Origin of the sequence: Streptomyces sp. NPDC013187, assembly GCF_042899705.1 — a bacterium.
Taxonomy (GTDB): Bacteria; Actinomycetota; Actinomycetes; order Streptomycetales; family Streptomycetaceae; genus Streptomyces; species Streptomyces hawaiiensis_A.
On sequence record NZ_JBIBAF010000028.1, the window covers coordinates 1 to 57,671 of the forward strand.

The window sequence follows — 57,671 nt, forward strand, 5'->3', positions numbered from 1 at the left end:
AGCGGCTCGATCCGGTCCCACATCGCATCGGTGATCACTAATCGGACGGACATATCCGATCAACTGACCAATCCATCAAAGAGACACGCTCTAGCCCAGGGCACGCATCACCCGCAGCGCGCCTCACAGCTCCGAGGAAGGGTCAAACGCCATGCCCAAGACAACAACGCCCGCCACCGAACTGGCCTCGCAGTACCTCGCCCAGGTGACCGGCGACCTTGAAGCAAACGTCAAAGAGCAGGAACGCATCAACGCGGAAATCGCCTCCCTCCAGGAGCAGCTCGCCGCACTGCAGCACGACCACAGCGTGCTGGTGAACGTGCAGCAGGCACTCGGTATTTCAGCGGCGCCGACTGCGCCTGCAGCCGAGCCCGAGAGTGCCGCGGTGCCCTCTCCACGGCGGAAGAAGGCCGGTGCCGCGCCCGGCGGTAAGCAGCAGGCACGCAAGTCCGCTGTCGCGCCACGGAAGCGAGCAGCCGGGAAGCCTGCGGCCAAGACGGCGGACGCCGCGAAGTCGGCCCAGCACACCCTGGTCGAGCTCATCCGCCGCCACCTCGCCGAGCAGAAGGAACCACGCTCCGCCGCGGAGATCTCCACAGCGCTCGGCCAGGCACATCCTGACCGCGACATCGCGGCCAAGGTCGTGCGCGTCACGCTCGAGGGACTCGTGGCCAAGAGCCAGGCCGAGCGCACCAAGCAGGGCAGGTCCGTCTTCTACGCCGCCCCAGCATCGAAGCCCACCACTGCGCCTGAGACCGAGGCTCAGCCTGAAGACGCTGATCACTGACGGTGCGAAGGGAAACGCTGCCCTAGCCTGTTGTGCGGGTGTCAGGTACGGATCTCGCACTGGGCAAGGGCAGCACCGGCCCAAGCTCCGGTCCCGGCCAGTCAACAGGCTCTGTTGGCCCGGTCCGGGCTGCGGAGCTGCACGATGTGACCCAGGTGAGGGGCCGGGGACGGCACCGTCTTCCCCCTGCGGTGCCCAGCATGATTCGGGGCCGGTGGCACTCGGTCGGGTGAAGACACCGCGTGGGCAGAACCTTCTCGGACGCTGGCGCGTAGTGCCGTGTATGAGGCCGATCAACGAAGCGCATGTTGCCGAGCCCGGGCTGGCCGTCGTGGAGGTCGCAGCACACGACGACCGGACCGCTCTCGCCGTACAGGAACTACTCGCCACGCTGTGCGCGATCGCCCCGGACGAGCGTACGATCCGGGAGCCCGGCGAGCCCGGTGTTCGGCTGCGTTGCTTCCTGGACCTACGCCAGGCGCCCGACGCCGGCGCTGTTGACGCGGACCAGACCCTGACGATGACCGTGGGGTCCAACGTGCCTGCTCGCTGACGGCACGTACGAACAGGCGGAGCGCCCCAACTCCACTACATGCAGGCGCACTCTGCAAAAGCCCGGCCGAGCTCGCTCCGCCCCACCTGAGTGACCCACCACTTGAGCATTCACCGTGAATGTTGGGCATGGCGGGCCGCAGTTTCAATACTGCGCGCTCCCCTGAAGGCAGCCCGTCAGAGTCCAGTACAGGTCCCCCCAGTCCCGAGAGGTCTGCCAGGAATTGAGCAATCCGGTCACGGCCAGCTGATCAAGCGTGTTGGGCAAGTCAGCGGGTTGTATCCCACAGGCGCGGGCCATCTGGTCGAGCCCTGTCAGACCGGCATCGGTGTCCGGGTCGGCGTGCGCAGTGAGGTAGAGGCTTGCCAGCTGCAGCAGCGGGCCCGCCATCGCCCCGACCGTCGAAGGGCTGGCGACACGAAGTGCCCAGTCTGCTGCCTGCGTGCGGTCGGGGCGTGCGGGGGCCTGACTGAGCAGTACGGGATCGAGTAGTTCAGCCCCAACTTCGTTGGCGGCTCTTGCCGGGCTGATGCGTAGCCATCGTGCGTGTTCCAGCTCGCGCCACAGGTCAGGGGTGTCGAGGCGGAGGCTGCGGAGCATGCCTTTGGGCAGTCGAACCTGCATGGCGGCGTCAACGCGGAACGCGCACTGCAATGCGAGCAGGCGTGCTGCGGCCGGGGTGTTTTCGGGGAGGCTGGCGGCCAGGTAGCTGAGCATTTCACGGACTCGGATCCGCTCGCCCGGGCCTCTGGGGCTCCGTCTGCGCCGCGGGACTGTTGGCCGCGGGGCGCGGGCGGGGGCTGTGTCGGGGACAACGGCGGCGTGTGCTGTTGCTGCGGCGCAGGCGCTGCAGGCGTCGGCGAGTCGCCAGAGTCGTCCACCGCGTTCGCGTGCGAGGAGGAGGTGGATGGGGCCGGCGCAGCCGCGGTGGCGGGGATGCCAGCAACAGCCTCGTTCGTGGCATTGGCAGGTGCGCAGGTGGGGTGGGAGCAGGTCACCGCGTGCATGTCGTGCGAGGTGGGCGAGGGCTGCCGAACGGGCGGAGTCTGCGGTGACCTGTCCGCTGCCGTTTGGGCAGTGGCGGCATACGAGGACGAGTCCGCTGGGGTGCGGGCGCAGTTCCACGGTCCAGGTGCGTGGTGTCGCCGGGCATGCTGTGCGCAGCCTCATAGGCCCGTGTTCCTCCTGCTGCGTGCGCGCCGGTTTCGTCGGGGGCTGTTGGGCGGCGACCCACCATAGTGCAGACCTCTGCCCTGTCGCCGCTGTCACCACCTGCAGAAATAGGGCAGAGGTCTGCACTGACAGGGCAGGGGTCTGCACCGTCGGATGGACGGGTGACGATCTTGCCGCCCGATCCGGACCTCGATGCGCTGCGGTTGGAGCTCGCGCGTCTGCGGGCCGCGCGCGGGTGGACCTATGACGAGCTCGCCGCCCGCAGCGGCCTGGCCAGGCGCACGGTCATCGAGATCGAGCAGGGCCGCACCATCGGCACGCTGAAGACCTGGCACGCGCTTGCCCACGCGCTGGGCACTCCGTTCGACGAACTCTTCGGCACGCTGTGCCGCGGGCACGATCTGCCGGAATCGGGCGGGGACTGAGTCCCCGTCCGAGCGGTCCTCGCGGATCACCCGAATCGGCGAGACTGTCTCGAACGTGCGCACGGCTCTTCGCATGCCAGTCGCATCGTGTGCGGCCGGACAGGTGAAACCGCGGCAGCGCTGCCACAGGGTCGGCGTGTTGGCTGGCAGGTTGCGCGCATGCGCTCCACACCTCCCCCATCACAGCATTGGGACGGCAGCCCATTCACCCATCGCGTGCGCCGTTCCTTGCAGGTCACCCCCGACGGCGCGAGCCGGCTGCTGCGCTGCGGCCAAAGCGACCGGTGCCGCGAGTGCGGCAACCAGATCGAGTGGTACCACCGCAGCGACCGCCGGCACGTGCGTTTGCATCCCCAGGGACTGCCTGCCGCCCGGGTGCCAGCCGTGTGTCGCTGGCACGTCAGCTCCGGCGTCGCTCACCCGGCCGGGGATGGCAGCAACTGGTGCCGTCTGCCGCACGCCGCTGTCTGCCCCGCCCGGGACACACTCCCGCTTCACTCCGAGCTGGCCGGCCTGCGCCGGTCGCTGGCCGTTCGCTCGCGCCGCCTGATCGACACCGGCACCTTCACCCCTCCCCCGGTCTGGCCGGACAGTCCGCCGTCACGGCCGGCCCTCTGCAGGCCGGCCAGGCCCATCGTGCAGCTGTTGTATGTCCGCTACCTCGCCGCCCGGCCGGTGGACGAGATCCAGTGCGTCGCCCAGACCCGGCGCCGCCACCGCTGCACCAGCCCGCTGCTCACCTCCGACGCCCCAGCCGGCACCTGGAGGCTGATGCCCTCCACCGCGGCGGACGGCCAACTGGCCCTGCCCGCCGATGTCGTGGCGGTCTACGACCTCAGCCGCCTCCCCTACGCCGAGCAGCTGCGCTGGCGCGCCCAGCGCTGCCCGCAGCATGCCACCACCCCGACGGCCGCCGACCTGGCGGTGGCCGACTTCGAGCTCTTCGACCCGATCCGCCACCACGCGCACATCCACGCCCGCCTGCCCGCACCCGCCCGACGCCCTGGCTTTGCGGGCCGTGCACGACAGACAGCCCGGTCATGACGCCGCACCACGCCATCGAGATCACCCTGATCCGGCCCGTTACCGCCGGCGAACTTCGAGAGGCGTCCGGTGGCATGCTTCTGGCCGCGAACGCGGACCGCACCAGGCTGATGGCGCTCCACAGTGCACGCCATCCGGGCGGCGCCCTGCATGCGCTGCGGCGTCGGCTGGGTACACGCTTGCCGATCGACGTGCTGAGCACGCACTATCCCGACCGGCACGGCCAGGTCGTGCTCAACATCGCACTCAACCACGCCGCCGACCAAGCCCTGCGCCAGGACGCCGCCGCCGTGGGACAACGCCCCCAGGAGGTACTCCGCCAGCGGGTGAGCGAAGGTGTTGCCCGGGACCAACAAGAACGCGCCCGCCGCCTGGAGGAACGGCTCGAGAGCCTGCTCGCCCGCCATACCCCTGAAGAGGTACTGGCCTGCGCGGCCGGCCTCCTGCACGGCCGTCAGCACCGCCGCGTACCGACAGCGCCGTAACGGTCCTCCTCTCTCCCTTCCCCTCTCATACCTCGGCCGGCGGCGATCCCTTTCCTCCGCTCGCCCATCTCTCTTTCACGGAGCCCTCGTTGCCCACGCCAACCGATGAACAAGCCCACGCTGTCGAGGCCTTCCAGGCAGGCCACCACCTCGTCCTGCAGGCCGGCGCAGGGACGGGGAAGACCCACACGCTCGGCCTGCTCGCCACCAGCACCCGCCGCCGCGGCCGCTACCTCGCCTTCAACAAGGACATCGCACGGGACGCCGCAACCCGGTTTCCTCGCACCGTGGTGTGCAAGACCGCCCACGCAACGGCCTACGCCGCCGTCGGCCACCGCTACACGAGCCGGCTCAACAGCCCCCGCCAGCCCGCGTGGAAGACGGGCCAGGCACTCGGCATCACACGCCCGGTCCGCATCGGCTCCCACGAGATCAGCCCAAGAGCACTGTCCCACACCGTGCTGCGGACCGTGACCCGCTACTGCCACTCCGCCGACCGCACCCTGGCCCGCCACCACGTACCGAATCTGCGTGGCCTGGACACCGCCGACGAGCACACCCAACTCGCTAAATACGCACTGCCGTTCGCCCGCAAGGCCTGGGCCGACCTGCACAACCCCGAGCAGGGTGTGGTCCGCTTCGAGCACGACCACTACCTGAAGATGTGGGCTCTGACCGAGCCGAGACTCGAGGCGGACTTCCTTTTCCTCGACGAGGCCCAGGACACCAACCCTGTTCTGGAGAAGGTCTTCGCCGCCCAGCGCGCCCATGCCCAGCTCGTCATGGTCGGTGACTCCGCCCAGGCCATCTACGGCTGGCGCGGTGCAAGAGACGTGATGACCGGTTTCGACGCCATGCCCCTGACCCTGACCCGCTCCTTCCGTTTCGGCCCGCTGATCGCTCAAGAAGCCAACCGATGGCTGGCGCTCGCCGACGCCCCCATCCGGCTCACCGGCACCGAGACCATCCCCGCGCAAGTCGGCGACCTCGAATGCCCCGACGCCGTACTGTGCCGCACCAACATCGGCGCCATGACCGAAGTCATGCGCCTGCTCGGCGACGGACACCGCGTCGCGCTGACCCGCGGCGGGAACACCCTGGCAGCACTCGCACTCGCAGCCCGCGACCTCAAGGACGGCCGCCGCACCCCCCACCCCGAGCTCGTCCTCTTCGGCTCCTGGGGCGAGCTGCAGGAGTACGCCGAACACGACCCCGCTGGCGGTGACCTGCAGCCCTTCGTGGACCTCGTCGACACCCACGGACCCGACGCCATCCTCACCGCGATCAACCAGCTCACTGACGAGAAGAGCGCCGACGTCACCGTCTCCACCGCCCATACGGCGAAGGGCCGCGAATGGCCCACCGTCAGAATCGCCCACGACTTCCCCCCGCCCAAAGACACCGATCGAAATGACGCGCACGGCCGCCCGATCCCAGAACCGGTCAGCGACACCGACGCACGCCTCGCCTACGTCGCCGTCACCCGCGGCCGCCACCACCTCGACCTCGGCGGCCTGTCATGGATCCACACCCACCTCACCCCACATCCGGCTGCCTGAGCACTGCGCAAGCGAAAGCCCGCGCAGGGCTTGACGGTGGTGGCCGCGCAGCTTCGAACACTGGTTGGAACAAAGGGCAACGGGCCGCTGGTGCCGCGCACACCTACTGCTGGCTGGCGACCGATGGTCGATAGGGGTGAGGTATCGCTGGCCGATCCGCATCATTAGGCGACTGACCTGGGAAGTTGTTGAGACTCCCTTGAGCTTCTAGGCATTGGAAACCAGTCAACGTCATTCGCTCTTCACACCTCCCGCACGGGTTATCCACGACCTCGGTCATGCCATTTGTCAGATTCGCCCCCCTGAATTCGACACATGCCGGGAACGGCGGCTTCCAGCCAGCTCCAGTGCGCACCTGTCTGCGTTGATCACCCACGCGTTACTGTTCGCATCCACTCGGGCACAGGTTCGAGGAATCGGGTCAACACCCGTTACACGTGGGGCTTTAGGCCAGCGGTGTGCGTCAAGAGAGTGGGCCCGGTCGATGCATTGGAAGGACATAGTGACTCATCAACACCCACAGGGGGCGCCTCCTGCCCGCCGCAGTCGGCTGGCAGTGCACGCTGCCACTTTGACGGCCCTCCTCGCGGGCGGGATCACGATCCCGAGCCCACTCTTCACCCCCGTCGCTCAGGCCGCCGAGTCGTGCCGGAGCCAGGTTGCCACCTACGTGATGGAGGTGACCCCCGGCACCGGGTGGGCCAACGTAGCCAAGCCGCGTCTTCTGCGAAAGTACGTGGACTGGGACCCTAAGAACGGCGACGCCAACGGGACGATGCTCGACACCGGCAAAACAGCGCAACTCCCGTACGGCAGCCGCGTGTTCACTGGTGGTCAGGGCTCAATTTACGAGATCACCAGTGACGGCGTCCTGAAGTCCTACAAGGACAAAACCGACACCGGTGGAAGCTTGCTGACGCCTGTGCGCACGTATGACGTGAATTGGACCACTCGCAAGCGGGTGTGGTCCAACGGCAGCCGCATCTTCTCCGTCCATGAGGGCGGTAAGCTCGAGGTGTTCAAGCAGAGCGATCCGGCCACCGGAGCGGGATCAGTGGACCTGCTCGGTACACTGCCGTTCGGCAAACCAGCCACCCTCGCATTCCAGAACGCCGACGATGTCTGGTCGGCCGGAAATCGGATCTTCACACTGAAGGACGGAGAGATCCGCGCCTGGGATTACCGCGAGGAGGGAACCGCACCAGTCCTCCCCGACAGCGGCATTCTCCTCGCCTCGGGCCTGACCGACGCGGTCAACGGATGGAGTCCGGGGCCGGGCTCCGTCTACACGGCAACCAGCGCGAAGGACTACTCCGGCATCGTCAGAAGCTACACCGGAACCGCAGCGCTGGCCCTGGCCAACGACGATGTCATGACCGGCCTGTACGGTGACGTGTTCGCCGATACCGCCTCATGCCTGATTGATGCGCCGGACACCAAGCCCGTTCTCGGCAGCATGCCGACGGAAACCGAGGCTCCTCCAGCAGCCGCCACAGACGACACCCCAGATCCTGCTCCCGTAAGCCCGGGACAATTCTCCGGCAAGTTCGTCCTGGGCGACGGTCGGCCGGCCGCCGGCATGACCGTTCGAGTGGAGGCCAACAACGTCACAGACGAAAGCGATACGGAAACCCAGCTGACCACCCTGGGTACCGCAACCACGGCGGCAGACGGCACGTGGAAGCTCACTCTCCCGACCACGCTTCCCGCCTCCGTCAGCACCGCGGCCGCTGAGAACGGCGGAGCCGTCAACGCCATGGCCAGCGTTATGGGAAGAACGTCCACCGGCGTGCCGATGCGTGGTGTGGACCACGTGACCGCAGCGCCAGCAACCGCGGCCACCACCACTCAAGCGCTGGTGGCAACTGCGGCGGAGGACTCCGCGAAGCCGGCGCCGGTTCTCCCCCTCGTAGAGGACACCGCACCGGAGCCGACCGAACAATCGTATGCCCAAAGCTGGAGCGCGCATCAGGAGGCCATGGGGCAGGACACTCTCGGCGACGGCCCCCTGCCCATGTGGCAGAGCGACTCCGGCGATCTCCCCACTGCTGACCCCTATGTCGTTGGTGGGGTGGACACGAAGCGGTTGTCCATAGAGCCGTATGACGGCGGATGCGACAAGACTAGCGAAAAGGTCATCGATAAAAAGACCTACTACACGACCGTCGCCGAAGGCCATGCTCACTGGGACGCCAAAGCCAGCGTGGACTACGACCAGAAGCTTGCTTCCAACGTGGAGGTCGCGGTGAAGACTGGATCGAACTGGTCGATCCAGGGCTCGGCGACGCTCGGTTCTTCGATGTCCGTCACTACCGGATACACCAACCGAGGGCCGCACTTCGCCAAGCAGTGGAAGGTGCCCATCCAGTACAAGAAGATCAAGATGATCTGGAAGTGTGGTGGTGGCAACACCTTCACGCAGTACAAGATTCGGGCCGGGAAGTATCATGTCCCCGCTGGCGGCGCCACCGGTAAGTACGGCAAGGACGTGCGCAATAAGGACGGCATGACCGCCTATTACAACTCCCCGAAGTCCCATCGCGCCTACGTGGAACGCGGAGCGTACTTCCAGCTTTCCAAGAACCGAAGCATCAAGTGGTCCGGGGCGGTCAGCGCCTTCGGTGTCACCCTGGGCGGCTCCACCCAGTTCGACAGGGAACACAAGCAGCGCATCACCGCGGGGACGAAGTCGGGACGGCACGACATCTGGGGGAAGAATGACAGGGTCTCCGGTAAGCCGGGCATTTTCTTCTCCTTCTAGCCTGCTGGCCATACTTGCTGTCGTTGCACTCAGTGCCTGCTCGTCCCAAACCGACTCGGTCAGGTCCGGCCGGGCACTGGCCAACGAGGGCGCCCAGTCCAGCGGCGTCGTGGGAACCGAGCACGCAAAGGTCGGTGAAACGTGGTGGTTTGCACTGCCCGTACCGGCCAACACCACTTCGCGGCCGATCGAGATCACGGACGTGGCAGTGCTCGACGTTCCACACGGAATCAAGGTGCTGAAGTACGGCGCTTACAGCAAGGTGGACACCGAGGGCATCCCCCTTCTGGTACGCGAAGGCGGTGACGCCCCCGACTTCTCCCGGCTGACCAACCACATTGACAAGCCGGTGAGGGTCGCCCCAGGGGCGGAGAGCGACATCTTCTACCTCGCCAAACTGAAGATCACCTCTCCGCCTCAAGGAACCACCCGGCAATGCCGGTTCGATTACCGACAGGGCGATCAGACCTATACGCAAACCCTCGACTGCGAAGTCGAACTGAAAACCGGCTAGGTGTGTTGCCCCGGGACGTTGGTGACAGGCGACACGCCTTAAGCAGACCTTGAACGAGGCGAGGGCCTCTGGGGTTCAGTGTGGATTACGGAGTCTGCACCGATGCCCAGGAGGCCCTCGTTGTTTCACCGTGATATTCCACTGACCGCGACCTGCAGGCCGCGCCTGGCCAACGTTGCACCGGCGACGACAACTGGACGCTTCGCTGGGCCGCGGAACGCTTCCATCGTGTCCGCACAGTCCCGCCCGATGCGACGCCAGGCACGGCAGGCGCCGCACCGGGCGAAGCCCCGAGCGCGTCCATACGAGAGTCTCCGCCCGTCACGCCGAGAGCAAGCGCCAGACGCCGCGCGGCCCGCCCTCCTGGCGGACGACGGGACTTTGCGGACACAACCTAGTACTCCAGCCGTAGATCGTGATCCGCGGTCTGTGCCGACTGGGTTGGCCAGTTGGTTGCCGCGATGGCATCGCGTGCGGTGTCGGTGACGGAGCGGCCGTCGGTGGATATCCGTGTGACCCATGGGGGCGCGGTGGCTTCCAGGTGTTGGGCCATGGCAGTGCTTCGGGTGACGTGGGCGTCGAGTTGGCTGCCGATCTCCCGGGTGCCGAGGCGTTGCCGGGCGGTTGCGTCGTCGGCGGTCAGGAGTACCGCAGTGATGCGGGGTGTGCCGCCCATGGCACGGGCGATCAGGTCGGGCTCCAGAACGGAGACGGTGTTGGTGTAGATCAGCCTGCGGTATCCCAGAGCGGCGTAGTTGCGCCAGAGCGCGGCGAGGTTCGCCTCGGTCATCTTCGTGCGCGCGGGGTCGTCGGCCGGGACGGGGAATGCCTGGTCCAGGTTGTCGCCCTCGATCAGGCAGTGGGCGATGCGCAGGGCTTGCAGTTGCGCGGAGATCTCCCAGCCGACCGTGGTCTTGCCGACCCCGGCGCGGCCCCCGATGAGCAGTGCTTCGTATGCGGCGGCCGGCACAGGTGGTCTCCTTGCTCGAGGGGCCGGTGGTGTCTGGGGCGACATGGGTGCGGCCACCGTTGATCATCGGTGTGTGAAGACAGAAGGTCATGTGGTGGCCGCAGGCCACAGCGTAGATCCTGCCCGCTGGCAGGAGGCGTTCGACGGCCTGATGGGCCGGATCGCGGGCCGGATCGCGCGGGTCGAACCCCGGCGGCGGGTAGGGAAATTGGTGCTCGGGCTTCTGTCGGACCTGCCGCGCAAGAACTGCTGGAGCATCGCCGAGTGGGCCGGGGAGGCGACTCCGGACGGCATGCAGCACCCGCTGGGGCGGGCCAAATGGGCCGCTGACCAGGTACGTGACGACGTGCGCGGTTACGTGGTGGACCACTTGCACGACGACCAGGCGGTGCTGGTCGTCGACGAGACCGGGGACGTGAAGAAGGGCATCTGCGCGGTCGGCGTCCAGCGCCAGTACACCGGCACCGCCGGAAAGATCGAAAACGCGCAGGTCGCCGTCTACCTGGTCTATGCGGGAAAGCGGGCCACACGGCAGTGGACCGGGAACTGTACGTTCCGCGTTCCTGGACCTCCGATCCCGACCGCTGTCTTGCTGCCGGACTCGGCAAGGAGACGTCATTCGCCACCAAGCCGGAGCTGGCCGCCCGCATGGTCGCCCGGTTCTTGGACTCCGGCCACCAGGCCGCCTGGGTCACGGGCGACGAGGTCTACGGCGCCAACCCCACGTTGAGAGCCGTGCTGGAGGAACACGGCACCGGCTACGTCCTCGCGGTGGCCTGCGCGCACGAAGTCACTACCGGCGCAGGGCAGTACCGCGCCGACGCTCTGGCCACGAAGGTACCCAAGCGGGCCTGGCAGAAGCTCTCCTCAGGGACCGGGGCGAAGGGCCACCGCTTCTACGACTGGGCCGTCATCGACCTCGCTGACTGCGCCCCCGGAAGCCGCCAGTTGCTGATCCGCCGAAACCGCAACACCGGCGAACTCGCCTACTACTACTGCTACTCGCCCTGCCCGGTGCCGCTGGCCGAGCTGGTACGCGTTGCTGGATCAAGGCGGCGGGTGGAGGAGTTCTTCCAGTCCGGGAAGGGCCTGGCTGGCCTGGACGAGCACCAGGTCCGCGGCTACCTGTCCTGGTCCCGCTGGGTCACCCTGGCCATGCTCGCCCACGCCTTCCTCGCCGTCGTCCGAGCAGACGAACACGCCCGCAGGCCCACACCGGACGGCCTCATACCGCTCACCTGCAACGAAATCCAGCGCCTGTTCATCACCCTCGTCGTCCACCCTGCCCTTGACGCCGCCCACCGGCTCGGCTGGTCAGACTGGCGCCGCCACCAATCCCACCAGTCGATCTGTTGGTGACCCCAACTCCTCATGATCAGTTTGCGGCCGACTCCGGTTCAGAAACAGGCTCTACGGTCGCTGCGGCGATGTGGGGACTCGGGCCCACACCATTTTTCCTGCCGGCTGAGGCTGTGAGTAGCCCCAGGACGCACTGAGCGCTTCGATGATCTGCATACCTCGTCCCGATTCGCTGAGGTCCCCTGGGTGTTGAAGCGTGGGAGCGCAAGGGCTCGGATCCGCCACCGCGCATATGACGGCTTGCTGCCTGCGTACCAGTCCCAGCCAGGCCGTCGCGCGCGTCTCGTCGCGGCTGTCTGATTCCAGTGCGTGCTGGGCGGCGTTGGCGACCAGCTCGCCGATAACGATGACGGCGTCCTCGACGCAGGCAGTAAGTCCCCATTCGTCCATGACGTTTCGGGCGAAGCGGCGGGCGCATTGCAGGCCGGCTGAGTCTGCACTGAATTTTCGTGCGGCAAATTCAGCTGCGCTGATGCCCATGAGGAGCCCCCAGTCTCCTTCCTCGGATTGGGCAGGCAGCCCTCTGGCGAATGCCGGAGGTTCGACCGGTTCAGATGCATCGTCAACATTCTTGGCGTGACACGCTGTAGTCATGGCATGTGTCGGCACTGCTCATCTCCCCGAACGCTGCCACGGTCGGCAGCTCTAAGAATGCCTGGCCCAGGCCAGTATCCTCGCCGACCACCCACTGATGCAATTGCTTCTGAAATTGCATCTCCATCTCCGAGAGGAACGCATGTACCCACGGTGACCATCCCTCACGCCGTCAGCAAGCCGGATATTCGGACGCGTTAGCGAAAGAAGGCGGTAATGCATCAGATCTACAACGGGGTCCCGGCAGGCACGCTCCAGGACGCCACCTGGGTCAAAAGTCGACGCAGCGCGATGGAGGGCAACTGTGTGGAGATGGCAACCCTGCCTGACGGGGCGGTAGCCGTGCGCAACTCGCGCGACCCCGAGGGACCCGCTCTGATCTACACCCGCGCCGAAATCGTCGCCTTCCTCGCCGGAGCACGGGACGGCGATTTTGACGCACTGGTCGAATAGTGCCCCAATGGGACATAACGCTCTTGGCGCGCACTGCGGGCTCCATGGTGGGAAACTGGCCTTCATTTCATGGTCCTCTGCAGGAGCCCGCATGTCCGCTGCCGAGCCGAATCGGTTGCCCAAGCTGGAGCGTTACCTCTCCGCCCCCCGGCACAACCCCACGGCGCTGCACTTGATACTCGCGGCCCAGCTGCGTCGGTTGCGTCTGGCGGCGGGGCTGAGCCCGATAGAGGCGAGTGATGCGCTGCGGTGCTCCGATTCGAAGATCAGCCGTCTGGAACGGGGTGAGGTGCAGCTCAAGGAGCGCGACGTCGTCGATCTCTTGCGGCTGTACGGCGTGGGAGGGGAGGATGCCGCGGAGTTCCTCGCGCTGGTGCGCCGCTCCAAGGAGTCTGGGTGGTGGCACCAGTTCACTGATGTGCTTCCCAAGTGGTTCGACAAGTTCATCGGGCTGCAGGAGGCGGCATCTGTCATCCGCACCTATGAGGTGCTGCTGGTGCCGGGGCTGCTGCAGACTCCGGAGTACGCACGGGCCGTGGCGGCTGCGGACCGTCAGCCGGCTGAGGACCCGCAAGTTGCCGAGCGCAGGGCTAGGCTGCGCATGGCACGGCAGGAGCTGCTGGACTACCCCGATGCCCCGAAGTTGTGGGTGGTGCTGGAGGAGGCGGTGCTGCGCCGTCAGGTGGCCGCTCGTGAGGTGATGTGCGCTCAGTTGCACCACTTGGTCGAGGCCGCGCAGCGGCCCAACATACGCGTGCAGATCATTCCGTTCACGGCGCCGCAGTGTGTCACGTCGGGCTTTCCCATTACGCACCTGCGGTTCGACCCTCCCGAACTTCCAGAGATTGTGTATCTGGAGCATGTGCGCGATGCGGTCTACCTCGACAAGGCGGAGGAGACGGAGCAGTACCGGTCGATCCTCGACGGTCTTCTGAACGCGGCGGAGTGCCCACAGGCCTCGCTGGAGCGGATGCAGGAGGCTGCGCGCCGCTACGGCTGAGGGCGAGGACGGCGGCTCATCGAACACAGCCGACTCCCCCGTACTCGATCCATTCCTGCGTCCGCGGCCGGGGGCCGAAGCGCGGATCAGCCCGCCAGGAGGAGACGTCCACCAAGCCGGGCTCGAGCAGGTCCAGGCCGGCGAAGAACGCGTCGACGTCCTTGGGCCGGCGGACCGCTCCCCACTTGCCGGCGGTGCTGTCGCGCATGAGTCCGGTGATGACGCGGCGGACCGTGGCGTCCTCGCTGACGAGTTGGCTGATGGCCAGGTAGCTGCCGGAACACAGGCGGGATGAGATCTGGCGAAGCAGTTCAGCAGGAGCGTCGTCGTCGGGGATGCAGTGCAGGACGGAAATGCACATGGCCGCCACCGGTTCGTTCAGGTCGAACAGCTCAGCGAGACGGGGATGTTCCAGGATGGCGTCGGGGTGGCGCAGGTCTGCCTGAATGACGGCTGTGTTGGCATTCTCTTCTAGCAGCGCCCGGCCGTAGGCCAGAACCATGGGGTCGTTGTCCACATAGATCACGCGAGCCTTCTCGTTATAGCGCTGGGCCATATCGTGGACGTTGTCCCGGGTGGGCAGGCCTGCACCGATATCGAGAAATTGCCGCACGCCCTGTTCTAGCGAAAGAAAACGGATGACGCGCTGGAGAAAGCGGCGGTTGTTGACGGCCAGGATCTGGGCGCTGGGAGCATGCTCGAGCAGCCGTTCGCACGCTTGCCTGTCCGCGGGGTAGTTGTCTTTCCCGCCCAGGTAGTAGTTGTGCATACGGGCCACGCTGGGGCGAGTGACGTCGATGATGTGAGAGAGCGGCGTGTGACGATTCATCCGGCCCCTCACTGCCGCGTCAAGGCGGCTCGCGGACAAGTGCAGAAGCCATCGTAGGGAAAGGTCAGCGAACTGGGCCAGAATCCGGTGACGGTGCCGACCATCGCAGTACAGTGGTAGGTCGCCCTGCGGTTTGCGGTGCTGGGCGGATCAGGCGTGTGGGCGCAGAGCAGTCGGCTGTGAAGGCTCTGTCCGCTTGGCCATACTGCGGTGGGCCGTGCGCAGTTGGCTGGCCACGACGGACTCCTCGACACCTATCAGGTCGGCCGCTTGCTTGTTGCTGAGGTAGAGACGGTGGCGCAGAATGACGACGTCCGCCTGCAGGGGCGGCAGTACACGGTAGACCGTGTTGCACAGGGTCGCCGCTGCGGGACCGCGTAAGGCCTGGGCGATGAGGGAGCCCAGAATGTCCCACGCCTCTGCCGCGGGGCGGCGGCTGGCCAGCACGCTGGCCCAGTTGATGGCCACGCTGCCGAGCGTCGTTTCGACCAGTTCCCTGCTCAGATCGGGATCGGTGATACGGGCGCGGGTGTAGCGCAGGTAGCGGTCCTCGTACAGCAGGCAAAAGCCGATGTAGTCCATGGGCAGGCTGACGGTCAGGCCCGAGGTCCGGCCGGGTGGCTTCACTGCGCACTGGTTGAGCCTGCCGCGGGATGCGGTGGACTTGCGTTGCGGGCCTGGCAGTTCGGCCATCGCAGTGCTCCTGATCGCTGAGCGGGACCGGTTCATGGGTGTCATCTGTCCTGGTCCGGGTGAGTCTCGCTGGCTTGGGCGGCGTTTTGATCCGACGCCGGGGGCAGGGGCGTGGAGGCGTCTTCCTCGACCGGGTCGAGGAAGACGAGGAAGGCATAGTGGACGGCCTCCCACAGCGGGCGGAGTTCTGCAGGAGTGCCGCCGACGGCGCGTACGAAGGCGACCGTAGTCCTCCAGTCAGGGACGAGTCGCCCTGCGAGCATCTCTTTGACCGTGGACTCGGTGAGCACGCCGCCGCTGGCCTGGTGGACGCGCGCGGCAGAGGGGGAAGCTGCCGCCAGGTACAGGCCCCGCAGAGCGGCGTTCAAGCGGGCCACCGCGTCGGGCAGGGCCTGACGCGGTGGCGGGGTGAGCCCCTGGGCGTTCTCCCACAGCACGGCGAGGTCGTCCGCGTCCCCGCTGAAGAGGGTGGCGAGCGTCTCCACCACGGGCCAGGCCGGCACCCGCTCCCCGGAGAGGATGCGTGAGACGTAGGAGGCGGACAGCTCGGTCCTGTCGGCCACCTGCCGGATGGTCAGTTCGCTTGCGCGGTGCAGGTGGGACAACGCTGCTGCCAGTTTGCCTGAGGGGCGGTCACCGGGCTGTCCGGGTTCTTGACTGTCCGGGCGTGGCTGAGCCGCGTGGCCTGCGGGATCACGCTGGCGTGCCGTGGAACGTTCCGAAGCCCGGCGCTTCAGCCGGCGTCGCACGGTCTTCTCCGCCCATCGGGAGCGTGCCGTGGCGGGGCTGACGGCGGCGGCCTCGGCAACGGTGTCCCAGCTGGCTCCCTGGAGGCGAGCGTCGTGCACTGCCGCGCAGACGTAGTACTCCACCTCCCGGGTGAGCTCGGCTGCGCGGCCCAGTAACACCGCCAGGTCCTGCTCGTCGTACTCGGCGGCCAGCAGCCCCTCCGCGAGGGCCTGCACTGACTCGGCGATATTCCGGGCCAGCGGCAGCGGAGGGTCGGTGGTGGTCTGCGCACTGCTCACCGTGGTGCGACTGCGCTCGCGCTGGGCTCGCCTGCGGCACGAAGCGGTGCAGTACTCCTGCTTTCGTCCCGGCTTGCCGGTCCGTTCAAAGCGCTGCCTGCAGTGACGGCACTTGCCGTACTGGGGGCCGCTGCTCGGCATGGTTCCTCCCAGAACGCACACGGGCGTTTCTCTCCGATGCACCGCAGAACTTCAACACCCCTGGAAGAGGAACAGAGGCGTCCGTAGTACGGCGTTCAGTGCGTCACGTCGTTCCCGCCGGCGGCCCGTATGCTGCCGCCGGCGGGAACGTTCCTCTCAGCTGACGCGGATACGCAGGTAGCGGAGGAAGGAGCGGCGGGCCGTGGCGCACGCCAGGGCCGTCGCCGCGGCGCCGGCCGGGGCCTGCCAGGCGTCGGTCACAAGGATGATGGGCAGGACGACCAGTGCGATGAATGCGCTGAGCTGCAGCGTGCCAGCCCAGGCACTGACGATGCGGGTTTGGCCGCGCGGACTGGGCGGAATGTTAGCGTCGTAACCCGTTCCCAGCTGCTTAAGCCAGCTGGAGGCGGCAAGTGGATCCTTCACGAAGAACCTTTCGTTTTCTCGTGGATCGGTCAACACATATGAGGGGCCCCGGAGTTGGTTGGTAGGCCGCCCGGGGTCTTCTCGTGTCAAGTGACGCTAGCGCCTCATCACGCTCTTCCGCCATCCGGTTGAGTTCATTAAGCAAAGCTTCGGCGCCTGGGAAGGCGAATACGAAGTAGGCGGCGGCGCACGCTAATCGAATGCAATTGCAGTGACCCCATCACCGGCATCCAAACGGTCACATCCGATCAAGATGCGTCGAACAATCGCCGATCATGAGACTGTTGCCACACGCTGTCGGCGAGTTCAAGACACAGAGGCGTAATCACATGCGTTGTCGGGCCGGATCTACCCATCAGGCAACGCGCGTCGATCCGCACTTTTCATGAGGTACACTCCTGCGCCCTTCTTTCACTCCGGCGCACTTCGGGGAGGGCCGTGCAGCTGCAAATGCATCGCAGTTTCGTAGCGTGCTATTCCCTGCTGTTACGCGGACGGGTGCTGCCGCCGCAGCTCCTACCCCATGGCAGAGGCGGCGAGCCAAGGGGCGTCTCGTGACCAGGAGCCCCTCACAAGGCCCCCTCGGCCCATGCGCGTCGACCACTGATCGGCAGCCCGCCTGCGTCAACACGCCGCCGCCACACGGTCGCGCCTGCCGCGCCGAGGCCCAAAAGGCTATTGCACCCGCCCCGGGGCAGCCGCCTCATACTCGAGATCGCATGGGCCTGACTCGCAGCGAGACCGGGATCGGGCTGCTTACGACCTAACGCGCGGGACGTGCGACACGTGTTACTGCCCAATCTCGGCCACATACAGCCTCTCCTGTCACGTACATGACGCAACGTGGTTATGGTGTGACGGCTCGTGCGATGAGGGTGGGGTTCACGGGGCCTGGGCGCCCTGTGCAGTGCCTTGGGGAGGGCGCATGCAGTCGCGGGTTGGGCACTTAGGTCTGATCAGACGTGGTCGGCATCGGCTGGCGACAGTCGGTGTGCTGGTCTTGGCCCTGGCCGCGGGGACGGTGTCGGCCGAGGCTTTGCCGCCGGAGCCTCCGCCAGCCAAGACCATGCCGGCGCCGGGCAGGACGTCTTCCCCGGGCCAGGACCGGGACCGGTCTCTGGCCGGGCCCGCAGCAGCGAAGCCGAAGGGGGCGGCAGCCGCCGAGCCCACGACGAACAACGCCGTCTACGCATACGACGCGGCAGGCCGATTAGCCGGCGTCACCGATCCCGGCGGTCAGACGGCGCGTTACCGCTACGACGAGGCCGGCAACCGGCTGGGCATCGACCGCTATGCCTCCAGCACGCTGTCTGTGCTGTCGGTGGTTCCTGTCCGGGCAGCCCCTGGAGCGAAGATCACGCTGTCGGGTACCGGCTTCTCCCCCACCGCCGCCGGGAACACCGTGACGATCGGCGGCAAGACCTCGGCCGTCACCTCCGCTTCCGCCACCCGTCTCGTGGTCACCGTGCCCTCCGGGGCGGTCAACGGGAAGGTCACCGTGAGCGTGGGCGGTGCGTCCGCCGACGCGGTCGAGGCGTTCATCGTGGCGTCGGCCGGGCCGAGCGTGACGAAGGTCGAGCCGGCCTCCGGCGCACCGGGCAGTGAAGTCACCCTGTCCGGTGCCGGGTTCGCTTCCGCGGTGACCGACAACGTGGTGCGGTTCAACGGCTTGGTCGCCGAGGTGAAGAAGGCTTCCGCTTCCTCGTTGACCGTCGAGGTGCCGCCGCATGCCCGTACCGGGCGGGTGGAGGTCGATACCCCGGCTGGTTCGATTGAGGCGCCGGGCGACTTCACGGTCACCGCCGATGGTGAGGGGGCCCTGTACGACACAACGATGAGGGCCTCGTTCACCGATGCGGACCCCTCGCAGGTGGCGGTGGTGACGGCCGAGCACAAGGCGCGGATCCTGTTCGACGCCGAACGGGGCGACACGGTCGGGTTCGGCCTGCAGGGAGGCTCGTTCACCTCCCAGACCTCGATCAGTCTCCTCTCGCCGCAGGGCGAGACAGTCGCCTCCAACAGCTTCGGTGGCACGGCGGCCGACTGGGAGGTCACCGGCCTACCCGACTCGGGGACCTACCAGTTCATCATTGACCCCCGCTCCACCGACACCGGCTCCGTTGCGGTGATGCTGTCCAAGCCGGTCAACGCGGCCGTGTCTTTCGACGGGCCGACGGTGTCCACGGCTCTGCCTCGGATCGGGCAGGACGGCAACTGGACCTTCACCGCAGCCAAGGGCGAATCGCTGAGCATCGGCGTGGATGCCACCGCGATGGGCGGCTATCTGCGCTGCTACGTCTACCGGCCGGACGGCGTCCAAGATGAGTATCTGCCCGTTCCTAACGGGGACAGCAACTCCCTGGACATCGACTCGCTGCCGCAGAGCGGCCAGTACACGCTGCGCTGCGACCCCGACGGCGGCGGCACCGGAACGGTCAAGGTCGCCATCTCCCACTACGTCCAAGGCGGGACGCTCAGCACGACCGGTGCGTCGCCCACCCTGAATATCACCCGTCCCGGCCAGGACGGCATCGCCACCTTCACCGCTCAGGCCGGGGACTTCGTCAGCCTCGCCGCGACGGGGGCGACGATGCCGTCGTACGCAACCGTCACGATCACCGGGCCGGACGGTAAGCGCATCTCCAGCATCACGGCAGCGCCCAACCGTAACGACGCCTGGGACAGTGGGGCGCTGGCGGCCGGCACCTACACGGTGCGGGTGGCGGACCGCAGGGTGGACGTCGGCAAGGTGACATTAACCCTGGCCAAGCCGGCCGACGTGGGCGTGCTCGCGCGTGGCGGTGCGGCGGTGAAGGCAACGGCGGCCCGGGCCGGGCAGAACGTCCATGCTTCGTTCACCGCCAAGGCGGGTGATGACCTGTCGCTGGAGGTGGCGGGGAACACCTTCACCAGCAGCCTCTGGGCGGAGGTACTGGCCCCCTCAGGGACCGCGGTGGTCAGCTCCCGTCTCATCTCGGCCGGCGCTTCCGGCTCGATCGCCTTGACCGACCTCGCCGAAGCCGGCACCTACAAGGTGCGGCTCAACCCCACCAACGCGGCCACCGGCTCACTCAACCTGAGCCTGAAAGCGGCGGCCGCAGCGGCGAAGACGGATGCGTTCACCAGCAACGTGCCGCGGATGTCGGTGAAGAGTGCGTGCCGCGCTGAGCGACTGGCCCGCACGTTCTCACTGTCGCTGCCGGACTGGCTGAAGGTGCGCGCGGATAAGTGTGACCGGCTTGAGCAGCAGGCGAAGGCCAAGGCGGAGAAGGCGAAGAAGGCAGCCGGCATCGTGCCGAAGGGGCGCGACGCCTGGCGGCCGGCCACGCACAACCTCCAGGGCCGGGACTGGCTCACCGGGCGGGGTGCCGGGCCGAAGGCCCCGGCCGCGCTGCGCGCACCGCCCGGCAGCACTGCGGTGACCGGGCACGTGCTGAAGCTGGACGGCAAGCCATTGCCCAAGGTGAGCGTCCGGGTGGGGACGAAGACCACGAAGACCGACAGCCGGGGACGCTTCCTGCTGTCCGGTATCAATGCCGAGGCCACCACCCTGGTCGTCGACGGAGCGAGTGCGAAGACCGACAAGCGCAGCTACGGGCGCTACGACATCCGGATCCGGCCGGTCGCGGGCCGCAGCACCGATCTGGGCTTCCCCGTCTGGATGACGCCGCTGGACACCAAGCACACCGTCACCTTCGACACCCCGACCAAGTCGGACGTCACCCTGACCACCCCGCAGATCCCTGGCCTTGAGGTGCGCATCCCCAAGGGCTCAGTGGTGCGCGACGAGCACGGCAAGCCGGTCACCGAGCTGGGCATCACCGCGATCCCTGTCGACCGGCCCCCCTTCCCGCTGCCCGAGAACAGTGCCGTGCCGGTGTACTTCACCGTCCAGCCGGGCGGCACGTATCTGTTTCCCAAGGGCGCGCAGATCGTCTACCCGAACTACACGCACGAAGCTCCCGGTACGCGGATCGACTTCCTCGCCTACGATCCTGAGCGCAAGGGCTGGCACACCTACGGGCACGGCACGGTCACCCGCGACGGCAAACAGGTCGTCCCTGACGACAAGACGCGCGTGTGGGCCTTCCACGGCGCCATGCTCAGCATCTCCGACGTCATCCCCTTCGACCTCTCCGCAATCTCGGACATCGTCGACTGGCTTTCCGGCGACCCCGTCGACTTGCAGACCGGCCTGCTGACCGACTCCCGCACCGATCTGGGCGTGTCGGGACCGCTGGGCTCGGCCGAGGTCACCCGCACCTACTGGCAGGGCGACACCCGCCCCCGCGCCTTCGGCATCGGCCGCGACCTGTCCTACAACATGTACCTGCACTCCAAACGCCTCTACACAGAAGTGGACTTGTATCTGCCCGGCGGCAAGAAGGTCCACTTCGTACGGACCTCACCGGGCAGCGGCTACGCCGACGCGGTCTTCGAACCCGAAGGCACCCCCACCGCCCTGAACGGCGCCAAGATCACCCAAGAGTCCAGCAGCTGGCACCTGCGCCTGAGGGACGGCACCGACTACGTCTTCCCCTGGTACGGGCCCTTGCGGGAAGTACGCGACCGCCACGGCAACGCGCTGCGCATCACCCGCTCCAACGGCTCCAAGGGCGACATCACGTCCGTCACCGCCCCCGGGGGACGCTGGATCTCCTTCAGCTACGACAACGCCCAGCGGATCACCAAGGCCCAAGACAACACCGGCCGCAGCACCTCCTACACCTACGACGATGCCGGCCGGCTCAAGACGGTCACCGACCCCGCAGACAAGACCAGTTCCTTCACCTACGACGGCGCGACCAACCGGATCGCGACCGCCAAGGACGCCCGCGGCATCGTCTACATGACCAACACCTACTACGCCGACGGCCGGGTCAAGAAGCAGACCCTGACCGAAGGACAGGAATACTCCTTCGCCTACACGAAGACCCCGGCCGGCCAGATCACGGCCACCGAGGTCACCCAGCCGGGCGGCTCGGTACGCAGAGTGGAGTTCGACAACAGCGGCTTCGCCGTCAACGACACCGAGGCGTACGGCACGACCCTGGCCCGGAAGACGCTCTACGAGCGCGGCACCAAGCACCGCATCGCGGCCGTCGTGGATCCCTTCAGCCGACGCACCGAACTCTCCTACGACGCCAACGGGCACGTCACTTCGGCGCTCGAGCTGGCTGGCACCGCCAATGCCCGTTCCACGGGCAAGACTGTCTTCGACGGCCCCTACGACCAGCCGACCCAGGCGGCCGACCCGCTGACGAACGCCACAGTCTTCGGCTACAACACCACCGGTGATCTTGAAACGGTCACCGACCCCGAAGGCCGCAAGACAGGCTTCACGTTCAACGCAAGCGGTCAGGTCAAGACGGTCACCGACAACGCGAACGCGACCAGTGAGTACACCTACCAGCACGGCGACCTGGCCCAGGTGAAGGACGCCGAGGGGCGCATCACCCGGCAGTTCACCGACGCGGCCGGCCGCATCAGCGCCCTCACCGACGAGGCGGGCTCGCAGACCACGGTCCTGTTCGACGCGCTCAACCAGCCGAGGGAGATCACCGACCCGCTGGGGCACACCACCGCGCTCGGATACGACGAGAACGGCAACCTCACCACCCTGACCGACGCCCGCCTGAACACCACCAAGTGGGACTACGACCAGGCCGACCGCCCCAAGACGGCCACCGACCCCCTGGGCGCACAGGCACTGTTCGAATACGACCCGGCCGGGTTCCTCAAGAAGGCCACCAGCAGATCCGGCAACGCCGCCGTCGCCGAGTACGACCTGCTCGGCAGGCCCAAGAGCACCAAGTACGGCGTCGACGCCGCAGGCCAGGCCGAATCCACAGTCACCTACGACTACGACACCCGGGACCTACTCAAGCAGATCACCGACAGCAAAGCCGGCAACCAGGCCTTCACCTACGACGTCCACGACCGCCTGGCCACCACCACCGGCCCCACCGGCAAGGTCACCTACGACTACGACAACGCCGACCGCCGCAAACTGATGACCGCAGCCGGAACCAGCACCACCTACGGCTACGACAAGTCCAGCATCCTCAAATCGGTCAAGACCGGCACCCAGGACGTCACCTTCGGCCTGGACGCCGTGGGCCGGGAGAAGACCGCCTCCCTGCCCGGCGGCATCACCCGCACCACCGGCTACGACACCACCGGCGTCATCAAGTCCATCGCCTACGCCCAAGGCACCAAGACCGTCGGCGACCTGACGTACACCAGGGACGTCCGCGGCCTGCAGACCGGACTGACCGGCTCCCTGACCAAGGTGGCTCTGCCCGCCGCAGAGAGCGGCACGCAGTTCGGCAAGGACAACCGCATCACCACCTATGGCGGCCGCACCTTCACCTACGACACCGACGGGCAGCTCAAGAACGACGGCCTGCGCACCTACACCTGGAACGCCCGCGGGGAACTCACCGGCCTGGCCAAGGCGGGCACCACCTCATCGTTCAACTACGACCCGCTCGGCGGCCGCATCTCCAAAACCATCGGCAACGCCACCAGCCGGTACCTGACCGACGGCACCAACCCCCTGGTCGAACAGAACGCCTCCGGGACCACGACAGCCAGCGTGGCCACCTCGGGCCTGGATGAATTCCTCACCCGCACCGAAGGCGGCAAGACGCAGGTCTACCTCACCGACGCGCTCGGCACCGTCGTGGGCCTGGCCAACACCGACGGCACCATCGCCACCACCTACGCCTACGACCCGAACGGCACCCCCACCGCCACTGGGACCAGCACCTCCAACCCCTACACCTTCACCGGCCGCGAAGACGACGGCACCGGCCTGCTCTACTACCGCAACCGCTACTACGACCCCCAGACCGGCCGCTTCATCTCCCAAGACCCCATCGGCCACGCCGGCGGCACCAACCTCTACCAATACGCCCTGTCCTCCCCCACCACCTACACCGACCCCTCCGGCAACAATCCCCTCATCGCCGGCTGCATCATCGGCGGCGTCGTCGACGGCGGACTCGACTGGCTCACCCAGCGCCTGTCCGGCCGCAAAGTCAACTGGGGCCAAGTCGGCCAATCCGCCGCCCTCGGCTGTCTCGGCGGCATGCTCGGCGCCGGCATCGGCGCCAAGGCCGCCAGCAGAGCCAGCTGCGCCGCCCCCAACAGCTTCACCGGCGACACCCCCGTCCTCATGGCCGACGGCACCCGCAAATCCATCAAGGACGTGAACGTCGGCGACACCGTCCTCGCCACCGACCCTGAAACAGGCGAGACAGGGCCACGCAAGGTCACCGCTCTGATCAACGGAACGGGAGACAAGCAGCTAGTCGACATCACTCTGGATACAGACGGACCCACTGGCACAAAGACCGGCACGATCACCGCCACCGACGGCCACCCGTTCTGGGCCCCCCGACTGTCTCAATGGGTTGACGCTGGCGACCTCAAAGCAGGGCAATGGCTCCAGACGAGCAGCGGCACCTGGGTCCAGATCACCGCCATCCGACACCACGCCGAACAAGCCGCGGTCTACAACCTCACCGTCGACGATCTACACACCTACCATGTCCTCGCTGCCAGTACAGCGGTCCTCGTCCACAACGCTACTTGTGTGTTGGGGACCTTCAACGACATCAGAAACTACATAACTCACCAGCCTGGTGACTTCACCGCCGACTTCCTCAACATCCGCGGCACCATGGCCAACGGTAAGAAAGGCGTCGGAGGGTGGAACTGGACCCGCAACAAGCGCTTCATAGACGAGGCCTTGGCCAGTGGAACACCAATCCGCTTGGTGACCGACCCGACCAAGCCCCTGTACCGCCGAGGAAACGTATATCAGCGAGAATTGAAGTACCTGAAGGACAAGGGCTGGGGCTGGCGTAAGGTTGGAGACTACTGGGAGGTCATCAGAGTCCGCCCGTAAGCCACCCGAAGCGCACAGAAACGAGAGGTACTTATGATTCCAGCCGCTAAGGTCTTCTTTGAAGAGGTGCGCGCAGCTTATGCGGTGACGGCGAACTCTCTGGGATTGTCCGGCCCTGCTGAGGATGAGCGCGTCATACCGGTCTCGACGTACAAGGGTGGTGGGGTCGATTACCAAATCGGGCTCGACCCCAGAGAAGGCACTGTGGAGTGCAGCGTCAGCATCGCGAAAGAGTCCGTGACACTGACCGCAAGCATCGAAGACCTGGCTCTTGCTACCGGGGCCGTAGAGCTGCGGGGCAGGATCTCCTACAGTGCCCGGAATCTAAAGCAACTGAGGAAATCCCTGTTGGGACAAGCTGAATATGTCCGGCTCGTGCACCCGATCCTCTCCGACTCGGCGGCGGAAGATCTGATGCGGCAGGCGGGCGCCCGCGAGTGGAGTAAGAACGCCGAATAGTTCGCAACGCGACGATACGAACGGGGTGCAAGCCGTTCGGCCATCCCGGCAACAGAGAGCTGATCCCCGGTTTTGATCAGTGCCAACGCGTCATGGACCGGCTAGGTATCACCGATACATTCCGAGGCGGGTGAGCGGGCTTGGGAACCATCCTGAAAGGGCTGGGACGGGTCCAGTGGGGTGACCTCGAGGTGCCCGGGGGCTCCGCGCGGGATATTCCCACGTTGCTCTCCAAGGCGGCCTGGTCGGATCGCGAGACTGGGAGCCTGGCCCTGGACTACCTGGCTGATCTGGTATGCGAGTTGGGCTTCGTCATCTCCGAGGCCACCGCTCCGACCGTACCTTTCCTTCTGGAACTGGCCGCTGCTCCTCACGTCGCCTGCAAAGCCGAGGTGCTTCAGCTCCTGCTGAACATCTATTCCTCGCGAGAGTGGAGTCACTCCGCAGCAGATGCTCTTCCTAAGTACACCGACAACTACACCCACAAGGTCCAGTGGGAAGTCACCGCGCACCATGCAGTGCTAGCCGGTCGCCAAGTCGTCGAGGGGCTGACCGGTTCCATCGACCCCGACGTCGCCGAGGCTGCCAGCAAGCTGCTCGATGCCCTCAATGCGGAGGACCCCAGTGCCCCGTAGCCGAACCCTACGAAGCGAGGCGTCTGCCAGGCTGCCGCTCGACCACACCTGTCGACACCGAGGCAGAACTGTTGCCTGCCGGAAAGGTGAGGCCATCCAATGGCTGTAACAAGACGGGAAGTGCTCCGCACTTCCGTTGCCACCGGTGCCGGCGCTGTCGGTCTGGCCGCCGTGAGCGCCGTTGCCCTGCGGGGCAATGCCTCAGGAGGCGCCGAAACGCCAGCCCACCTGCGCGGCGTAGCGCCCCTGCCGTTCACACAGATCCTTTCCTTCGATCTCAACGCAAGCGGCTTGGGACGTGCCAACGTGCTGCGTGCCGCATACGATGCCGTCGCTGAGATGGACGGCGGAGAAATCGCAGCCTGGCTGGCGCTCGGCGAGGGCGCTTTGTCCTCGCGCATCGACCGGCCGCGGCACCTGAAGAAGATGCCCTCGTTTGCAGGTGATGTGCTGGACCCTGCCGCGTCGGATGGCGACCTCTTGCTCCACGTCACCGGGGCCTCAGCCCGCGCGGTACGGCAGGCCGCCGAGCAAGCGCTACGCACGCTGCCGCATCAGCAGCTGCGCTGGCGCGTGGACGGGACCCGACCCGAGAACCGCATCGAGAACGGCCAGGGATTGTCCCGCAACCCATTCCACTTCACCGAGGGGCATGGAAATCCCGCCACTGCGGCCGAGATCACGGGACGTGCGATCGTCAAAGCTGGCCAGGGTGAGCCCTCGTGGGCTGTAGGCGGCAGCTACCAGGTGCTACGGATCATCAGGCTTGCCACCGACTTCTGGGACCGGGACACCCTCGACGAACAGGAACGCATCACCGGCCGACGCCGGAACGGCCGGTGGCTGGACGGCACACCCAGCACCGAACGAGCCGTCTTCGCCACCGACCCCCACGGCAGGACCACCCCGCTCGATGCGCACGTACGCAGAGCTGCACCCAACCCGCGCACCCCTCCCCCGATGGTGCGGCGCAGCTACAACTACGACCGCGGCCCTGACGACCAAGGGCTGATCTTCTCCTGCTTTCAAAGCGACTTGGAGAAGGGCTTCGAAGCGGTACAGCGCAGACTCCAGGGCGAAGCCATGGCCAAGTACACCCTCACCACGGGAGGCGGCTACTTCTTCGTACCACCGCCCGGCGCTTCCTGGCTCGACGCGCTCACGAAGAGCTGATTCTCCGCCCAGTAGCGCACTGGACTGCGCTCGTGAGCTGCCGCCGAGCTATGTCGTTTCTCCGGTACGACCATTGCACTCACACGAGGGGCGCAACGGCCGTCCCCGGCACGTGCGCCCCAGACCGGCCGCTACCAACAGGTACATGCGTACCGCTCTGCTGCGCGGCCTACCCGCCGCGCTCCTCACCGTCCTGTCCCTCACCACCGCTACGCCCGTGCACGCGGCTGAGACCGCTTCGCTCGCCGACGCTGTCGCGAGCCTGCCGCTGGCCACCGAGTCCCGCGACGGCTACACACGCGAGGCGTTCAAGCACTGGAACTCCGGCGACGACCCGGCCGACGGCTGCACCACCCGCAACGAAGTCCTCATCTCCGAAGCCGTCGAAGCGCCCGCCGTGGGACCCAGATGCCGGCTCACCGGCGGCAGCTGGTGGTCGTACTACGACCAAACCACGGTGACCTCCGCCTCCGGCCTGGACATCGACCACATGGTGCCCCTGGCAGAAGCCTGGGACAGCGGCGCCTCCGCCTGGACCGCGCAGCGCCGCGAGGCTTACGCCAACGACCAGGGAGCTGAGGCCAGCCTGGTCGCGGTCACCGCCCGCTCCAACCGCAGCAAGGCCGACCAGGACCCCGCCCAGTGGATGCCACCGGCCGCAGAAGTCCACTGCCGGTACGCCGCCGAATGGACCGCCACCAAACTCCGCTGGAACCTCAGCGTAGATGACGCCGAGCTGGCCGCCCTGAACGACCTCGCCGCCGCCTGCCCTGACCAGACCGTCACCTACACACCCGCCGCTTAGCCCCCCGGCCTGCTGGTTGTGCCATCGCATGGCAAAGCTAGCCTGGGGGACGATGTGGCTGTGCGGCAGCCCCGACGAGCTCCGTCGGGGCTGCCGCGTTCCAGAGTCTGGACCGGAACCGTGTCGGACTCGCCATGCGCGGGGGTCAGACGGCCGTCGGCTGTGTGGCGCAGTTCGTCGGCTGACCTGTGCTTGGCTCATTCCGAGCGCGGCGGCGAGGTCGGCTTGCCTTCCCCCTGTCATCCGTGTGAGTGCGGCGACCGCGGCCTGTACTCGTTCCCCGACAACCTCACCCTGGCGTTCAACCCAACGCTGTCCGTGCCAGGGTGTGTCTGCACCGCGTCACGCCCGGATGGGGCCCGGGGCGGTGTCTCAGGGTCGGTTGGCGGGGCGCCAGGTTCGGATTTCGAGGTGGAGGATGTGGGCGTCCGCGCGGATGCGCCCGGTTTCCACGAGCCATTGGTGGACGGCTGCGGAGACGTCGCCGGCTGCGGCGTTGACGCGGCGGGCGAAGTCGGCGGCGTCGAAGCCGCCGGTCTGGGAGGATCCGTAGGAGCGCTCTTCAGTGTGGTCGGCGCGTTGGATGACGTCGCGGCGGATGCCGGGTGAGTCGGTGCGGCTGCCGGAGGGGAGCAGGTAGCCGGTCTTGGCCAGGCGGACAGTGAAGGCCAGGCGCAGACCGCGGCGGGCGGCCTCGGCGATCAGCGGGCGCAGACGGGCGGAGCCGGAGGCGATCGCTTGGGCGCCGGCTCGGCCGGTGCCGGATCCACTGGGTGTGATGAGAACGGCCTTGCCACGGACCCGGGCGCGGGAGCCGGAGGCGGTGGTGCGCCTTTGGGTGTGGCGGGCTGCGATGGCGGCGAGTTCGGGCAGTTCGGTGATGCCTGCGGTTTCAATGGCGGTGAGGACTTCGCGTAGTGCGGTGACGAAGGCGGCGCCTTTGCTTCTGGTGTAGAACTGCGAGACCAGGGAGGGGTCGCGGTTGATGATGCGGGCGATGTCGCGTTTGGTGTAGCCGATGCGTTGGATTTGGTCGGCGAGTCGCGCGGCTTCGTTCAGCTCCTCTTGCGGCGTCGCCTCTTGGTGGCGGGAGCGGGGGGGCATCAGGCCTCCTGGCCTGGGGAGGCGAGGGCGGCGCGGCCGGCGTCTCGCAGGGCGAGGAGGTCCTCTTCGGTGGTGGGTGCTGTGAGGGGACCGTTGAGGTGGCCGCGCAGCAGGTAGTCGCCAGGCTGGTGGTGGTAGGGCCAGTCGTGGGGTTGAGTGAGGTAGAGGGCGTCGGTGCGGAAGGCAATGACGCTGCCGGGCGGTGTGTGCAGGGCTCCGGCATAGGTGTCGTCATCGCGGTGGCGCTGGGTGAGTAGGGCGGCACGTGCGCCGGACCAGATGGCGGCTGTCCATTCTGGGTGGGCGTTGGGGTCCCGGCTGTAGCCGCTGGGGCGTTGCCAGGTGATCAGTTCGTCGTCAAAACTGATGATTTCGGCGTCGGGTGGGACGTCTCGCTCCAGGGTGCGGGGGGTGGTGCCGGTGACCATGCGGGGGCGTTGGGCGAAGGCGCCGATGCCGTACAGCAGGATGGCGCGCACCGCGCGGGAGGCGAGGTGAGCGGCGCGGGCCTGCTGGGCGTCGCCCTGAAAGTGGGCTTGGGCGGAGAGGTTGGTCCAGGTCTCTTTGAGTTTCTTGGCCCAGTCGTCGAGTGGTTTGCCGTCCTCCCACAGGATGCCGTCCAGGATCTCGACCTTCCACGGTGTGATCGGGTTGGCCAGAGCGGTGTGGATTTCCGGGCCGCCGGCCCAGGTGGTGAAGGTGGTGCGTGGCTGGCTCGGGTAGTGCCAGACACGCTCGCCCGGTGCCGGGGCGGGTAGGAGGCCGACGTGGTTCCAGGCGTCGGGAACGGTGACCCGGACGTGCCAGTGGCCGCAGCCGTACAGGGCCCGGTTCTGTTCTTTCTCGCTCCAGGCGGCGAAGGTGGCGGCGGTGATGCGGCGGGGGTTGCCGACTGGAGATTTCCAGGTGTGCTTGGCGTAGGCGAAGGTGCGGTCGTATTCGACGAGTTGCGGCAGTTGGGCGGGGACGCGGGGTGGTGTGATGAGTTCGTTGCGGCCTTGGCCTGCGGTGGCGTGCAGCAGGCCGCGTAGTTCTTCGGACAGGACGGGGAAGCCGTCGGCGTACTGGCCGCGTTGGGGGATGGTGCGGGCCCACAGGTCGCGGCCGGTCTGGGAGGGGGAGCCCATCACGACGGCGTCAGGCCAGTGGCGGCGCAGCGTCTGCCACAGGAGGACGAAGGCGTCGCGGACGGTGGCGGGGTCGTCGCCGTCGAGGTCGAACCACTCCCCCACCGAGCGGATCTCACAGTGCTGGCTGCCGTCTTCGCGCTGGTAGCGCCCGACGGGGTTGCGGGCGTGGACGAAGTGTCCGGCCATTCGGTCGCGGCCTCGGCCGGTGTCGGTGCGCCAGCCGGGGGTGGGGGCGTTGAGCCAGGCGGCGACCGCGTCGCGGAGGTAGGGGTAGCGGTCGGCGTTGCGGTGCCAGGGGGCGCCCGCGGTGATGTAGATGCGTTCGGCGCCTTCGGGGAGGGTGTGGAAGACGGCGGTGAGGATGTCGGCGGCCGACTGGTTGCCGAGGTCGAGGCGGTGGGTCTGGTGGCGGTGCACCAGGACGCCGGTGGTGGTGTCGAGGAAGACGGTGGAGCGGGCTTGTTGGGTGAAGTTGGGCCGGCTGGAGGCCAGACCCGCGGTGTGGGTGCACCAGGCGTCGCCGGCCTCGCCTTCGGGGATGGAGGGCAGGATGCGAGGCGCATTCGGTGTCGTAGGCGCCGCCTGCTGGGGGCCGTGGGTGTTCTCAGCGGCCGGAGCCGGTGAGGGTGCAGACTGCGGATCGCGGGTGGTGCCTGCGGCGGGTGCCACCGCTCCTGTCTGGTCGACCGGTTCGGGCTCGCTGTCTGCGGGGCGGGCCGCGGGTTCGGGGGCTGAAGGCTGCGGCGGGGAGTGATCGGCGGCAATGCTGTCCGGGGCCAGGGCCGGGGCGAGAGAGACGATGTCGGCCACGCTCAGTCCGGCTGCCGGGGCGATCCGCTCGGCCTTTGCCTTCTCGTAGGAAGCGAGATGGGCAATGCGCCGGTCGCGTTCGTTTTCCAGCCGGGTCAGTTCCGCCCGGCCTTTCTTGATCTTGTCCCGCACGGTGCGCAGGTCGGCGAGAGCGGTGTTGTAGCTCTGTGCGTCCATCGGGGCTTCCTTGTCCGTGCCTGGGAGTTCAGCCGGTTGTGTTGGTGGGGACGTAGGCGATGGCGCCACCCGAGTGGGAGGTGAGCCGGGCGCCCAGCAGCAGTTCGGCAAGCCGCCGGTCGGCGTCCACAGGGGAGGTGATCACAGCCTGCGGGGTGGCGAGGTCGGTGATGTAGCCGGCCAGGCGGGCGTCGGAGAAGGCGTGCCGTCCCTGTTTGTTCGTCTCCCACCGCTCCAGGCCGGTGAGGACGGCCACCACGTAGCCCGAGAGGGTCACCGGCAGCACTCTCCCCGCCGCGACGCTGGCCGCGTCGCATCGCCACCAGCCACGCAGTGCCTTGAGGATGTCGTCGGGGGTGAGAGAGGTGGCGAAGCCGATCCAGGCCCGGTCTGGCTCTTCGGCTCGCCGGGCCGCGTCGACCCGGAGTACGGCGATCTCCTTGGCCTCAATCTGGTCGAGGGTTGCGTGGCGGCGTGTGCTGAGGGACTGCACTGCAGCTAGGGGGGTCATCACCCGCACGCCGCGGTGAGATATGCCGGGCAGCAGTCCGGCATGCACGAGGCGTCGGAAGGTGGTCACAGCACATCCGAGCTCCTCGGCTGCCTGTCCGGTTGTCAGCAGCACCGAACCCACATCCTCTACATGCGTACTCTGATATCTGATTAGGCATCACAGTAGGGGCGGGTGGAGGTGCTGTCAAAGGAGCAGCGTCGGGGTCTATCCCCCGTACTCCCGGGCTTCTTCAACGGCGGGCCCTTCCGCGTTGATTTTGAGGAGGCGGGAGGCGATACCGCCCTTGTTGCGGCCGAACTCCTGCGCCAGCTCGGCCAGCGATGCGCCCTGTGCACAGCGTTCGGCCAGGCGCTGGTCGTCTTCGGCACTCCAGGGTTCGTAGGCGTTGGGGTGGGTCTTGCGCTTGTCGGCGACCGTGTAGGCCTTGGGCTTCTTCTCCGGTTCGGCGCGTGGGGCGGGTACGTCGTCGGCCGGGAAGGGGATGAGGTGGAGGTGGTACAGCGCCCAGCGCAGGGACTTCTCGCTGCGCCCCAGGGATTCGGCCAGTTCTTGCACGGGGGTACCGGCGAGGAATGCGGTGCGCAGGCGGTCCTTCTCCTCATGGGTCCATCGGGCTCCGCGACGGGATGGTTTGGCCTTCGGGTCGGGAGCGCTGGCCTGAGCGGGGATCGCGGGGGTAGCGGGTGCCACAGCCTGGGTTGCCGGTCGCTTGCGCAGGGCCGCCCAGTCCGGTTCGTAGGTCGTGGGGAGTTGCTCACGGAAGGCATTGAGCAGTCTCAGGTAGGCATAGGTGTCGGCCGTGTCGGCACTGTGCCGGCAGCCGACTCTGACGGGCCGCGCCTCGGATCTGGGACGGACGAAGACGTCCCAGATCCGGGTCGCTCCCCCGCCGGCCTCCCAGTCGGCCATGACTTCTGGCTCCTCATTGAGGGCGTCGGCGACTTCCTCGATAGTGGCTCCCCACAGTTCACGCAGTCGACGCCGTTCTCCGGGCGGGGGGAGCTGCGGGGGCCGGGGGCCTTGGTTGAGCAGATGGTCCTGAGAAGTGAAGTGCGCGTCCATAGTGTGCCTGTCAGGGGTATCGGTGACGGTGTTGCTGCCGGGCCGTCGGCGGCTGCGCCGACCGCGGTTGCGGTCAAGGACAGGAGTCCGGAAGAACGAAGGAAGGAGTACGGCACTTGGGCACGCCCGGACCATCAGCTCCGCCGCCCGGGCCGGGGATGCCGGCGCCGAGGGGCAAAGACCTCCGCCTGGTCTCGGCCTCAGCGCCTGGGGGCGGGGTGTGGCCACCCGCTCCGCCGGATCTCAGCATGCCGCACCAGCAAAGATGTGCGGCTGCGCGCAGGGAACGATTTTTCTGATCTCGTATCCATGTGACCTGTGCGGATTCGGGGAGCCGATGCAGCGGGCTGCTCCCCGAAGGGGGATGCTTACGAACGTACGTCCCATGTGTGGGCTGCCTTGGCCTGCTTGGGGACTCGTTGCATCGGCGCGAGATCGCTGATGCGGCCCGGCCCGCCACGGTCCAGGTTTGGGTGGTGTGTGCGTCTGGTTCGGGATGCCAGCCCAGCCGGCTGCTGTCAGGTATGGGCCGCTCGTGGCTCCCTCCGGCTCGGTGGGGCTGAGGTCGCCGGCATCCTCCCGACCGGCTCTTGGCGGACTTTCGCGCGACCTGCGTTACGAATCGGGCGGGAGCATGCGACCCCCGCAAGCGGTGGATGTTCCTGAGGTCTGGACGTGTAGTCAGGGCAGGTTGTCCGCAAGCGCAGGCGTTACGAAAAGCAGCACTGCGGGGTGTGGCGCTGGCGCTGGGGCACAGGCTTCGCGCCCGTCACGTCTACGCAGGCCAAGAGGGGTGCAGGGTTCTGTGCGCAGGGGCGTTGCGGGTTGGGTGGTGATACGCATGAAGCCGCCGCACGGACCGGTCTGCAGGCCGCGAGCGGTGCCTGTCTGGCGGCGGAGGAAGGGGGCCGGAACCGTATTTAGGGTCCCTCCTTGGCGTGACGTGTCGCGGTTCGTCCGATGGCCGCGTCTGCGGTGCGGTAGCCGTGGTGGCAACACGGATACGGAGGACATGGACGTGGTGCGTCAGGTGCGCTCAGTTCGAGCGCGTGAAGGTGTGGTCATTCAGCGGTTCGAGTGCGCTTGGTGCGGGCTGGGATGGAATCGGCTCCCGAAGCCGGGCAGAGCCCCGCGTTTCTGCTCGGACGCCTGCAAGCAGGCCAGCTGGCGCGAGAAGGCTGCCATTGCCCGCCGTATCCGGGACGAGCAAGTCGCTCTCTTCCACGCCGAGTTTGATCAGATCACCGCGGCAAAACCGCTGCCCCTCACGCGGGTTGTGCCTCTGCTGCACGGGCTGGCGGGTTCGGATCCGTCGCACGGGCTGCCCGTCTCCCGGCTCTACAGGACCGCAGCAGCGGCCTGGCATCCCGACCGCCCGGGCGGGGACCACAAGGTGTTCCAGCTTCTGCAAGAGGCGCACCGGCTGGCCCGGCTGCACGCACTGTGATCCCGTCGGCGCTGGCACCGCAGCCGGCTTTCACAGGATGGGACGGCCTCCCGCGACGAGCACTGCGTGAGTGCGGCTGCGGTACCAGAGCAAGCCGCCGGTTCGCCTGGGCACATGTCTGTGTCCCGGTGAAGCCGGAGAGCCTGCGCCTCACCCGATGGTGGGATTCTTCTGAGGCCTGTCATTCCTGTGGAACTACCGATTTATGCAGGTGGAAGCGGCGCGCTGAGCGCAGTGGCGGGGGTTGGGGCTGTGCGCAGGTTCTGACATGGGGCCAGGAGCAGCGGCTGCGCCCCTAGACTCGCCCCCCGACAAGCGGCTTCTTCAAGATCCGGGGGGAGGAACCGGCCGTGCAACTGCCCGCTCTGCACAGCATGCTGCATCAGGCCAGCGAACTGGCGGCGACGAAGAACGCCTCATTCGAAGCGGTTTGCCGCCGTGAAGAGGACGCGGAACGCGTGCTGGCGGAGGTGCGCGCCGAGAAAGCGGTGCGAGCTGGCTCGGCGCAGAGCGCCAACGAGTTGGTCACCGCTCTCCAGGAGAAGATTCAACGGCACACGGCGAGTACGGGCCCGAAGACGGGGCCCGACACCGCCGAGGAACCCGGCCATGGTGATCCACCGACTGTACGGGCATCCATCCAACGGGCGACCCGCGAACTCCTGCTGGAGCAGGGAGAAGCGACGCCGAAGGAAATCCGTGAGCACATCGAGAAGGTGCTGCCCCACGTGAACGTCAAGAGCACGAGTCCGGAACTGACGCACCTGGTGAAGCAGGGGTTGCTCGTGCGCCCGCGTGGTGGCGTCTACCGGCTTGGCGGTGAGTGGGCCAGGGCCGAAAACCGCTGAATCAGCTGGCCTGAGCATGCGCGAAAGACCGAACACCGCCGGTGTGTGGTAGCCCGGCGGTGTCACGGTGCGCATGTAGTTGGCCTCACGCGCCCCGTCACTATACCCAGCGTGCGGAGGGCGGTGCGTTGTGTGTCATCCGCACGTGCAGCAAGATCAGAAAGGCCTCACGCACATGGAAAGTCTGTTCTCTCACGCCGGTGGCTCTGCCCCTCCCGATGCTGTCTGCGCCGAGTCCTTGAAGGAGGTCGTTGTCCGCTCTTCCGTATCGGGGCAACGGACATCTCCGACCGATCGCGCCAGTGTGCGGCGCCAGTGGCAGATCGCGCTGAATGCCGCCCTCGACAGCGGCGAGGAGCGGCGCACTATCTCTAGCGCAGACGTGGCGCGCAAGGAGGATGTGACCACTGAAACCGCCACTCAGACTCTGCGGTTCTGCTGTGAGGTAGGTCTGTTCAGCGGCGGGCGCGGGAAGTTCGCGGTCACCGAGGCCGGCTGGACCGTTGTGCAGCGCTGGCAGGAGGACCAGACCTACGCGCGGCTGCTGCTGCAAGGGGTTTTCGTTTCGCACTGGTCGGTTCCAGTGGCGGATGTCGCGTTGCGGCCCGGTCCGTTGCCGGCGGAGGAGTTGGGCAGGCGCCTTCTCGGCGACCTTCCCGGCAAGCCGCGGCGCGGCATGTACCTCGTGGAGTGGCTGGCGCTGGCGCTGCTGGTGCACCGCGACCAGCAGGGCATGGTGTGGCCCGCGCCGGCATTGAGGGCGGCGGCCAGCTCGGGAGTTGGGGCTCTGCCTGCTCCGGTGCGAGAGGCAGAGCCTGAGCAGCCTTCCGGGCAGGACTTGGATGCCTTGATGGGCATGACCAACCGCAAGCTGGACGAGCTCGACGAGCAGGATCCCCAGCGTTTCCGGGCCTTCCTCGACAACCTGACCCAGCTGGTGAAGTCCTTGCCGGCCTGACATCGGCCAATCCCCCCGCGGCTCGTGTGGCGCCGCGGGCGTGCCCACCGCTGGCCCGGAGCCGCGGGATGGCTCTCGGTAGAAACAGGACGCTGCGCACATCCGCAGGCAGCAGCGGTCCTTGACGACGGCCTGGCACTGGCCTGTGCCGATGACGGCCTTTTCCTACTTTCTCGCACCTTCCGCCTGTTCTGTGTGAGCACGCACGCCTGCCCTCCCTCGGTCCGCCGCCGATGGGAGGACTGGCCTGCGGCTGCCTCTTGCATCCAGGCCACCGCCTCGGCCGTGCCGGGCGACGTCTGAAGTCCTGGTCTTCCCCCGTATGGGAGTTATTCGTGATCTCTTCGCCTTCCATGGCACAGCGGTCGGGCTCGTGTCCTGCATCACCCGCCAGACGCCGCCTCGCCGATCCGGCTCGGATGACAGCACGGTTCGTGGATCCTGCCGGTATCGAGCACGAAGCGCCGTGGCTTGAGGTGGCCGGCGAACAACGGCTGGAGGACTGTCTGCCCGTGCGGCCCTTCCCGGTGCTGAAGGGCCGCCGAGTGGCGCCGGGTTGGTGGTGGTCCGCGACCAACCACGCTCTGGTGCACTACGGATTCAAAGCCATGCGCACGCAGGTCATGCTGCTGGACCATAACCCGCAGGTGGTGGCACTGGCCTGCCGGCCGGTGGAGTTGCTGTGGCGGGGCCGGGGCGGCAGGGTTGTCTCCCACGCCCCGCACCTGATGGCGCGGCTGGCAGACGGCAGCGGGCTGCTGGTGGACTGCGTGGGCCGTTTCGGAGCGGGGCGCCGGCTGGTGAGGCGAGCTGTCCATCTTGAGGCCGCCGCTGCCACGGCCGGCTGGCACTACCGGTTGGTCGGGTTCCCGTCGTCCGCTGTGGAGGCCAACGTGCGCTGGCTGGCCGGCTACCGGCACCCGCGGTGCGCGTGCGGCCGGTTGGCGGAGGTGGCCGCGTGTTTCCGCACCCCGCGGGCCCTCATCGAGGGAGTGCGGTTACTGGGGGATCCGATCGCAGTGTGGCCTTCGGTGTTCCACGCTCTGTGGGCCGGTGTACTGAAGACACCGTTGGAGCGTCCGCTGCACGAGCGGGCCGTCGCCGTGACCTCCGGGGTGGGGGCGGAGCGGTGAGCCGGCCGGTGCTCATGGTCGGTACGGCCGTCACCTGCCGCGGCCAGGCGTGGACCGTTGCGGGTGTCGAGGGGAGCATGACGTCCGGCGCGCGAATCTGGCTGGCCGGGCAAGAGGCAGAAGACGGTCTGGCGGTGTTCGGCCTGACTGAGCTGCTCGGTGATCCTTCCTTCGCTCTGGCGGGTAGTCCGCCGCGTCTGCGGGTGCCGCAGATGGGGTTGCTGTCAACCGTGCCCGAGGACGAGCAGTGGCGGGCGTTCGCGGTGGAACGGCATGTCCGCGAGGTAGAGACCGGGCAGCCCACACCGGGTGGCGAGGACCCGGTGAGGCCTCAGTACGACCCTGATTCCACGACGCTGGCCCAGCGCGAGCAGGCGAAGGCCGACGAACTGGCCTTACAGGGCTGGGTGGGCGTGAGCCGGGCAACGGTGCGCAGGTGGCGTGGACGCTACCGGGCGGACGGCGTGTGGGGGCTGGTTAGGAAGAAGGGCTGCGGCTCAACGCGGTTGGACCGGGCCGATCCCCAACTCCTCGAGGCGCTGCGCGCCCTGCTTCCTGAGGAGGCTCTTCGCTCCCGTTCCCGGGGGTGGAAGACGCGGATGCGGCGGGAGGTGCGGTGGTGGCTGGATGACAAGCACGGTGAGCAGGCGGTCGCGGTGCCGCCGAAATCCACGTTCAACAAACTCATCGACGCGGTGGAGGAATCGCTGGGGCTTCAAGGGACGGTGGCGCAGCGGCGCGCCCGCGTTTCGCGCCCGACCCCGCCGTTCAAGCCGACGCTGGCGCTGCGCCCGGGTGAGCTCGTGATGATGGACAGCACCCCGATGGACGTGCTCGTGGTCCTCGACGACGGGGTGGCCGGTCGGCTGGAGCTGACTACCGCTGTTGATGTGACGACGCGCAGCCTGTGGGGAGTACTGCGGCCAGCCGGCAGCAAACTGACCGACGTGGCGGTGCTGCTGGCGCAGATGATGACGCCGATGGTGATGCGGCCCGGCTGGGACGCCTCGCTGTCGATGGCTGCGTCGGTCGTGCCGCATGAGCAGCTGATGGGCATGGACGAGCGTCTGAAGGACGCGGCGGCCCGTCCGGTCATCGTGCCCGAAACGGTCGTGGTGGACCAGGGCAAGGTGTTCGTCTCGCCCGCCACCCGGGCCGCATGCGAGAGCCTGGGGATCTCGCTGCAGCCCGTGCCTCCGGCCAACGGGCCGGCCAAAGGGCACGTGGAGCGGCCGTTCGGTTCGATCAACTCACTGTTTTGCCAGTGGCTGGCCGGGTTCACCGGTTCGAACGTGAGTGAGCGCGGCTCCAAGGTGGAGAAAGAGCCGCTGCGGACCGTGGTGGAGATCCAGGCGCTGTGGGACGAGTTTGTCGTGCACTGGCATCACCGCCCGCATTCTGGCCTGCGCCATCCGCTGATGCCGAAGAAGGCTCTCACGCCCAACCAGATGTGGGCGGCGCTGCTTCCGGTTGCGGGGTATGTGCCGGTGCCGCTGGCTGCGGACGACTACGTGGAGCTGCTGCCGGTGCGCTGGCAGCCGATCACGGATGCCGGCATCCGGTTCGACTACCGCACCTACGACGATGCCTGCCTCAACGACCACCGGGGGCAGGACTCCGGGGTGGCCTCGGAGAAGGGCCGGTGGGAGGTGCACTACAACCCCTACGACCCGGTCCGGATCTGGGTCCGGCTGCCGGAGGGGTTCCGTGAGGTGGCGTGGATCCACGCCACCTCGGTCGCCCTCCCGTTCACGCACCATGTCTGGGAGCACATCTGCAAGGTGGTCGAACGTACCGGCTCCCGCGAGGAGCACGAGGCCGAACTGGCCCTGGCCTTGGACCGGTTCCTGAGAAAGGCCGCCGGCAAGGAGAAACTGTCGGCCGCGGAGCGGCGAGTGGTGGCGAAGTCCCGCGCTTCGGGGGCGGTGCCGGTGCCGGAGGGCGGACTCGACGTACTGGACGTGCCCGCCCCGTCGTTCGGGCTGGCCGGCTTCTACGCCATGCCCGACGTAGACGACGAGACCGTCCCCGACGAGGACGAGGGCGATGACGCCTTCGACCTCTCTGACGACGAGTTGGAGACCAGCCGGTCTGCCGGTGGCTCCTTCATCTGCAACGACACGGACCCGGAGATGAACGACCCATGGCTGCCGTAGTCGCCGCTGAGGACGGCTCCTTCGACGACGAGATCACTCCCGGCGCGGTCACCAACTGCCTGCTGTGGCAGGCGGAGGTGTCCCGTCCGCGCCTGCCCGCGCCCCCGGTGGAGGATCCGGGCTGGAGCCAAAAGGCACTGCTGGGCTACCACTCCGAGTTCGTCGTCCTGCGGACTCCGTCCATGGAACAGGCGTTGACCCAGCTCAGGTTGACGCTGCTGGTGAACAACCGGCAGCGGGGCACCGCCCGGCGCGGCCTGATCGTGTCCGGACCTCCCGGGGCGGGCAAGTCGACCACGCTCGCGGAACTGGGCCGGTCCTTCGAACGCAGCGAACGGCGCCGCCGGCCGGGCGCCGCCAGCTGGATGCCCGTGGCGTTCGCCTCCATCCCGCCCCTCTACACGCCCAAAAGCCTCGTCCAGGTCCTGGCCCGGTTCGCCGGTATCCCCGTCCACGACCGGATGACCGAGAACACCATCACCAACGCCGTGTGCCACGTGCTGTGCGAGCGCCGCACCCGGCTGGTGTTCTTCGACGACGTCCATCTGCTCAACACCCGTACCCGGCCCGGCGCCGACACTTCCGACCAGGTCAAGACCCTCATGGAGCGGGTGCCCGCGACATTCGTGCTGGCCGGTGTCGACGTGGAGAACTCGCCGCTGCTGACGGGTCCCCGCGGTGCCCAGCTCGCCGCCCGCTGCAAGATCCTGCGCACTCCCCCGCTCCTCAACGGCACCCCCGGGCAGAAGGCGGTGTGGCGCGCGCTGCTCGGGGACGTGGAGGGGGCGCTCAGGCTGCCCCGTCACCGGCCCGGAACGCTGATCCGCCACGCCGACTACATCCACCTGCTCACCGGCGGGGTGATGGCCAGTCTGTCCCTCCTGATCCGGGAAGCCGCGATCCGCTCCATCGTGGACGGAAGTTACGCGATCACGAAGAAACTGCTGTCCCAGGTGGTGCTCGACATCCAGGCCACGAACGCGGCCCGCGCCACCCGCAAGCGGCGCCCCGGCAGCTGACCGGCCGGCCCCGGCAGGCGGCGCAGCGATGCAGCTTCCAGGGGCCGCATCGCTGGGCCGCCCGCTCCCACCCCCTTGTGGTGGCCCGTCACCCTGCCCCTTTTTCCGGCGGGATGCCCCCGCTCTAGCACGATCTCCGTCCTGGGCGTGCCCTCCGTGCCGTCTGCCGCAAAGGAAACCCCCGGTGCCCTTACCCCCGCCCGCACGCACACCCGACCGACTCCCGCCTGTCGAAGGGGAACTGACCGGCTCATGGATCCGCAGAATGACTGCCGTATACGGCCTGCCCGCCCAGGACCTGCTCCGGGGCATCCTGGGTAGCTCCCACCGCGTGGAGGTGACTGGTACTCCCAGCAGCGGCATGGAGTTGTTCCTCAACGCGCCTGCGAAGACGAGGCTGGCGCGCTTCACCGGCGCGCCTCTGGCCCGGCTCACCGCTGTGCTGCCCGCTCTCACCACCACGCACGAGCGGCTCGTAAACGACGAAATCCTGCGGGCCGCCTGGTACCGGCCGTGCGCAGCGTGGGTGGGGGCCTGCCCTCCGTGCACCGGGCGGGCCTGGCTGCCCGGGCAGAGCGTGCTGGTGTACCCGCAGGCGGCCGGGCATGTATGCCGACGCCACCGTCGCTGGCTCCTGGCACATCCCGGCAGACCGGCAAGCATTGCGCTGGAGACACTGCCCGAGGTGCTCACCGCGCACCGCCGCCACGCCGCTCTCGTACGGGCCCGCCCGGACGCCGCAGACCTGGTGGCGCTCGCCGCAGCGGTGGTGTGGTCGTGGCAGGTACAGGGGTGGAGGTCCGAGACGGTCTGGCAGGACCGGGTGCGTCGGCTGGCCGCGGTCACGGGGTGCAGGCCGGCGGTGGTGATGCCGCATGCGCTGGTGTGCTACCCCGAGACGATCACCGTGGCCCGACTGCTCGGCGCCGCCTACTGGCAGCAGCGGCTGCGCGAGACGGCCGCGACCGACGGGGCCGAGGCCGCCACAACGTTGCTGCTCCGGGAGATCAGCCGCCGGGCCGGCAGACCGTGGCTCGCGGACTGGCTGATCGCCTACACCCGTACCAGGCCCAGGACAGCCGTGCGGACCGATCCGCTCAAAGGGTGGCTGGACCGGCTCACCTCTGCGGCAGGAACCACCAGCGACGGCTTGTGGACGGTGCCTCGGACGGCGGTCCGACCCGTCGAGTACAGCGACCGAGCCAGCCTCCTCACCGGGGGCCGATCCCGCACCGTCCGCGAAGAGGCCAAAGCAGCCTTCCTGACCTGAGGTTGGGAGGCGGTGCCCTCACCCCGGCGCGGGCCAACACCGTGCCCGTGACCTCTCCCGCCCCCTGCCCGGCCCGCCCGCCCGCCTCCTGCCATGTCACGTCGGCATGTCGCGGGCCGTCCCCAACCGCCCCGCTCTGCCCGCTTCCCCGCACCTGCACATGGAGACAGACCATGCCACCGATCAGTCCGCAGTACGCCAACCAGCTGCTGGCGGAACTCACCGAGGGCTGCCCCGTCCCCGCGGCGCCCGCCTCCCTGTCGCGCTACACCTTCCAGCAGAGCGACTACGTCCTCATCGGAGACACCGCCGTCCGCGGCCACAAGTACAGGGGGCGGTGGCGGCTGGAAGAGAAGGACATCCGCGCCTGCGGCAAACGGCTCGCCTCACTCCCCTTCGACCCCGACGATCTGGTCGACGCCCGTCTCTCGTCCGCCGGGCGCGACCAGATGTGGCGCGCGCAGATCCACCGCTGGTTCGACAACATCTCCTACCGCGACCAGCGCGCCAACGGCTGCCACTGCGAAGGCCAGCGGCCGTGCGGCCGCAGTAGGCCCAACTCCCACGGGCTGGGGTGCGGAGCGACCTTCGAGCAGGTCAAGGAACGCTACGGCCGGTCGCCCATCGCGTGCACCAGCCCCCTGCCGCTGCTGACGTGGTCCGGCACCGCCTGGATGGTCCCGCGTGCCTACGCCGACCTCCTCGACCGAGCGGACCAGATCGCCGCCGAGTGCGTCGAACAGGCCACCCGGTGCAGCCGCTGCAACGCCGCCGGAAACGTCTGGAAGTGGCGCACGTCCAGCAACAGCGGCTACACCACCCTGTGCCCGGCATGCTCCGCCTCCATCGCCCGCCCCTACACAGGCCACCTGCGTGGCAGGCTGTATGCGTCGCTGCTGAAGAACTCGCAGCCGGAGGCGTTCCTGTGCCGAATGTGTCCCAGGCCGCGGCAGGCCCTGTACTGGGACCACTGCCACGCGCACGGATTCGTGCGCGGGCCGGTGTGTGCCAGTTGCAACACCTACGAAGGCGGCGGCCACAGGTTCATCCACCAACCGGGCGCGGTCAGCCATCTCCTGCAGTGCGAGGGCTGCCGCCGCGACAGGACCGTGCCGCCGCGCCACCAGCCCGACATCGTGCTGCAGACGTTCACGGCTGACCCGCACGGCCCGTGCGCGAAGCGGCCCCACTCCGCGTGGGGCTCGATGCAGGAGGACGGCTCGGTCCGTTTCCGGCTGCGCTGCTGGCAGTGCCCGTTTACCCCGCAGTGGGAGCAGGTAGTGCCGGCCGTTCAGGTCCGGCAGTTGGTACGGGAGTTCGTCGACAGGGCCTTGGACGCCGACGCCGTCGGCCAGGAACCCGCCTGACGTTGTGCCGCACCCGCCCGAGTGCCTCTCCTCGATGGTGCACTGGGCCGCGGAGGCGCGCAGGCTGTCACCACGCTTCACCTTCGTGGTGTCGGCGCCTGCCCGCCAGCCGCTCGGTGCGAGTCCAACATCACGGCCTGTCGGAACGGTTACGCCCGATCTGGCTGGCTGCGGTCCTGCGGGGCGGTTCCTGCCTCCGTCGCCGTACGCATGGCCTGGATGTCTGTGGTGATGTCCGATTGCCCGTACCGGTCGGTGAGAGTGGCCAGGGTGTCGATGAGGTGGTTCTTGGCTTCGTCGGTGAGGCGCTCGGAGAACGTGTGCAGCAGGCGGGCCAGTGGCGCCCATTGGCCTTGCGGTGCGTAGGCGGCTGCGGTGTTCAGCAGTGCCTCGAGGCGGGGCAGCGTGTCGGTGTCGATGCTGTGGGGGGCGGTGGCGAACCAGTAGGACAGGGCCAGTGACGGGTCGCTCATCAGGGTGTCGCGCAGGATGCGGGCCTCGTCCAGGCGGCGGTCGTGTTCCAAGCGGCGCTGTTCCCGTTCGTGCTGGCGGCGCTGGTGGGTTTGCGCGGCGTGTATGGCGTCGGATTCGGCGGTGAGGTGAACGTGGCCCCAGGCGAGTCGGACTGGGAGGTGAGCGAGGTCGGTGGGCCGGCCGAGGAGGGTGTTGATGCGGGCGGTGGCCGGCACGACGTCGAGCGGAAGGTAGTCGGCGGTGATGTCGCGGGCGGTTGTCAGTGCGTGGTCTGCGGCGGCCTCGGCGGGGCTGTGGTGGGGGTGGGGTGAGGGGAGGTCTTCCCATGCGCCGGTGAGGGTGAGGGTGAAGAAGTAGCCGGGTATGGAGGTGGGCGCCGGGCAGGTGAGGTCGAGTTTTCCTGCCCGTGGTGAGGGCCAGCCGCTGTTTTTACGCCGTGGCCGGTGCATGGTGCGGGCGTGGGGGTGCTGTGGGGTCGGCTTCCCTCAGGACCAGGACGAGTGCGTCGCGCAGGCGTGTGCGTGCGGTGGGCTCGCCTCCGGCTCGGGCCGGTTCCCATCCGTAGGCCGCGTGGGTGAGGACGAGGTAGCGGGGTGCGAGGTAGGTGCGGTCGGTGTCTGAGCGGAAGACGGCTTCGGTGAAGGTCTTGATGACGGCAGACCGAAGGTGTGGGTGGGTCAGGGCGGTGTCGAGCCAGGTGTCGAAGGCGCTCTGTAGGTGAGTGTTGGCCTCGTCATCCAGGGCGCAGCGCCAGCCGGTCAGAGCCCAGGCCTCGGGTTCGCTGTCGCCTCCGGCCAGCAGGAGGGGGATGCCGTTGGGGGTGGTCCGGTCGGCGAGGTGGAGGAATGCCCGGCGGGCGGCTGCGGTGTAGTGGTGCTGGGCGGTGGTGAACCAGGAGGTGAGGGTGGATCGGATCGTGCCCTGCAGGACTGGTTGGTCCCATAGGGCGGTCAGGGCGTCCCCGACGGCGTCCGCGACGCCGGCGTTGGTGGTGTTGACGGCGAGTTCCGACAACCGTTTGAGGGCGATCTGCGGGTAGGCCGGGCCAAGTTGGGCCAGGGCGCCGGCAAGGGCCTGTTTGAGGACGATGGGGGTGTTCCGGCGATGGGTGAGCTCATCTGTGTCGGGGGCCTTGGCCCAGGCGAGGTATTGGTCGCGGGCGCGTTTGCCTGCTGTGGGGTCGACGGCCGCCGCGACCAGGAGGTCCTGGGCGTGGCCGTGCAGGTGGCTGTTTTTGGCCCAGTGGGCGGTGATCGCGCGCAGGACGGTGAAGCTCTGTTTGGCCAGGGTGTAGCGGGTGGCCCACTGGGTGACGCGCTCGGCTAGGGGGACGCCGAGGTCGGGGGGCAGTGAGGCGGCTTGTTCGGCGGTCCAGCGAGTGAAGGCTGCGACATGGTGGGGGCGGTCGACCCAGAAATAGTCGACGACGGCCTCAGCGTAGCCGGGTTTACGGAAACGGATGCAGTCGTCGGCTCCGAGTTCCGCACCGATCGCGTCGGTGAGCGCGATGATGCCGGTGCCTTGCTGTCCCCGGGTGGGCGGCGGTGTGTCGTTGAGTGCCTCACCGAGGGTGGACTGGGCTTCGTAGACGGTTTCGGCGGGTGCCCCGTCGAGTGTGGCGGCGGCAAGCAGGTAGTTGCGGTGGGCGCTGTCGGTGTTGGTCGTGTGCCAGGTGCGCAGGGTGCGGCGCCAGTTGTTATGGGCGGACTGCACGACGGCTTCGACGAGCTCGCCGACGGCTTTGGGTTCGCTGGTGGTGGCGTTGAGTTCGACGGCTGCGATGATGACGCGGGCCCACCGTGCGGCTTCGGCCGGTGTGGCCTGGTTGTCCAGTTGCTCGGTTACTGCGCCTGCGGCAAGCCACGTGTCCAGCTCGCCGATAGGGGGTTGGCGTCGTTCCAGGTGCGCGCGCAGCACCTGGAGGGCGGCCGGAGGGGACAGGCGGTGGCCGAGTTCGGTGGCTTCGGCCGCAACGGGTGTCCACGTGTCGGTGTGGGTGACGACAATGACGAAGGAGCCCATCGTGCGCAGGTGCTCTGTCACTTCGCGCAGGTGGAGTCCGAACCCTGGGCGCAGGGTCTCGTCCTTGTCTCTCAGGTCCAGGATCCAGCCGGTTTCCTCGTCTTTGAGTCCTTCGAGGTCCACCCCTTCTCCAGGTTCGCGGCGGACCTGCCGGACGGCCTTAACGCCTTGGTGTACGAGCGTGTGCAGGGCGGTGGTGTAGCGGCCGGTGCCGGCACCCGCATGGATGACGGCAACCCTGTAGGAGTCGAGGATGGCATCGACGGCCTTGGTCGTCTCGGCGTCGGGCAGATAGGGGTGAAGGCGGTCCTCGATCCAGTCCGGGGGCAGAGGCGTTCCCCGCAGCCGTTGGATTTCGCTTATGTTCTGGTTTGCGACGACGGTCCCGTAGTTGTACGAGACGTTTTGCACGGTGCCCGTGTCGCTCGCGTGGGCACCGGTGTCCGTGCCGGTCACGCTGCCGTTTGCTGGGGCGGTACGGGGAGCAGGAGCACCGCTGGGTGGGGTTGGCGCGGGCCTTTCTTGGACCGGTGAAGTGTCATCCCGGTCGTCCGTCTCGACAGGTGCTTGCGGCGCCGCCGCGTCGGCGGGTGCCTGGGGATTTGACTGGCCTCGGCTGTCAGGCCAGGTGTGCCCTTCGCGGGCCGGAGACGGTCCGGTGGCTGTCTTGAGCAGAGAAGCGTCTGCGGACGGCAGGGGTGTCGGCGGTTCGGCCGGTTCGATCGGTGGCAATGATCAGCCCTTCGAGACGGTCAGCGGGTGCTGCGGCACGGCCGCGTACACAGGTGTGTGAATGGTGCCGTGCTACTGCCTGGTGTTCCGCTGGCCCCTCATGCCGATGAGCTTCCCGCCTGCATCGACCGTCTGCACGTCTTGGATGACACGGGCGTTCCCGGCGATCTTGTCGCTGTCGATGCCCGTGGCCTCTCCGGACAGCGTCGTGACTCGCTGGTGGACGAATGGGCCGGAGGCGGGCCGGTCCTCTCCCTCGAAGGTCAGGTGCTGGCCGTAGATGGCTTCCAGGGCGCCGCGGGCCCGGGCCAGATTCCGCACGAGCCGCTGATCGGAGATGTCGACGGGGACGGTGCCGTGCGCGTAGTCGGCAAGGGTCTCCTGCAGCAGTTCGAGTTCGCCTCGTCGGGTCTGCAGAACGTCCCTTGCGGGCTGCAGCGGCAGTTGCAGCGTTCCGACCAGACTGCCGGGGAGGGCGACGTCCTCCTCGGGTTCGGCTGTGCGGGAATCGAGCAGTCGTTCCAAGCGCTGGAAGATGAAGGTCAACGTAGCGGGCAGAGCGGAACTGATCACAGCGATGTCGGTCGGGTCCGGCATATTTCACTCCCCCGTTGCCAGGATGAAGGACCGTCTGATTCTTTCCGGCGCCACCCACACGTGAAGCGCTTTCAGGAAAGATGACAAGAATCTCTCCTCTCCCCCGGCTTTCCAGTTGTTCGGCTGGATTTTGACGGTGGCCGATTCGGCCATCTGTCCGGTCAGCGAGGGTCTTTCTCATGGTGTTCACCAGCGGCCAGGGGCGCGTGTCCGTGCTGCTGGTAGGGAGATTCGTCGGGAAACCGCTCGACTCGGACCTGCCTCCAGGCCACGTCGAACGATGTCGCGCGGCGGCTTCCAGTAGACCGCCGGAAAGCCCGCCAGCTCGTCACAGGGTCGAGAATGCAGCGCAGCAGAGTAAGTCGCATGACCTCAGAGTCCATACACCTGGGGCAACAGGCGGAACTTTCTATGCCGCCGCAAAGGAAACCACTTTGAGGTAGGCGTTTTACGCCATGGGCTCATTGGATTCCGAGTGAATTTCGAGTCTGATGTTGCTGATGTGATTCATGGGGTTTCGCAGGTCGAAGCGGCTACCACGTGTCTCGGCCACGGGAACCGAGTGAGAGCTGTCCACCCTCGCGGGGCCGAGCGGCGCACGCCGACCCGCAGACCGCGCGCCAGGCTTACCCGGCGGGCGGCGCGGGAGGAAGGGTCAGCCGGTACGCACAGGTGAGGGATGGGTGGTCGGTGGCCGGGGCCACGGGTTGGCTTTGTCCATCAGGGCGGTGATGCCTGTGATGTCGCTGTCCCAGCCGTTCGGGTTCTCCCGCAGTGCGATGCGCCAGCGGTGACCTGCAAGGCGCTGTTGCTCGGCGGCGATGGCCTGGTCCAGAGTCGTGAGTCCGGGGTCGAGGACCCACACGCCGTCGCGGTACGGCGTGAAGCCGAGACGTGACCAGGCTCGGCCCAGGCGGGAGCAGGCTTCTTCGGTGGGGGTTTGGCCGTCGTGTTCGAGGGGTCCTGGGAAGAGTGCGACGACACCTGTTCCGCTGGTGAAGTAGTCCAATGCCATGCCTGTGAGGAAGACGCCGAGCCCGTGCCCGCGCAGGCGACGGTCGATGGTGACGCTGTCGACGATGAGGGTGTTGCCCGGGCAGCTGAGGCGGTCCCACAGGTCCTGCCGTACACCGGGCAGGGTGGGGTCGAAGAGGGCCTGGCCGATCGTGTAGAGGTCCTGGCTGAGGGCGTCGAGGGCGGCGATCGGGTCGAGGCAGCAGTTGTGGTCGACCAGGTGGAGACGGATGCTGCCGAATTGAGGGCCGGGGCCCTCCTCGGCAAGGTGCATGCCGATGTCCCATTGCTGGACAGCGTCGTCGAGGTGCGGCGCGATCCAGTAGTTGCTGCTGTAGCTGAGGATGACGTCGTCGATGCCGGCGTCGACGGTGCACTCGTCGAGGGGTGCGGTGCGGGTGTGCGGGCTGTCCATGATGGGTGCGCAGCTCGGTGCGGGGCTGGGTGGCCAGTTGGTCAGAGGGTGTCGTTGTCTGTCGTTCGGGCGTGCGGGATGACGGGGTGGTGGCTGTCGTGTTCGGTGGTCACGGTGCCCGGGGTGGGGGGCAGGTCGTGTGCGGTGGCGACGAGGATCTGGGCGTCCTGGGCGGCGGTGGCGCTGATGATCTGCAGAGCTCTGGCGGAGAGGCTGTTGCCTTCGTCACCGGCGCCCAGGCCGTCGAGGGAGGAGTCCAGCCACTGGGCGCGCGGCAGCAATGCGCCGGGCAGCGTGCGGGCTGCTTCGAGGAGCGTCAGGTGCAGGCCGATGTTGGCAATGTTGATCAGGCCGGCTGAGAGGGCGAGTTGCCGGACGGTTCGTCCGTTCAATCTGGGGGTGAAGGTCTTGGGATCGATGCTGGCGTGGCGGATCTTGTCGGGCGCCATGGGGATGACCTTCTCGGCGTAGATCATCGACAGCTCCTTGGCTGTCTGCTTGCGGATGTGCTGGGCATCGCCTTCGGCCACCGTCCATGCCATGCGGGCCTGTTCGGCGTCCTGCGCAGTCCGCTTCTCGATGCGTTCGAGATCGCTCAGTCGGGTCAGCTCCTTGCGGCGGTCCCGCACCGCGGTAATGGCAGCTCTGGTTTCGGCTGCGGTGGCCGCTGCTTTGGACTTGGCCTGTTCGCGTGGCGTGATTTCCGCTGTGCGGTAGGCGTCGCAGCGGCTTGCGGCCTTCTGCGCGGCTCCGATGAGAGCGGTGAGGGTGTTGGTCGCCTGCTGGGCGTCGGCCTGGGCTGTGGCGAGTTTGTCCTCGACCGCGGCCAAGGCGGTTCGGGCCGCAATGAGTTGCTGCGCGTGACGGGCAGCGCGACCGTCCGGATCCGGCTGTCCGCACAGGCCGCAGGTGGGGACCGGCCGGGTTGCCCGCTGCAGCAGTTGCTCGCAGTCGGGACAGTGGGTGCGCTGCCGGGCGTCCTGCTCGGCTCGGGCGAGGGCGGCACGCGCCTGCCCGCGCGCTTCGTACAGCGGCGCAAGGGTCTGCTGCGTCCGGTCGGCTGCCGTACCCGCATCGGCGGCGCGTTGCAGCGCCTGGGCCTGCTCGTGGGTGCGGGTGGTGAGGATGGCCCGGTGGGTGTCGAGTTCGGCATCCAGGCGCAGGACTTCGGCGGTCGCCGCGTCGAGGGCGTTGGCCAAGCGGGCTTCGTCGGCGTCGAAGTCGACAGAGGTGGGAAGTCCGTCGGCGATGCGCTGTTCCGCGGCCTTCCTCAGAGCTGTGGCGGCCTTCGTCGCCCGGTTTTTGGCGGCGATGGCCTGAGCCTTCAGCTTCGCTGCCTTCTCGTCGAGCAGGCCGAAGCACACCTCGATGGTGACGCCCAGGTCGTTGGCGTTAGCACCGCCGTAGACGGTGTGGCCGGCATGGACCTGCCGCAGGTAGAGCAGGGTCATCACACTGTCGACGGTCACGCTGCCGCGGGCGGTCTCGACGACAGGGATACCCATGAGTTCCACGCTGTAGGAGCCGGCGCTGCGTTCGCCTCCTTCAGCAACCAGAGGGAGGGTTTCGACCTGACCGGTGGTGGTGTTGAGGAAGGTGATTTCTTGTGTGAGGAGGTCGTGGGTGATGGTCCAGATTCCGGAGTCGAACGCGACGGTGGCGCGCATGGCCTGGGCCTGCTCGGTAACGGCGGGCAGCAGCTTGAGGGAGACCGCACCCAGTGTGATCCAGAAGGCATCGCCCAGGCTGCTGCTCCCGGCTCCGATGCCGGCTTTGACATGCCGCAACGGGCCCTCGAGATCGATGCCGTCCCACTCGCCGTCGATGAGCAATTCCTGCTTGAGCCAGCTGAGTTTGCAGGGCATGCACCCCTCCATCACGGACCGTCGCACGCCGCCAGGACGGAGGCCGTGTCAGTGCCTCCTAACGAGCCGTCATCCGCTGCTGGCTTCGGGCGTCAGGATGGAAGCATCCCATCGGGCGACAAAGGTGATCACGGCTTGACCGCGGGGCGGTTCGGGCTGCCCACCGCAAACCCAGACGCAATCAGGCGGACTCTGGGCAACGAGTCCCTCGTGGTCTTCCGGCAGGATCTGCGGACGTGAGCCTGATCAGGATGCACCGCTTGCAAGGGCAAGGAATCTAGGGGGTGCCGCGTCCGATGTCTGTGCCCAGAGATGTCCGCGAGTGGCATGTCGCCCGCATGCTACTGCCGCGACGGGGTGCCTGGGCGTGATGGGCTGCTTTGCGGTGGCCCTGTCAGTGCTTGTGGTTAGGCTCGGAAACCGACGTGGAGGAGGTCGTGTTGTCGTACGGTTCGCTGACGCCGGAGGTGCCCTTGGGGCCCTTCGAGTCGTCTCCCGTCAGGGTCTGGTCGGCGCCGGGCAAGACGGCAAAGCTTCATGCCGCGGAGCACTGCTCCCGGTTACGTGCCGGCAGGGTCACCTCCGGCGAGCTGCCGCTGCGGTCGGTGATCGAACGGATGTGCCCGCAGTGCGCCACATACGGGTCATGGGGCCGGCCCGGCACGGGGCTGGGTCTCTTCCTGGACGCGCTGACCGGTCCGGGCCTGCTGCACGAGCTCGCCAGCTACGGCGAGGCTGACGAGGACACGTTCACCGACGATGAGGTGAAGCAGGCAGCCGCCCTGCTCCTGCGGGCCCCGCACGACGGCCAGGAAGACCTGGACGACGAGGACGACGACTGGCGGGCAGGGCAGGAAGCAGCGCAGGTACGCACCTCGGTCTTTGGGCAGTGGCGCAGCGCGGCCGCCAGTCTCCATCGGGCCCACCGCCTCCTTGCTCTCTTCCCCTGGCTGAAGTCCTGGGCCGAAGCCCGTATGCGGCTCAAGGCCGATCACGTGGCGCTGCTGCAACGGCAGGCCGGGCAGTTGGTCGCTCGGGAGGCGCTCATAGCGGCGGCTAACGTTGCGGCGATGGAGACCCCGGAGCTGCCGGCCGAGGAGGAGGTGCTCGCGCCTCTGGGCACGCCCACGGCGGTGGCAGGGCAGTTGGAATCGCTGTGGCGCCGGTGGAGCAACGAGGCCGCGGACAGCTGGGAGCATCCCCGCGAGTTCGGCTACCTCGCCCACTCCCTCATCCATGGGATGGGCAGCCGCCGCAAGGGACGGGATGCGGCACTGGAGCGTGCCCAGGAGTTGGTGTCCTCCTGGGCGGAAACGGTGCTTACAGGTGCTGCAGGCGAGCAGGAAGAGCGGGAGCTCCTGGTCCGTCTTCCGGAGCAGGGGCTGGATGATCCGCCCGGCCGTGATGAACCATTCCTCGCCCGACTGAGCGAGTGGGAACTGGGCGTGCTGGCTTGCTGGGCCACCGCTGCGGACTGGGAACGACTGACGTTGACCCTGCGGGTGCCCGAAACCATCGCGGCCCGCCTGGTGTCTGGTCCTTCGGAGTTGTCGTGCAGCACACCCGAGCCATCCGCCACCGAGCAGCCAGTTGCAGGGCAGGCGCCCGCCCAGCCGGTGGGCCCGGGGGTGTTTGACGATACGCCGATCAGCGACAGGCGTGTTGTCACCGCGGAGGATCTACGGGCCTTGCGTACCGTCTCCCGGGAGGCGGATCAGCTCTACCTCGTGCTGTCCGTCGAAGCCGGGCCCGAGGTCGTGCCCCTATCCGTGCTGGAGAAGCGGGTGGCCGGCGGAGCGCGGTGCATCGTCATCGCAGCCGCCAGTGATCTGCCCGACGCGCTGGTCGCGACCCGGCGTGAGGAACTCACGGCCGCCGCCGAGCCGGAAGCCGACCGGGTCTGGACACCCCGTGTCCACGAGTCCAGCAACCCCGCCTTCGGCCGCAGCCTGGGCACCGACGAAGGCGAACGACTGGTGGTGCGCCTGGCCCGGGGACACCAGCACCCTGATGCCGTGCTGCGCTGCCTGGTCCTCGCTCGCGGAGTGGCCGATCTGCGTGACCTCGAGGAACGCTTTGACGCGGGCGGCGGCCGTCCCGTTCGGCTGCCCTTCCCGGTGTGGGATGGGCTGCTGGCCATGGAGCAGCTGGACCTGCAGCCCTTCAGACCCATCACGGACGGCACACGGCGTGGTGGGTCTGGTTTGCCGTTGGGTGTTCTGGCACGGGTGCAGCTGTATACGACAGATGCCGCAGGGCGGTTCGAGGGCCGGGCCCACTCCCCCGCCTGCCAGCACCAGAGCCGTGACCATGGCGTCACGCGGTACTACGACCTGGTGACGGTCGAACAGATGCTACGCGCCGAGCGGTTCGATCCGTGCAGCAAGTGCGGCGGCTACGCCACCCGTCGCCTGTCCATGGCCCAGGTCGCCTACTACCGTGCGGCGCACCAGGTACACGACCTCGCCCAGCAGGTCCGGTGGGTTGTGGGCCATCCCGATCTGGCGGTGGATGCCGCCTCGCTCCTGGCCGAGCTCAAGGGATGGGACGACACACCGCCGCACGACGAGTGGTTCGACGCGGAGGGCGGTGAACGGCAATGGTGCCGCTTCATCCGCCGGCTCCTGCTGCAACTGGAAGGGTTTGTTGCCGAGCGCTGACCGCCGGCGTAGGACGTGCTTCTCGTGCGGCGGCTGCTCGCTCGAGAAGCACGTCGATGCTTGTCCTCTAGTGGCCGCTTGGGCAGGCCTTTCGTTTTCTGGCCCAGGAAACGTCGCAAGGGGTCTCGGACTGGGCCTCACGACGGGGCACGGGGGAGCGATCCGGTCCGCGAATTTTGTCGAGGTACTGCCGTGCGGATCGCTTGGAGACCAACCGGAGCGGGCCGTTGGGGCGCTAGGAGACCGAGTCTCAGACCACCATCGGCGCCGACTTGCAGGAGTCGACGTCGCCTACCACTGCTTGCGCAATTGCTTGATCCACTCCGTGTGCGTGGGGCCCAGGCCGCGCAGTTGCTTCATGGTGCGCTTCAGGTCATAAGAGTCGGGCTTGATCAGCGGCCGGGCACGCACGCCCACCAGCTCCGGGCTCAGAAGGTAGTTGGTCGTCAGGACGGTTACTCCATGGGCCAGGAGGAACTCCAGCACACGCAGTTGCTTGACACTGTTGCGCGACAGGCGGCTGAGCGCGGACAGGGGAACCACGTGAGCGCCACCGTCCTTGACCTGCTGCATCATCGCCAGGAGGGCCTGGTCGAAGCGCGGGTCGACGCCCGAGGCGATCACGCTCTGGCCCCCGCGCATCAGTCTGACGCCGGTCGCATTCTCGGCCTGGATGAGCTCGTGGCTGCCCGGCAGATCCGGCAACGGCGCCTGGGGCATGTCGTAAGGGCGTTCGGTGTCGCTATTCGAGGCCGTCAGGTCGGACAGGGTGGATAGGGCCGCCCAAGCCCGGGGATACAGTGCGTCGAGCCCTGCCAGCGTGTTGTTGCTGACAGGCGCACCGGACTCTTTCAACAGCAGGGCGAGCGGCTCGGTGGCGGCCTGAGTGATGGCCGCGATGTCGGCCGCGCGCAGCGTTCCCTGCAGGGCGTGGAAGTCCTCCAGCCGGCTGTTGCGCACCGCAACGACCACGGCTGCTCTTAGCCAGGCCGGCGCTGACAGCGGCCGGTGCTGGGAGACCTCTTCGAGGAACGGTGTCACCAGCACATCGAAGTAGTCGACGGGCAGCGCCGCCAGCATCCGCGCTCGGCGGATGACATCGACGCCGACGCTGTGCGCGTCGGCGTCGCTCACTCCTGCACGGGTCAGCAGTTTGAGCAGCGCGCCGCGGCAGAACTCCCGCACGAACACACTGTCGTTGATGTTGTTCTCGGCTGTCGTTGTCATGCCGACATCACCCCCCTCATATCTCGAATCTCCCCGGAAACACTTTACGAGAGCTGACGCAGCGTGCAGGCAGAATGCAACACAACGAGTCCACGGCTCCACCGGTGCTGACTCGCTCTCGCCCGACACCGACGCCTTGCTGAGACCAGCCACGCGCTGCCGTGCCCGTACCGGTGTACCTGCACATGGAGGCTCTCGCGGGTGAATGCAAGGGCTGCCCACGCCACTCCTCAAGCCTGCAGTCAGGGCAATGGCGGTAGCGGGTTTCCCTCTTTGAGGGCCTTCGTCCGGCGTGCGTCGACGAAGACCTCCCAATGATAGTGGTCGGCGAACAGGCGGTTGAGGTGCAGTTGGCATTCCTCCATCACCAATGGCCAACGACGGGGGTTGCGTTTCACGTGCAGGGCCTGCGGCACGCGGAACCACCACGTATAACAGGGGTCATCGTCGCTGCCGCAGACTCCATCGTCCCGGCATCCTTCGTAGATGCATCCCAGTCGTTCCGCGAAGTCGACCATCACTTCCCTACTGTCCTTGGCCAGCAGGAACGGCACGCCTGCCGAATGGTAGGGCTCGCTGATGCGTCGTTCGGGGTCGTCTACCTCGATCTGCCAGACAACCCACTCGTACTCGGACCAGCGATCCGCGTCGACAGTGTTGCTTCGTGGTAAGGCCACGTTCCACCTCTCGTTCTGCGCGCTCACGTCGTGCACTGCGGACACGGGTTACAACGACGGTCCGGGCAGCGCGATGCGTGCGGAAGTTGAGCGTTTCCCTCTCCGAAGCACCCGGCAACGACGGTGCGCATGCGCAGATACGCACGAGTGCAGTGGAAGGTGGTGATTTGCATGGGGTCGGAGAAGCCGCCCTTTTTGGGCACACGGCTGCTGGATCCTCCACGACGAGTGCGACAGCCTCGAGTCTGACGAGGAATCCGACCCTGGCGACGTAGAGGAATGGGACGACGAACAGACCGCGCAGCACCAAAACCCCAGCCGCGTACGCTTCGCCCACTCGTCCGCCGCACCACGGTCCACCACAGGGGTCGCTGTTCTGACAGGCGGCGCGGGGAGACTCAGCTGCCTGGTTGGGCCCCCGTGCGGGATGGGGCAAGTGATGTCTCGTCAGTCCTCGGAGGAGTCCAGGGCGGCGGCGAGGCGCTGGTAGAGGCGGTCCTGAGCCTGGGGATCGAAGACGGGTGTCACCGATGTCGTGGTGAAGCTGTCTGCGGTGAGGGCGTTGAGCTGGTACGGGGCAAGCGTGCTGGGGTCTTTGAGGTCGTAGCGGGTGTGGCGGCTGCCGTACTTGCCGACAGTGAGCATGACGATCCGCCGGGTACCGGCTGCGGTCAGCAACAGGCGTGCCCATTCCAGGGACATGCCGTGGGTAGTGAAGTCGTCGAGGACGACGACGGTTTTGGTGCCCAGTTTCCCGCGGTAGCCGGGGCCCAAGTGCACCGTCTGGGCCTGCGTGGCGATGGAGATGCTCTGGGCGACCTGGCCCTGGCTGGCCTTCCACCGCTCCAGGCTGGTGTCCGGGGCGTCGGCGGCGCGGACGAGGAGGTCTTCGCGGTAGAAGCCGTGAAAGAGCGCGGCTGCCTTGTCGAGATAGGTCTTCAGCCGCTCGCTGACCTGGCCGCTCGTGCTGCTGGGGTAGATGCAGAAGTAGGGGTTGGCGGGAATGAGGTCTTCCAGGTAGGCGTTGGCGAGGACGAAGAGCATGAGGATGCTCCGGGCATCCGCGTCCCCGATCTTCACCGGTCTTTTGTAGGTGAAGACGTCCTGGAGCTTGAACGTGGGAGCAGGCGAGGTCGAGGGCAGCCGCGCGGAGGCCGGCAGTAGCGAGCGCAGTGACCAGTTGTCCTGATCGGCCCGGTGCGACCAGCTCGGGTCGCCGGAGAGGAACATCTCCAGGAACCTGTCCACGTCGCCGGGCGCGCGGGCCACGAGAGAGGTGGTGCCGTTCGGCATCGAGGCTGCCCAGGCCGCGTGCTGATACATGACGCCGGAGTTGATGGCGGTGCGCCAGTCTAGGGCCGTGCAACCGACGTACAGCAGTTCGTGCCGTTGCAGGTGCAGGGCGGAGGTGACGGCGTCGATCCAGGCCGGTGAGCCGCGCCTTTTGCCGTCGGCTATGTGCGACTGGTCAACCAGCAGGCTGGGGGTGGGATAGCCGAGTTGGTGTATCTGCTCTTTCTGGGCTGCCGAGAGCGGGTCGGTGGACAGGATGCACCACTGCAGTCCCTGGGCGGTCAGGCTGTGCAGCAGCGCGGCCGTCTCGGCGGCCGCTGGGGTGCCGGGCTTCAGGAGGAGGGTCTTGTAGTCGAAGATGACTGCCTTAACGGGCATGACCACCGTCTTCCTGGCCCAGCAGGTCGTCCAGATGCTGCCGTAGCCGTGTGAGGTCTTCGGGGGGCAGGGCGCGCAGTTCCACCTCGCGGCCGAGTTGGCGCTCGACCAGGCTCAGGCCGAAGGTGGTGTGTCCGTAGGAGTCCGCCGCGCTGCGGCACAGGGCGTCGAGGGTGCGGCGTCCGGCCGTGGTGAAGATGTCGATGAGCTGGCCGGTGGGCTCGGTGTCGATCATTTCGGCCAGGTCGCCGGCGCCTGGCCAGGTGAAGCCGATGATCGGGCGGCGGTAGGTGGCGGCGAAGCGCACGGTGTGGGCCGTGCCGCCGGTGCGCTGGCCCTCGGCGGCGACGACGATGTCCGCGAGGCCGGCCTGGAGGCGGTTTCGCTGGACGAACTGGGCCTTGCGGTAGTGCTCGCCGGGCAGGTATTCGCTGGCGACTGCGCCGCCGGTGCGCACGATGCGGGCACGAATGTCCGCGGTCTCGGTCGGGAAGACGACGTCGATGCCGTGGCCGAGGAAGGCGACGTTACGGACTCCGTCGCGCAGGGCGGCCCGGTGCGCGACCGCGTCGACGCCGTTAGCGAGGCCGGACACCAGAGTGATCGGGTAAGCGGCCAGGGTGCGCACAGCGGCTTCGGTGGCGCGCACGCCATCGGGTGTCACGTCCCGAGTGCCGACGACTGCGACGTGCGGGCCCTCGTACAAGGCTCGGGGGTCGCCTTCGACGAACAGCCACAGGGGCCCGCCGGGGAGTTCGGCAAGCCGGGCCGGCAAGGAGGAGGGGCCGATGATGTGGATGTTGCGCCGGGCGAGTTCGTCGGCCTTGGCCCGGGCTGTCTTCAGCAGTTCGGTGCGGTGAGTGCTGATCTCGTCTGCGATCTTGCGGGCGTTGGGGACTTTAGCGCGGGCGAGCTCGGCGGCCAGGCGGTGTTCGGGAAGGTCCCATACCCGGCCCAGTTGCTCTCGGTGTTCACGCACCAGCGCATACAGTCCCTTGTTTCCCAAACCGCGGGCGGCGCCGAGGATGAGGAGCGCGACCGCGAAGGGCATGTCTGTGGCGGGCAGGTCGTCGTGGGCCTGCCACAGCGTGGGCTGCCTGTCGGGAGCGGGAAGACCACGTTCTCCCTGAGTGCCGCGCTGATCCACCCCAGCAGACTACCTCGGATACGCCAGGTGACACGGGCGGCGTGGCCGAAGGCCGGGGGCGAGGCGGTGCAGGAGCATGGGCTTGCGGTCCTCGTGCACCGCCGCTGTCGGGTCGTCGTCCGCAGCGGCGATGGTGGTGGCTTGGCGGCGGGGCCGGGCTGTCTCGGCCGTCCGTACCACCGCACCGCCGCGCGGGTGGCGGCAGGGGCCAGGTTTTCGGGTCCCGGCCACGTAGCAGGGATGGCCGGCGGGTCTTTCACCTTGTGTGTATGGGGCGCTCGGGGTGCCGCGGGCTGCTTAGGTCGACAAGTCCGGGTCGCGGAAGAGGGGGCAGGTCGTTGACAAGAAAGTCGTAGGGGCAGCGCCAACGGACAACGCGCGTGCGCGTGCCCGC

Annotated in this window: 44 protein-coding genes and 2 pseudogenes; 26 read left to right on the forward strand and 20 right to left on the reverse strand. The window is 67.7% G+C overall.

From position 1 onward, the window contains the following. The first annotated feature begins 151 nt into the window (after positions 1-151). Together ACFY5B_RS37800 and ACFY5B_RS37805 are read left to right on the forward strand one after the other, a co-directional pair. Complete coding sequence (locus tag ACFY5B_RS37800; RefSeq protein ID WP_389979222.1) at positions 152-787, forward strand: hypothetical protein; 636 nt, start codon at positions 152-154, stop codon at positions 785-787. 283 nt (positions 788-1,070) lie between these two features. Continuing rightward, positions 1,071-1,340, forward strand: a complete 270-nt coding sequence (locus ACFY5B_RS37805; RefSeq protein WP_389979225.1) for a DUF6207 family protein — start codon at positions 1,071-1,073, stop codon at positions 1,338-1,340. 144 nt (positions 1,341-1,484) lie between these two features. Here ACFY5B_RS37805 and ACFY5B_RS37810 read toward each other — a convergent pair whose 3' ends face one another. Then, positions 1,485-2,057 carry a hypothetical protein gene (locus ACFY5B_RS37810; protein WP_389979228.1) on the reverse strand — a complete coding sequence of 191 codons (573 nt, stop codon included), beginning with the start codon at positions 2,055-2,057 and terminating at the stop codon, positions 1,485-1,487. Between the two features lie 617 nt (positions 2,058-2,674). Between ACFY5B_RS37810 and ACFY5B_RS37815 the strand changes: the two genes are divergently transcribed. From ACFY5B_RS37815 to ACFY5B_RS37845, 7 genes and pseudogenes are all read left to right on the forward strand, one after another. Further along, on the forward strand, positions 2,675-2,938 hold the full coding sequence (locus ACFY5B_RS37815; RefSeq protein WP_389979231.1) for a helix-turn-helix transcriptional regulator: 264 nt from the start codon (positions 2,675-2,677) through the stop codon (positions 2,936-2,938). Between the two features lie 159 nt (positions 2,939-3,097). Next, positions 3,098-3,481 (forward strand): annotated as a pseudogene (locus tag ACFY5B_RS37820) (DUF6083 domain-containing protein); the annotation flags it as partial. 93 nt (positions 3,482-3,574) lie between these two features. Then, positions 3,575-3,982, forward strand: a complete 408-nt coding sequence (locus tag ACFY5B_RS37825; RefSeq protein ID WP_389979380.1) for a hypothetical protein — start codon at positions 3,575-3,577, stop codon at positions 3,980-3,982. Beyond that, positions 3,979-4,467: a hypothetical protein gene (locus tag ACFY5B_RS37830; protein WP_389979234.1), complete on the forward strand. Its 489-nt coding sequence runs from the start codon at positions 3,979-3,981 to the stop codon at positions 4,465-4,467. Before ACFY5B_RS37825 ends, ACFY5B_RS37830 begins: the two co-directional genes overlap by 4 nt. Positions 4,468-4,556: 89 nt before the next feature. Further along, positions 4,557-6,026: a UvrD-helicase domain-containing protein gene (locus ACFY5B_RS37835; protein ID WP_389979237.1), complete on the forward strand. Its 1,470-nt coding sequence runs from the start codon at positions 4,557-4,559 to the stop codon at positions 6,024-6,026. Positions 6,027-6,597: 571 nt separating this feature from the next. Then, positions 6,598-8,787: a hypothetical protein gene (locus ACFY5B_RS37840; protein WP_389979240.1), complete on the forward strand. Its 2,190-nt coding sequence runs from the start codon at positions 6,598-6,600 to the stop codon at positions 8,785-8,787. 109 nt (positions 8,788-8,896) lie between these two features. After that, positions 8,897-9,301, forward strand: coding sequence for a hypothetical protein (locus tag ACFY5B_RS37845; protein WP_389979243.1), 405 nt, complete (start codon positions 8,897-8,899; stop codon positions 9,299-9,301). A gap of 394 nt (positions 9,302-9,695) precedes the next feature. On the opposite strand, the gene ACFY5B_RS37850 is transcribed toward ACFY5B_RS37845, so the two are convergent. Then, on the reverse strand, positions 9,696-10,271 hold the full coding sequence (locus tag ACFY5B_RS37850; protein ID WP_389979246.1) for an AAA family ATPase: 576 nt from the start codon (positions 10,269-10,271) through the stop codon (positions 9,696-9,698). A 151-nt stretch (positions 10,272-10,422) separates the two neighbouring features. Between ACFY5B_RS37850 and ACFY5B_RS37855 the strand changes: the two are divergent. Then, a pseudogene (locus tag ACFY5B_RS37855) lies at positions 10,423-11,630 on the forward strand (IS701 family transposase). 51 nt (positions 11,631-11,681) lie between these two features. On the opposite strand, the gene ACFY5B_RS37860 reads toward ACFY5B_RS37855, so the two are convergent. Beyond that, on the reverse strand, positions 11,682-12,110 hold the full coding sequence (locus tag ACFY5B_RS37860; protein WP_389979249.1) for an ATP-binding protein: 429 nt from the start codon (positions 12,108-12,110) through the stop codon (positions 11,682-11,684). Between the two features lie 330 nt (positions 12,111-12,440). Here ACFY5B_RS37860 and ACFY5B_RS37865 point away from each other — a divergent pair, with 330 nt between their 5' ends. Both ACFY5B_RS37865 and ACFY5B_RS37870 read left to right on the forward strand, forming a co-directional pair. Next, positions 12,441-12,677, forward strand: coding sequence for a DUF397 domain-containing protein (locus ACFY5B_RS37865; RefSeq protein ID WP_389979252.1), 237 nt, complete (start codon positions 12,441-12,443; stop codon positions 12,675-12,677). Positions 12,678-12,768: 91 nt separating this feature from the next. Then, complete coding sequence (locus ACFY5B_RS37870) at positions 12,769-13,677, forward strand: helix-turn-helix domain-containing protein (protein ID WP_389979255.1); 909 nt, start codon at positions 12,769-12,771, stop codon at positions 13,675-13,677. Between the two features lie 16 nt (positions 13,678-13,693). Here the strand turns inward: ACFY5B_RS37870 and ACFY5B_RS37875 are convergent, their stop codons facing one another. From ACFY5B_RS37875 to ACFY5B_RS37890, 4 genes are all read right to left on the reverse strand, one after another. Continuing rightward, positions 13,694-14,506, reverse strand: a complete 813-nt coding sequence (locus ACFY5B_RS37875) for an SAM-dependent methyltransferase (RefSeq protein ID WP_389979258.1) — start codon at positions 14,504-14,506, stop codon at positions 13,694-13,696. Between the two features lie 150 nt (positions 14,507-14,656). Next, the gene (locus ACFY5B_RS37880; protein ID WP_389979261.1) at positions 14,657-15,199 is read right to left on the reverse strand and encodes a hypothetical protein; all 543 of its coding nucleotides are present in this window, start codon (positions 15,197-15,199) and stop codon (positions 14,657-14,659) included. Between the two features lie 41 nt (positions 15,200-15,240). Beyond that, entirely contained in the window at positions 15,241-16,227 is a 987-nt protein-coding gene (locus tag ACFY5B_RS37885; RefSeq protein WP_389979264.1) for a helix-turn-helix domain-containing protein, read from the reverse strand. Between the two features lie 297 nt (positions 16,228-16,524). Then, a complete protein-coding gene (locus tag ACFY5B_RS37890; protein ID WP_389979267.1) occupies positions 16,525-16,794 on the reverse strand; it encodes a hypothetical protein in 270 nt (89 codons plus the stop codon). 991 nt (positions 16,795-17,785) lie between these two features. Here ACFY5B_RS37890 and ACFY5B_RS37895 point away from each other — a divergent pair. From ACFY5B_RS37895 to ACFY5B_RS37915, 5 genes are all read left to right on the forward strand, one after another. Further along, positions 17,786-24,709, forward strand: coding sequence for a polymorphic toxin-type HINT domain-containing protein (locus tag ACFY5B_RS37895; RefSeq protein ID WP_389979270.1), 6,924 nt, complete (start codon positions 17,786-17,788; stop codon positions 24,707-24,709). Between the two features lie 33 nt (positions 24,710-24,742). Further along, complete coding sequence (locus tag ACFY5B_RS37900; protein WP_389979273.1) at positions 24,743-25,168, forward strand: hypothetical protein; 426 nt, start codon at positions 24,743-24,745, stop codon at positions 25,166-25,168. Between the two features lie 140 nt (positions 25,169-25,308). Next, positions 25,309-25,803 carry a hypothetical protein gene (locus ACFY5B_RS37905; RefSeq protein WP_389979276.1) on the forward strand — a complete coding sequence of 165 codons (495 nt, stop codon included), beginning with the start codon at positions 25,309-25,311 and terminating at the stop codon, positions 25,801-25,803. Between the two features lie 120 nt (positions 25,804-25,923). Beyond that, on the forward strand, positions 25,924-26,976 hold the full coding sequence (locus tag ACFY5B_RS37910) for a Dyp-type peroxidase (RefSeq protein WP_389979279.1): 1,053 nt from the start codon (positions 25,924-25,926) through the stop codon (positions 26,974-26,976). Positions 26,977-27,121: 145 nt separating this feature from the next. Continuing rightward, positions 27,122-27,781: an HNH endonuclease family protein gene (locus ACFY5B_RS37915; RefSeq protein WP_389979282.1), complete on the forward strand. Its 660-nt coding sequence runs from the start codon at positions 27,122-27,124 to the stop codon at positions 27,779-27,781. Positions 27,782-28,153: 372 nt separating this feature from the next. Here the strand turns inward: ACFY5B_RS37915 and ACFY5B_RS37920 are convergent, their stop codons facing one another. The 4 genes from ACFY5B_RS37920 to ACFY5B_RS37935 form a co-directional block, all read right to left on the reverse strand. Beyond that, entirely contained in the window at positions 28,154-28,885 is a 732-nt protein-coding gene (locus ACFY5B_RS37920) for a helix-turn-helix domain containing protein (protein ID WP_389979285.1), read from the reverse strand. Next, positions 28,885-31,002 carry a hypothetical protein gene (locus ACFY5B_RS37925; protein WP_389979288.1) on the reverse strand — a complete coding sequence of 706 codons (2,118 nt, stop codon included), beginning with the start codon at positions 31,000-31,002 and terminating at the stop codon, positions 28,885-28,887. Before ACFY5B_RS37925 ends, ACFY5B_RS37920 begins: the two co-directional genes overlap by 1 nt. A gap of 28 nt (positions 31,003-31,030) precedes the next feature. Continuing rightward, positions 31,031-31,582, reverse strand: a complete 552-nt coding sequence (locus tag ACFY5B_RS37930) for a DNA-binding protein (protein WP_389979291.1) — start codon at positions 31,580-31,582, stop codon at positions 31,031-31,033. A 138-nt stretch (positions 31,583-31,720) separates the two neighbouring features. Then, on the reverse strand, positions 31,721-32,425 hold the full coding sequence (locus tag ACFY5B_RS37935; RefSeq protein WP_389979293.1) for a hypothetical protein: 705 nt from the start codon (positions 32,423-32,425) through the stop codon (positions 31,721-31,723). 1,165 nt (positions 32,426-33,590) lie between these two features. Between ACFY5B_RS37935 and ACFY5B_RS37940 the strand changes: the two genes are divergently transcribed. From ACFY5B_RS37940 to ACFY5B_RS37975, 8 genes are all read left to right on the forward strand, one after another. Next, positions 33,591-34,025: a hypothetical protein gene (locus ACFY5B_RS37940; RefSeq protein ID WP_389979296.1), complete on the forward strand. Its 435-nt coding sequence runs from the start codon at positions 33,591-33,593 to the stop codon at positions 34,023-34,025. A 350-nt stretch (positions 34,026-34,375) separates the two neighbouring features. After that, complete coding sequence (locus tag ACFY5B_RS37945; RefSeq protein ID WP_389979300.1) at positions 34,376-34,873, forward strand: hypothetical protein; 498 nt, start codon at positions 34,376-34,378, stop codon at positions 34,871-34,873. Positions 34,874-35,018: 145 nt separating this feature from the next. Continuing rightward, on the forward strand, positions 35,019-35,831 hold the full coding sequence (locus tag ACFY5B_RS37950; RefSeq protein ID WP_389979303.1) for a hypothetical protein: 813 nt from the start codon (positions 35,019-35,021) through the stop codon (positions 35,829-35,831). Between the two features lie 419 nt (positions 35,832-36,250). After that, positions 36,251-36,964, forward strand: a complete 714-nt coding sequence (locus tag ACFY5B_RS37955) for a TnsA-like heteromeric transposase endonuclease subunit (protein WP_389979306.1) — start codon at positions 36,251-36,253, stop codon at positions 36,962-36,964. Continuing rightward, on the forward strand, positions 36,961-39,120 hold the full coding sequence (locus ACFY5B_RS37960; protein ID WP_389979311.1) for a transposase: 2,160 nt from the start codon (positions 36,961-36,963) through the stop codon (positions 39,118-39,120). Before ACFY5B_RS37955 ends, ACFY5B_RS37960 begins: the two co-directional genes overlap by 4 nt. Next, entirely contained in the window at positions 39,108-40,139 is a 1,032-nt protein-coding gene (locus ACFY5B_RS37965; RefSeq protein WP_389979314.1) for an AAA family ATPase, read from the forward strand. Before ACFY5B_RS37960 ends, ACFY5B_RS37965 begins: the two co-directional genes overlap by 13 nt. A gap of 184 nt (positions 40,140-40,323) precedes the next feature. Continuing rightward, positions 40,324-41,409, forward strand: a complete 1,086-nt coding sequence (locus ACFY5B_RS37970) for a TniQ family protein (protein WP_389979317.1) — start codon at positions 40,324-40,326, stop codon at positions 41,407-41,409. Between the two features lie 173 nt (positions 41,410-41,582). Further along, positions 41,583-42,776: an endonuclease domain-containing protein gene (locus ACFY5B_RS37975; protein WP_389979320.1), complete on the forward strand. Its 1,194-nt coding sequence runs from the start codon at positions 41,583-41,585 to the stop codon at positions 42,774-42,776. A 149-nt stretch (positions 42,777-42,925) separates the two neighbouring features. Here the strand turns inward: ACFY5B_RS37975 and ACFY5B_RS37980 are convergent, their stop codons facing one another. From ACFY5B_RS37980 to ACFY5B_RS38000, 5 genes are all read right to left on the reverse strand, one after another. Next, a complete protein-coding gene (locus ACFY5B_RS37980) occupies positions 42,926-43,699 on the reverse strand; it encodes a hypothetical protein (protein WP_389979323.1) in 774 nt (257 codons plus the stop codon). Beyond that, positions 43,680-45,728: a hypothetical protein gene (locus tag ACFY5B_RS37985; protein WP_389979326.1), complete on the reverse strand. Its 2,049-nt coding sequence runs from the start codon at positions 45,726-45,728 to the stop codon at positions 43,680-43,682. Before ACFY5B_RS37985 ends, ACFY5B_RS37980 begins: the two co-directional genes overlap by 20 nt. 348 nt (positions 45,729-46,076) lie before the next feature. Then, positions 46,077-46,601 carry a hypothetical protein gene (locus ACFY5B_RS37990; RefSeq protein ID WP_389979329.1) on the reverse strand — a complete coding sequence of 175 codons (525 nt, stop codon included), beginning with the start codon at positions 46,599-46,601 and terminating at the stop codon, positions 46,077-46,079. A 655-nt stretch (positions 46,602-47,256) separates the two neighbouring features. Further along, entirely contained in the window at positions 47,257-48,030 is a 774-nt protein-coding gene (locus ACFY5B_RS37995) for a hypothetical protein (protein WP_389979332.1), read from the reverse strand. Positions 48,031-48,071: 41 nt separating this feature from the next. After that, the gene (locus ACFY5B_RS38000) at positions 48,072-49,895 is read right to left on the reverse strand and encodes a hypothetical protein (protein WP_389979335.1); all 1,824 of its coding nucleotides are present in this window, start codon (positions 49,893-49,895) and stop codon (positions 48,072-48,074) included. Positions 49,896-50,320: 425 nt separating this feature from the next. On the opposite strand from ACFY5B_RS38000, the gene ACFY5B_RS38005 reads away from it, so the two are divergent. Then, positions 50,321-52,555 (forward strand): hypothetical protein, encoded by a 2,235-nt coding sequence (locus tag ACFY5B_RS38005; RefSeq protein ID WP_389979338.1) that lies wholly within the window; start codon positions 50,321-50,323, stop codon positions 52,553-52,555. A 291-nt stretch (positions 52,556-52,846) separates the two neighbouring features. Here the strand turns inward: ACFY5B_RS38005 and ACFY5B_RS38010 are convergent, their stop codons facing one another. The 4 genes from ACFY5B_RS38010 to ACFY5B_RS38025 all read right to left on the reverse strand — a co-directional run bounded on the left by ACFY5B_RS38010 (position 52,847) and on the right by ACFY5B_RS38025 (position 57,109). After that, positions 52,847-53,782: a hypothetical protein gene (locus tag ACFY5B_RS38010; RefSeq protein WP_389979341.1), complete on the reverse strand. Its 936-nt coding sequence runs from the start codon at positions 53,780-53,782 to the stop codon at positions 52,847-52,849. 242 nt (positions 53,783-54,024) lie between these two features. Next, complete coding sequence (locus tag ACFY5B_RS38015; protein WP_389979344.1) at positions 54,025-54,486, reverse strand: hypothetical protein; 462 nt, start codon at positions 54,484-54,486, stop codon at positions 54,025-54,027. Between the two features lie 420 nt (positions 54,487-54,906). Beyond that, positions 54,907-56,130, reverse strand: a complete 1,224-nt coding sequence (locus tag ACFY5B_RS38020) for a hypothetical protein (RefSeq protein ID WP_389979347.1) — start codon at positions 56,128-56,130, stop codon at positions 54,907-54,909. Then, entirely contained in the window at positions 56,120-57,109 is a 990-nt protein-coding gene (locus ACFY5B_RS38025; RefSeq protein ID WP_389979350.1) for a DNA-processing protein DprA, read from the reverse strand. The genes ACFY5B_RS38020 and ACFY5B_RS38025 overlap by 11 nt, the downstream gene beginning before the upstream one ends. Between the last annotated feature and the right edge of the window lie 562 nt (positions 57,110-57,671).

Bases quoted from the DNA above. Each gene is read 5' to 3' on its own strand.
- ACFY5B_RS37800 (WP_389979222.1), top strand. From the start codon at position 152: ATGCCCAAGACAACAACGCCCGCCACCGAACTGGCCTCGCAGTACCTC.
- ACFY5B_RS37805 (WP_389979225.1), top strand. From the start codon at position 1,071: ATGAGGCCGATCAACGAAGCGCATGTTGCCGAGCCCGGGCTGGCCGTC.
- ACFY5B_RS37810 (WP_389979228.1), bottom strand. From the start codon at position 2,057: ATGCTCAGCTACCTGGCCGCCAGCCTCCCCGAAAACACCCCGGCCGCA.
- ACFY5B_RS37830 (WP_389979234.1), top strand. From the start codon at position 3,979: ATGACGCCGCACCACGCCATCGAGATCACCCTGATCCGGCCCGTTACC.
- ACFY5B_RS37860 (WP_389979249.1), bottom strand. From the start codon at position 12,110: ATGGGCATCAGCGCAGCTGAATTTGCCGCACGAAAATTCAGTGCAGAC.
- ACFY5B_RS37865 (WP_389979252.1), top strand. From the start codon at position 12,441: ATGCATCAGATCTACAACGGGGTCCCGGCAGGCACGCTCCAGGACGCC.
- ACFY5B_RS37870 (WP_389979255.1), top strand. From the start codon at position 12,769: ATGTCCGCTGCCGAGCCGAATCGGTTGCCCAAGCTGGAGCGTTACCTC.
- ACFY5B_RS37875 (WP_389979258.1), bottom strand. From the start codon at position 14,506: ATGAATCGTCACACGCCGCTCTCTCACATCATCGACGTCACTCGCCCC.
- ACFY5B_RS37880 (WP_389979261.1), bottom strand. From the start codon at position 15,199: ATGGCCGAACTGCCAGGCCCGCAACGCAAGTCCACCGCATCCCGCGGC.
- ACFY5B_RS37900 (WP_389979273.1), top strand. From the start codon at position 24,743: ATGATTCCAGCCGCTAAGGTCTTCTTTGAAGAGGTGCGCGCAGCTTAT.
- ACFY5B_RS37915 (WP_389979282.1), top strand. From the start codon at position 27,122: ATGCGTACCGCTCTGCTGCGCGGCCTACCCGCCGCGCTCCTCACCGTC.
- ACFY5B_RS37920 (WP_389979285.1), bottom strand. From the start codon at position 28,885: ATGCCCCCCCGCTCCCGCCACCAAGAGGCGACGCCGCAAGAGGAGCTG.
- ACFY5B_RS37925 (WP_389979288.1), bottom strand. From the start codon at position 31,002: ATGGACGCACAGAGCTACAACACCGCTCTCGCCGACCTGCGCACCGTG.
- ACFY5B_RS37935 (WP_389979293.1), bottom strand. From the start codon at position 32,425: ATGGCCGACTGGGAGGCCGGCGGGGGAGCGACCCGGATCTGGGACGTC.
- ACFY5B_RS37940 (WP_389979296.1), top strand. From the start codon at position 33,591: ATGGACGTGGTGCGTCAGGTGCGCTCAGTTCGAGCGCGTGAAGGTGTG.
- ACFY5B_RS37955 (WP_389979306.1), top strand. From the start codon at position 36,251: ATGACAGCACGGTTCGTGGATCCTGCCGGTATCGAGCACGAAGCGCCG.
- ACFY5B_RS37965 (WP_389979314.1), top strand. From the start codon at position 39,108: ATGGCTGCCGTAGTCGCCGCTGAGGACGGCTCCTTCGACGACGAGATC.
- ACFY5B_RS37975 (WP_389979320.1), top strand. From the start codon at position 41,583: ATGCCACCGATCAGTCCGCAGTACGCCAACCAGCTGCTGGCGGAACTC.
- ACFY5B_RS37980 (WP_389979323.1), bottom strand. From the start codon at position 43,699: ATGCACCGGCCACGGCGTAAAAACAGCGGCTGGCCCTCACCACGGGCA.
- ACFY5B_RS37990 (WP_389979329.1), bottom strand. From the start codon at position 46,601: ATGCCGGACCCGACCGACATCGCTGTGATCAGTTCCGCTCTGCCCGCT.
- ACFY5B_RS37995 (WP_389979332.1), bottom strand. From the start codon at position 48,030: ATGGACAGCCCGCACACCCGCACCGCACCCCTCGACGAGTGCACCGTC.
- ACFY5B_RS38000 (WP_389979335.1), bottom strand. From the start codon at position 49,895: ATGCCCTGCAAACTCAGCTGGCTCAAGCAGGAATTGCTCATCGACGGC.
- ACFY5B_RS38010 (WP_389979341.1), bottom strand. From the start codon at position 53,782: ATGACAACGACAGCCGAGAACAACATCAACGACAGTGTGTTCGTGCGG.
- ACFY5B_RS38020 (WP_389979347.1), bottom strand. From the start codon at position 56,130: ATGCCCGTTAAGGCAGTCATCTTCGACTACAAGACCCTCCTCCTGAAG.